We start from the raw sequence: 57,671 nt of genomic DNA, 5'->3' as shown, positions 1-57,671 counted from the left end.
TCGTGCCTGTGCATCATCTCTGGATGCCATTGGACGCCTACGACGAAACGATCGCCTTTCTTCTCGATGCCTTCAATTATTCCGTCCTGAGCGACTGCGCTCACGCTAAAGTCTGGACCCGTCTCCTTCACAGCTTGATGGTGAAAGCTGTTGACGGGAATCGCATCTTCGCCGTATATGTCCATCAGTCGCGAGCCTTGCGACAAGGATACAGTTTGGACGGCGACATGCTTAGGAGAAACATGGGCATAGCCATGTTTGTCGCTGTCGGGGCGCTCGCTCGGCAAGTCTTGATACAGCTTGCCGCCCCCCGCCACATTCAGCAGCTGGCAGCCTCTGCAGATCGCGAGGATGGGCATATCATAATCCTGCAGCGCCTTCTTGACTACCGCGATTTCATGCGCATCGCGTGCAGCATTAACAGCGCCCAGCTTATCACTCTGCTGCTCGCCATAATAGCTCGGATCAACATCGGATCCGCCGGTGAGCAGCAGGCCGTCAAGCCGTTCAATCAGCGGATACAAGTACTCTGGACGCTCTGTCACAGGCAGAATGACAGGAGTTCCTCCCGCATGCTCAATCGCTTTGACATAATCATCATCTAGCTCTTGAATGAGTGAATCGTGGAGAGCCAATCCTTCGTCTCTCATTTCATCTGGACGTGCCGAACAATTAGCAGCTATGCCTATCAAAGGTCGCATCATGATTCCTCCATATATTCTTCTTCCTCCGCTATTCACTTAACACGAAGGACGTCATCCTACCAATGACCATCATAACAAGATATTCCATCTTTAACCAGTGCGAACAAGCGTGTATAATGAACAAAAAACCATATTTTGGGCGTGGGTCAAATGAATCAACTGAATCGAGAATAACGTTACTATCCGGAGGCGCCATGAAGAAGAATTGGCTTAATCGCTTGATCGTTTCCTACCTGCCTATTTTCATAATCATCAATTCACTTCTGATCTTTATCTTCTTCCTAGTTCTTAGCGATCAAGCTAAGAATCAAGCGTACAAAGCCAATCATGCTGCGGCTAGTCAGGTCATGCAATCTGTTGAATACAAGTTAGAATCGATTCATGAATTAGTCTTAAAGGAATTGCGCAGCAATGAGTACCTGAGGCCGTTTTTTAATGAGAGCATTCCGTCAAGCCCGCTTGTGAATGCCAAGGTGTCTTCCTTGCTGAATGGCATCATGCTGTCTAATAACCTGATTGACAGTATCTATTTCTATCGTGATTACGACGGAATGGTGCTGACGAACCGAATGATGATAGGCATCGACCAATTCGGCGATAAGGAATTCGCGTTAGCTGCATATCAAGATAAGAAGATGACCGAATGGACTTCTATTCGGGAGTACCACCCCATTAATGGGCAAGACAATGGCCCGCCTGTCGTATCGCTAGTAAGGAGATACCCCGTTCTTGCAGGCGACTCAGGTATTATCGTTGTGAACCTGGAAGCAGCTTCCCTGCAGAAGATGATAGACGGAATGACAGACAACTCATCCAGCTTTATGGATCTCTATGATCAGGATGGACGCCCATTTCTGGATAAGAAGCTTCAGTTCTCGGGAGTTGCTCATGCAGAGGAAGAGACGGGGACGTATAAGGTGATTTCTAACGTTGCATCCAGCACAATCGATTGGGAAATTAGGAGCGGTTATCGCAATGTTGATTTTCTCAGCATGGCGTCCATTGTCTACAATGTATGGGTGTGGCTGGGGGTTGCCACCATCTTGCTCGGCGCGGCTGCGGTCATCTTTCTTTCTAGACGAAATTACAAGCCGGTTGAACTTATTCTGCAGAGTCTAAATATGAGCCAGGTTCGTACACCAGAATCGAAGCGGGGAAAGAGAATCGATGAATTCAACCTCATTGCTTCGGCCATCCATGATCTGATTGAGCAATCGGACTCATATAAGAAGCGTCAGAATGAAGACCTTGCGTATCGACGCAAGCACTTCTTCAAAGAAATTATGGAGGGGACGCGTCCCGTAGGGCAGCAAGAGTGGAATCAGGAGATGTCGCGGCTCGGCTTGCGGACAGCAGGAGGAAGCATGGTTGTGGCTGCGATGGAGATTGACCGCTACTCCTTGTTCGCAAACGGCTATTCGCATCATGATCAGTATCTGTTAAAGTATGCGCTCTCGGCCATTATTCATGAAATAGCCGAGCAGGAAGGTGTACAAGCATGGTCGGAATGGATATCGAACAGGAGATTGGGCGTGCTGCTGCAATATGAGGCTAATACAATCAATCAGAGCTCGCTTGCCCATGACATAAGCGATCAAGTGCGGGATTGGGTGAAGGCGAACATGAACTTTACCGTCACCCTGGGCATCGGAAGCGCCGTCGATCGCATTGACGATCTCTCACTTTCATACGAGGAGGCGCAGCAAGCCCTAAAGTACAAGCCGGTGCTTGGCAGCGACACAACGATCTCTACTGCCGATGCCGAGCTTCAACCGCAAGGAGAACTATATCGACTGCTCCAGACGGTCCGCTCGCTGTCGCAGTCATTTCGGTTGAATGAGGAGCAGTGGAAGGAACAATATGAACAATTCTTCAACGGTTTGCGTGAAGGAGTATTCACACGCGACGATATAATCAATCTGTTGAACTACTTAACGTTCCATTTGCAGAAAGAGATGATGGAGCTGCCAGCTGAGTTTCAGCAGGTGTGGCGTACGGATGCAGAGAGTGGGCTTGCAGCGGCAACCGCCAGATTCGAGCTGCTGGAGGAGGTTCGGGACGAATACTTCGACATCCTGCTGGACGTGTCCGATCGATTGGCGGGTCTTAGGAAGCAGCGGCAGAACCATAGCCTTATTCAAGAGATCAAAGTGTATCTTGAGCATAACTACGGCAACCCAGACCTTTCATTGGATCATATCAGCCATCATTTTAGCCTGAATCCGAAATATTTCAGCCGCCTGTTCAAAGAAGAGTTCGGCGAGAAATTTACCGACTTCATCGCAAAGGTTCGCGTTCAGGAAGCGAAGAAAATGCTTATAGAGAGTGATGCTCCCGTGCATGTCATCGCATCTAAGGTCGGATATGTCCACACGCTCTCATTTATCCGAATGTTCAAGAAGATAACCAGTGTAACGCCGGGATACTTCCGAAGTGAGCATCAAGCCTCCCAAGTGGAACATTGAATATACCTAGAAAGTTGTATATGAAGGGATAGCCTAACACCGCGTCTAGAGCGTGATTGAGCCGATTCAATCCGCCTGCTGCGGTGTTTTTGCTGTGGATGGAATTTCGTATACGAAAAGAAGAAATGTGGATATTGTTCGATGTATCAAGAAGAAGGTAGATTGAGATGTACCATGTTGCATGAGGAGAGGGGGTGATAACAGCATGAATCAACGAACGGCGGAAGCGGCAAAGGGGCAGGTGTCCAACATGTATCCTAACGGGGCATTATTATCTCCAAGAAGAAAGCGGTTTCAACAGAATATCCCTTTGCTCATATTGTTCCTGCCCATTGTGCTCTACTTTGTAATCTTCAAATATGTTCCGATGCTTGGCTTAGTCATTGCATTTAAAGACTACGGCTTCAGGGACGGTATTCTCGGCAGTCCTTGGGTTGGGCTGGACAATTTCAAGCTGCTGTTCGACAACCCTATGATGCTTAATGTGATTCGGAACACGTTGATGCTTAGCTTACTGAATATATTTGTAGGCTTTCCGTTCCCGATCATACTTGCGATTCTGATTAATGAAGTCAGGAAATCCTGGTTTAAGAAATCAGTCCAGACCTTGGTGTATCTGCCCCACTTTCTGAACTGGGTCATTATTGGGGGCATCGTCGTCACCTTGTTTGCTCAACAAGCTGGGACGATTAATATGCTGCTCGAGAAGCTGACAGGATCCAAATTCCCATTTCTCTATAACGAATTGAGCTGGCTGTCCATTTACGTTGGCTCAGGAATATGGAAATCCGCAGGCTGGGGGGCCATTATCTACTTGGCGGCGTTATCCGGAATCAGTCCTGATCTATACGAGGCGGCGAGTATTGACGGCGCTTCAAAGTGGAGGCAGATGTGGCACATTACGCTGCCCGGTATACGTTCCACCATCGTGCTGGTCTTCATTTTGAGCATGGGAAATCTAATGGAGGTAGGCTTCGACCACGTCTACGTCCTGCAGAATTCAGCCGTTTCCAATGTCTCCGAGGTCATTAGTACCTGGAACTATAAGTCAGGCTTGCGTGGCAATCAATTCAGCATTGGCGCGGCGCTCGGTTTGTTTGAATCGCTAATTGGCCTCATATTTGTTATTGCTGCGAATCGGATCGCACGCAGATTCGGGCAAAATATATGGTAGGAGGAGAAGGATGAAGGCCACTAGAGGGGAAAAATGGTTTTACGCGTGTAACTATGCAATACTGTCCTTGCTTGCCATATCATGTCTGCTACCGATTATTCATCTCTTATCCGTTTCGCTAAGCTCAAATGATTCGGTAATTTCGGGGCTCGTGTCGTTCTGGCCTGTTGAATTCACATTCGATTCGTATAGTTTGCTGTTTGATGGTACGCCTATTATGCGTGCTTTCACGAACAGCGTGGTGATTACGATCGTAGGTACGATGATCAACATGACATTTACGATTATGGCTGCTTATCCGCTGTCACGAAAATATTTCTATGGTCGAAACTTTTTCAGTATGGCGATCGTCTTTACGATGCTGTTCAGTGCGGGGCTCATTCCAAACTTCCTGCTCATTCGATCGTTGGGACTGCTCGATAGCTATGGCGCGCTGTGGCTTCCTGGAATGGTAAGCGCTTGGAACCTGCTGGTACTGCGCTCTTTCTTTGAGAATATTCCTGAGGAGCTGGTAGAAGCCGCTCGTATAGACGGATGCTCGGAGTGGGGATTGCTATTCCGTATATTTCTACCGCTGTCTATGCCGGTTATTGCTGCGCTTTCCCTATTTTATGGAGTCGGACACTGGAACTCGTTCTTCAACGTGCTGATGTACATTAACGATTCTACCAGGCACAATCTATCGGTATTGGTTCAGAACATGATACAGAATCAGCAATTGTTGAATGAGATCAACAATCAGATGAACATGGGCAACACGAGTGAAGACTTAAGCAAGATTACTCCCCAATCCATTCGTGCTGCTGGAATTATGGTTATGGTTGTTCCTATGCTGGTTGTGTATCCGTTTCTACAGAAATTTTTTGTGAAAGGTATGCTGATAGGTTCTATTAAGGGATAGGATTTATATCCATATTATTCTATTATTGTTCTAGGGGGAGATAGGTGTGAAGTTGGGAAAATGGAGATCAATCGGGGTATCTACATTAGCAGCACTTCTGGTTATGAGCGTGCTCTTGTCGGCCTGCTCGGGAAATACGTCAACCAGCAGCAATAATAATACGAACAGCAATAATGCGGGGGAAAGTGATAAGAAACCAGCGGCACCTGAGAAAAACGAGAAAAAGCCTAAGATCACCGTATCGATTTATGATCGCGGACTTGTTCCTCCGGGTGAAGGGGACTATACCAAGAACCGTTGGACGGAATGGATTAATGAAAACTCACCAGTTGAAGTTGAATTTATCCCGGTACCGCGAACTGGGGAAGTCGAGAAGTTCAATACGCTGTTTGCTTCCAACTCTGCGCCGGACCTTATTATGACATATGCGCAGGGTTATCGTAACGATCTATACAGCTCCAAGCAGGTTATGGCGATGGATGAAATCATTGATAAGCACAGCACCAACTACAAGCAGATGATGGAGAAGTATCCGCTGCTTAAGAAGCTGGGCTACAAGAATGATGGAAAAATATACGAGCTTGGCCGTGTAACAGGCCTACAGCAGAATACAACAGTTGTAATCCGCGAGGATTGGTTGAAGAAGCTGAATCTGGAGATGCCGAAGACAACGGATGACCTGCTTAACGTCATGAAGGCGTTCACTGAGCAGGATCCGGATGGCAACAATAAGAACGACACTTTTGGTTATAATCTAAGCGGCAGCGGCGGCGGTGTTATTAATGCGATCTTCGGCAACAATACGTGGCATTTTGATCAGAATGGCGCGTTGTACCACGATTTCGAGCGTGCTGAGGCAGCAACGGCCTTCAAGAAGCAGATGTATGAAGCTGGAGTCGTGGACAAGGATTTCTTGACGGACAAGGGCGGCGAGAAGGCGAAGCAAGACTGGGTAAATGGCAAGCTGGGCATCTACGCCGCAACAAAGACTACGTCTGATCTGCCGCTATATCAAACGCTTAAGAAGAATAATCCGGATGCGAAGATGGCACCAATGCCGCTGCCGAAAGGACCTTTTGGACAGTTTAGCCCTGAGGTTGATACACCGGCAGGATCGGTTGCGATGGTAAACGCGAGCGCAGAGAACCCGGAGGCGGTCATCAAGTTTGTAGATTGGCTGATCTCTGAGCCAGTGCTGCGCACGTTGAAGTATGGATTTGAAGGCGAACACTGGAAGATGGGGCCGAGCGGATGTCCGATTCCGATAGACCCTGAGAAGAACAAGAAGGAGCTCGACTGGAATTATGAATACTGGACACTGTTCGGCAACACGATACTGTTGGGTAAGTGTGGAAGCCTAATTGGCAGCTTCGATTTAAGCGACCCGCTGCAGAAGGAGCTTACAGATATCTACGCGGAGGGGGACAAGGCATTCCTCGATCCAAGCAGACCAGTATATAAGGATGTAGCCTTCATGCCGGCATTGCCTAAGGATCTTCAGCTTATCAGCACGAACGGCTTCAGTTATAGAGATCTATACGAGAAAGCCATCGTCAGCGGACCTGAGTATACGGCGGAGCAGGCGAGCAAGGAAGCCAAGGACATATGGGAGAAAGCCGGCGGCTTGAAGGTTAATGAATATTACACGAAGTATTACGCAGATAACAAAGACAAAGTGTACATGGCCAAGATTGACGCTTATAAATAAAAGGTAATGAACGTGAAGAAGCACAAGGGCATCAGCTGCCCTTGTGTTTTTTGTGTTGAATGATCATGCAGAGCACCACGTATTAATCCAACATGACCTCTTTGTCAGGGTCTCTAAGATACTCGAACATCATCTTGATCTGCGCTTCGGTGTTGCGCTCATAGGAAAGCTCGGGAAGAGCATCCTCCCCGAAGAATTCGACAGCGCTCGTTTCGACACCGCTATGCGCTTCACCGCCGACGATTCTGCATAGGATGAACATTTTATAGATGTGATAGAGGTCTGGAGGGTGGTTATGACGCTTCTTATCCAGCACAGCCAGCAAACGAATGGGCTCGACCACATAACCGGATTCCTCTTGTGCTTCCTTGACCGCAACTTCGGAAGGCGTATACCCGATATCTGCCCAACCCCCGGGCAGCGACCATGCACCGTCCAGCTTCTCGCGAACCAGCAGAATCTTATTATCCTGAAATACAACAGCTCGAACATCCACTTTCGGTGTCGCGTATCCGGTATCGCTGGCAAAGGCAAGCTCAATCTTCTCGCTGCTAATAGAGCCTAAGGTGTATGCGGATAGGATCTCGACGCTCATCTGTCTAAGCTCTTCATAACGCTCGGCATCATATACATCCTTCGTATAGGTTAGACCAGTCTGAGCGATGGCCTGGATCTGCTTAGCCCACGTTAACCATTTTGGATCCATAGACATAGATTATCTCTCCTCCTCTTGCAGCAGACGTATGAATTGTTCCGTGCTCGTAAATATCCGATTGGGTGCGGTCTCGAAGTTGGCGCTCTGAACGGTAGGCAGCCAGTGAACGCCATATGTGCGCACTCCCGCAGCTAGCCCGGCTCTAATATCAGCGTTGCTGTCACCGAGAAACATGGCTTCCTCCTTACTAACGCCAAATGTATGTAACGCCGTTAATATGCCCTCTGGATGCGGCTTGGGCTGCTCGACGTCATCCCCTGTAATGGACAGGTCGAAGTAGTCGGACTGTTCGAGCGCTTCAGACGAGATGATAAAGGACTTGCGGCTCTTTCCGGTGATGACTCCAATCTTGATTCCTTTATCCTTCAGATAGGTTAATAGATTGCTAATGTCCTGAACCTTCATTGCATCATCCTGGTGACCTTGGCGGTACAGCTCATAATAGACCTCAATCGCTTGAGGTACGGTTGATACGTCACTGAAATTGTTCGCTATTATCTCATCATCGGTCGGTCCGAACATGTCTATTAGCTCACTCACGGTCACCTTTCGTCCGTCATACTTGTCAAATACCGCTTGAAACGCTTGAAATGCAATTGGCAATGTGTCCGCTAGTGTGCCGTCATAGTCAAACAATACAACCTTGGGAAGCATGTGGTCACTCTCCTGTTTCGTGCGTAATATGTCTCCATTATACTGCAGCATAGGTCTGTACATGTGTTATCAGGTGCTCAATTCAACTGTGAGTTGAGACGGAAGTGCTGCTGTTCTATGAATGGGTGATATCTTTTTGTGTTGTAATTATATACCATTATAGCAGCGGGTAAATGGAAAGGGTGAGGGTGAATATGAATTACAGCAGGAAGCTGGATTCAGCTCCTATTCCTATTGCCTATAGCATCTATGGTAAACTAGAAGGGAAAATGGATACCGATTGGCAAGGAGATATAGGATGATGAAGCTGATATCTTGGAACGTTAATGGGCTGCGTGCCTGTGTGACGAAGGGATTTTATGATTATTTTAAGGAACAGGACGCAGACATCTTCTGCGTTCAGGAGACCAAGCTGCAGGAAGGACAGATTGCTCTTGAAATAGGTGACGAATACTCACAGTATTGGAACTACGCCGTTAAGAAAGGCTATTCTGGAACCGCGGTATTCACTAGAATCAAGCCATTATCGGTGCGTTATGGCATAGAAGAGAACGAGGAGCCGGAAGGTCGTATTCTGACACTAGAATTCGACGGCTTCTATCTCGTGAACGTGTACACGCCGAATGCGAAGCGGGACTTGTCCCGACTGGATTATCGCTTGGAGTGGGAGGATCGATTCCGGAATTACCTTCAGCAGCTGGACAGCCAGAAGCCGGTTATCGTCTGCGGAGATCTAAATGTGGCTCATCAGGAGATTGACCTGAAGAATCCGAAGTCGAATGAAGGCAATTCAGGCTTTACCTTCGAAGAGCGCGGCAAGATGACGGAGCTTCTGGGAGCAGGCTTCATCGACTCGTTTAGACATCTATACCCCGATCGAACTGACACCTACAGCTGGTGGTCGTACATGGCTAAGGTAAGAGAGCGCAACATCGGATGGAGAATTGACTATTTTCTTATCTCTTCACGGCTCGCGTCGCTGGTATCGGATGCGGAGATTCATACTGAGATAATGGGAAGCGATCACTGTCCGGTTGTGTTGAAGATTGACGATATCCAATAGCCAAACTCATATCATACACCAAAGAACCTTCAATCCACTCAAACGTGAGGGTGAAGGTTCTTTGAAGTGCCTTGATCTATCTCTACTTCAGTTTTGCGTAATAAGGAAGCAGGTTGAATTTGTCGAAGTTCTTATCTTCCGCAAGCGTGATCTTAATATTCCCATTCTCGATCTTGAATTGAGCCTGAACTTCTTCTTGGCTGGAACGATTGATGATGACAATGTCTGCCGAACCATCCTCACGCATCTCAAATACTTTGGATTCCCAGTTGATAATAAATGCATGCATATCCTTCTGTTGTTGGCTGTCATCGTAATAGGTATTCGTTTTCGTGTACATTCCTTTGACGATCTTGAACATCTTATCCTTGAGCGCTTCTATACGGAAGTTCGATGAGATGTATTCATCCACATCTTTGCGATCTCGATTAACATCGAACTCCGATTTCCACTCGCCTACTACGTCCATATTGGAATAGCTTCTAGTCGGTTCCTTCTCTGTTGGTGGAGCAGTTGGTGTCGTTGTGATAGGGGGAGCCTTAGGAGTGATGATCTCGATCGTCTGTGTCTCCGGTACCCAATTTACTTCACTGCCTAGATTCTCCGCGATGTATCGAAGCGGGACGTAAGTAGTGCCTTGATATATAAAGGAGGGCTTGTCCGGCATAGCAGAGGCTTCGTTGATCTTCACATCCTTGACACCGAATAGGACTTCAATCATTTGAGTGGATGAGGCAGCTGCCGCTCCAATTGAGCCGAACAGGATCCCTCCAACAAGGAATCCCACAGTGAATCTTAATTTCTTCATTCCAACATCTCCTTATTATAAATGATGCCACAAGGGAGTTAATCCATGATGTCAGCAGATTTATAGAAGCTAATGTAAAACCTAACGATTCATATACTCTGTCAGGTGACGTGTGTTAACGAAACCTAGGCGTCGATATGATCACTTTAAACAGGCATTCGATAATAATCTGTCGCTGAGACAACCTGGAATCCTGCCGATATATACAATTGATAAGCCCGTTCATTAGCGCTGTTCACGTCAAGGACAATATCTGCAATGTTCTTATTCGTTAATTCTTGAATTACTTCATAAAGCGCGGCTCTGCCTAATCCCTTGCCCTGAAGGGTTGGGTCAATCCCGAAGCCATTGATGGACGCGGATTGTTCCACATAGGTGATCGATACGATGCCCGCATATTGATCGCCATGCATGATTGCATATTGCGTACGGTTGGCAGCATTCATCGTATTAGTTATAAATGATGCGGCAGACTCAATGCTCTCTTCAAAGATGGTACTGGATAAATGAACGAGACTGTTTAGAGCCTCCTCAGAAGCCACCTTCAAACGAACTGCATAAGGAGAGAGAGGATTAGAATATATCGGCTCCCCCTTGTACTTCAGTGAATACTCTGTAAATTGATAGGCGGCTGGCAGTCTATTCATGAGCTGCTTAGCAGGAGCGGCTTGAGAGTCGCATACGAGCAGCAAGCTCGGTATACGGTAGAGTGTGAGCTGCTCTCTAGCCTTTGTCAGCAGTGAGCTGAAGTATCCTTGCTGCCTATAGTCAGGCAGTGTGCAGCCGGTAACTTCTGCTTCTTCCTTCGTAGGGATAAACAGCTTAATAAAGCTTACAAGTTGCTGCTGTTCATAATAAAGATAGTAAGAAGGAATATGCTTATCGATATTGAGAGAATTATCGAGAGAGAGACGGACAGATGGATCAATTGCTTGGCAGCAGCGCTCCAGCTGTTGGATGTCTTGTATGATGTCAGGATCAAGTTCATTCAGCATGAGAATCAAGGAATTTTCACACCTTTCACTAACAAGTTATAGGATTATCCCGGAATATTGGAAAGCGGATGTTAAGTAAAATGACAATTGGATCGCATTGGTTGAAACAATCGCTGCTCCTTATACGTATGATGAGAATGGTGCGATATAACAGATTAGATGAATATGAATGCTGTACCTGTAGCATAGCTTAAACATGAACAAAATTTAAGCCTATTTTCAGCATGATTTTACATAAATTGATCATACTAATCTTATCTCTTTATGAAATGAGGTGTCACAAGGATGAAATGGACTACGACATCGGCTGTTGCTTGGTCAACAGCTATAATGCTGCTGCTTGCGTCTCCGACATCGACATCGGCACTTGAAGTGACAGAGAAGACAATTGCGACGCTGCCAGAGGCGAAGGTCGTGATGGCTGGAGTAAATGATCGCAAGAACGGTGAGCCGTCTCAATTGCTATCGATGCTGCCAACAGGCGACATGATGAAACCGAGCACATCTGAAGATAAATCCCGAGCTGATGCAAAGGCGAAGTGGGAGGAACTGCAGAAGGATCCAGAGCTGCAGAAGATGCAAACCGAGATGAAGGAGCTTCGCAGCCAGATGCGAGAGCTGCGTGAGAAGCGTTTGCTGCTTGTCGCCAAAAAATTGGGTATATCGACGGAAGGGAAGACGCTTGAGCAGATTCGTGACGAAGTTCATCTGAAGATGGGTGGAAAAAAACACCTGTTCCACGGGAAACATGTCAATAAAGAGGACCGTGCGCAGCGTATGAAAGATTGGTCTACCCAGAACGGTGCGCAGATGGATGGGATCACTGCTGAGGAATTAAAAGCTAAGATGCAGGAATGGAGAGCTCAACAGGGTGAGCAGAGCTCTCGACAATAGCACGAATACTAGCTGAAGTGAGGCATGTCCACAGGTCTAAGGGACATGCCTTTATCATTTGAATTGTTTCACGGACAAGGCTAATCATAACATTCGATATTACTCTCGAAGTTTGAAGGGTTGACGATTGCCATGCCGTCTTATAGTCAATTAAGCATAGCGAAGGCGCTCATTGCAGCATTACACATTAAAAAACCCGACAGGCTGCATTAGGCATCCTACCGGGTTAATCTACTAAATCTGTTGAACTACTATTCAGTTGCCATATACTTGTATTGCTCGTCGCTCAAGATGCGCTTAGCACCCACATAGCGGTTCTCATAGTAATCCATGCTCAAGCTGTCGATGCGAGTTCCCTTGCTTGTGGAAGCATGAGCAAATTTGTTGTCACCAACGTAAATACCTACGTGAGAAATACCTTTTCCGCTAGTATTAAAGAATACTAGATCTCCAGGACGAAGGTCGCTCTTCTTTACTTTAGTACCTTCATCATACATCGAAGAGGATGTGCGAGGAAGATCAACTTCGTATTTGTCGAATACGTATCCTACGAATCCAGAGCAGTCAAAGCCTTTTGTTGTTGTGCCGCCGTACTTGTAATCAATACCTAACAAACCATCAATCGTAGTGTCCATCTTAGTTGCCGCGAATGCGCTTCCAGTTCCGATAGAGAATAGCAAGCTCATTGCAACAGCTGCAGTGACAAGCTTCTTTTTCAATTTAATATACCCCTTCCGTGCCTGCGAGGTTAGCTGGAGGGTTCGGTTGAAGGTCTCCCTATGATCTCTGCATAAGCAAGATCAATTCACCCAAAATACTTGGTTCCCCCGTTTCCCGGATGTGTACGGGAATTCGGCATAATAAGATCACATCTGAGTCCGATGCTTTTAATTACAATCTTGAAAGAACTGAGAATGGTTTCATGACAAAGTTGTAATAAATCCTGAACTTATTTTAACAGAATGTAATTCATTTGACAAACTGTTTTTGTCCCTAAAATAAAAAAACTTGTCCCTATCCGCGAAAAAAGCGGGTAAGACAAGTTTTTTTTGCTATATACGTGATCTATTTCTGATACAGTATCAGCTATATGATTTAGAGGTGTTCCTGATGCTGCCAAGCTGCGTAACGGCTAGAAAGGCTCCATAGCTTCAGCAGAGTTTGCAGTGCTGGAAAGGCCTGTTGGAGGATAAGGGCAGTCATCCCTGTCCAGAACATAGCGGCTGTTGTAATCATTGCGCCAGAGAGAGCTGTGATCAGGATGAATGTGAGCGATATTCCGATAACGGGCAGAATACGGCGTATGCCCCATTTCATGGCCTGAAGAAGCGGCATCTCCGTCGCCGCGCCGAATTGCAGGAACAAGAACAGGTGATGCAGAAGCCACCCTCCAATGATCCAGCCGAAGGCGATCGGTAGAACATTCATCAGCATGGACTGCCAGTTTAGGGAAGTCGCCAGCGTCTCTGCCAGATAAGGAACGATCCAATAAGAGGGAGCCAATAGCACGACCGTTTCGATTAGATACAATAAGGATACCGGCTTCCATACCGCGGCAATACCTCGAAAGAAGGTTAGACTGGATTCTGATCGATGATTGGCCATGGTATACAGCAGCCCAGCGTGAATTAATGGAGTCAACAGCATCCGAAGTGCGATAAATCCGATAATAGCCCACAGATAAGGGGTATAGGTTGATGTTTTGGTTAATTGGAATTGGCTCTCCAGCATAAAGATTTGATTGCTCATCTCAGACGGCGCTGGATCGGGATATCGTTTCAATATCGGAACAACGATAGAATCAATAAACCGATAGAGGAAGAATCCCCACAATAGATGGTATAGGAACAGAAGTACCCAGATATAAACATGATTCACGATCCAATCCCATCCCGTACGAAAATGTGGTTTCATGCGACGATCACCACCCCAATACATTCGTAATCAGTTCGATCCACTTGACTGCTGACCAATTTACACGCGTTCGGACAGGTTCATCTACTTGAGCGCGCATATAATTGTTAACATGTTTATTTTCGACGACAATGGTATAGAGTGGGTCAACCATAACCCAGCTCAGTGGTGAAAGATGTGTCAGCTTGTACTGAATGCGATCACCCTCGACTTGCCATACTTTCCGAGTCGTCGAGCCGTCCTTGAATCCAAATACGACCGGAACAGTAGGATAATCCGCTCCAAGCTTCTGAATGCTGACGGTCGATTCATACTTCACAGAATCTTTAGCTTGCACAGTGTGAGTTTCAATGCTCTCAACCGCAAAGTCAGCCATCTCTTGACCATATACATACTGATTGAAGAAGTCGGTCCATTTCTGTTTCGTCACCGATTCGACTACGCGTTGGAAGTCCGTAGTGGAAGGATGCTTAAAGCGGTATTTGTTGAAATAAGTCTTCAAGATGCGCTGCATCTTCTTTTCCCCTACCTGCTTCTCCATTGCGAGCAGTACTAGCTTAGCGCGATAGTATACATTCTCAGCATAATGATTCTGATCCTTGTATCGCCATGCATCCTGCTTCAATGGGGCAGGGTTCGTCATAAAACTTGACACGACAGCCAGGTTCGGTGAGACACCGAACTCTTCCTCCATCAGCTTGTCTTCCGCATATGAAGTAAAGCCTTCGTCAAGCCATGCCTCCTCGAATTCATTAGAGGCTACCATGCCGTAGAAATATTGATGTCCTATCTCATGAATAACCGTGCGCTCCAGATCATATCCAGGACTGTTGTCTCCAGCGCCGAAGGCTGTTACCAGCGTAGGGTATTCCATTCCACCTGCACCGTTAGCCTCCATCGGCGGCACGACAATCGATAGTGTGGAATAAGGATATTCACCATACCATTGGCTGAACTTGTTGAGAGCGGTCTTAGCTGCAAAGAAGTAACGTTCCTTTAGATCAGCATGCTTCGGATCGAGATACAGCTTGATCTTCACCCCTGGAACTTGTTCGGAGGAAAATGGCTGTTCAGCATATACGAAGTTAGGCGACGCTGCCCAAGCAAAGTCGTGCACATCGTCTGCGTAGAACTGGTATACCTTTACGCCGTTCGCGCTATTCGGTGTCTTAACCGGGAATCCGGTCGCAGCGACAATATAATTGTCAGGCACTTGCACACGAACATTGAAGATCCCGAAGTCCGAGTAGAATTCTGAATTGCCGTGATACTGATGCATATTCCAGCCTTCTTGCGATCTTCCTCGTACGCCGGCCTTCTCATAGGCTGCAATCTTCGGGAACCATTGACCCGCCATGACGAAGTTGTCGGTCATCCCCATTCGGGCAAATACCTTTGGGAGCTTCACTTCAAACTTCATCACTAACGTTATCTCGCCGCCAGCTTTGACCGGTTGAGTTAGCCTGAGCTTGGTGAGAGTCTTATCCTTCGTATTGCCATCGTCCGGGTGCACATATTCCAGTCTGTTTAGCAGCGACATTCCATCTACGGTCTCAATGGAAGTAATATTCATCCCGCCGTATCCATGTTCCGGCATCTTGTCCGTCCGGAGCTTGCCGCCGGACTCCTTCATAAATGTTGAATCTGAGGAGGCAAATGCATTCGGATACAGATGCAGATACATCTCGTTCACTGTTTTCTTCCCCGGATTCGTCCAAGTGACCGTCTGTGACCCGTAAAGAGTCTTAGTGGTCTCGTCCAATCGAACATTAATGTGGTACTCCGATATGCGTTCACTTCGCGCCTCATACTGAGGGGGCTCTACCTTCTGCGGCACTGCAGGCTCGTCTGCTTTAGGAGCGCCTTGCTTCACTTCCGGCCCGATTGAAGGCAAGGGTTCGCTCGGCCATAGCCGCGGAACAATTATGAGTCCTGCTGCGAGGATTACGATGGCGTAGAGGATTGTGCGATAGGCATTGCTTCGTCTCATCCGATTCTTACCTCCCGTTGACAAGCATCTACAGCATGTATATGTTGGCTTTTTGCGGAATATTAGCTAAAATGAAAATGAATTTGATTCCGGTTCTATATTGGTCGGATGACGTATATGGTACGGATCCGACTGAAGCGGGGACAAGGAAGGAGCCTGTGGTAATGGAAGAAGAAAAGAAGATGAAGAAGCCGCTGGCGTTGAATGTCATAGCTGGCGCAAAGCATAAAGGGTTCGGTGCAGGAAGCATCGACTTAAATAACGTTTCACCCGTCATTATTGATCAAGGGGAGGCGTATATCGATATTGGAGCGATGCACGCGAAGAGTAAGGTGGAGAAATTAATTCGCTTCTCGCCTGATAAGGACACGGTACCGAATGGACGCAAGTGCTGGATCGTCTGGGTAGCTGTGGACCGTGACGAGAATGGCGCGTTCTACGGCGGTATGACCGCATGTGAGATGCTGATTGATACCGAAGCAAGACGTGGCTGGAAGATTCTCGCTGACCATGTCAACAAGATGGACGCTGCTATGAAGCGTCGCGTCATCTTGGAAGGTTTAAGTGCTGAAGAAAAGGCGCTGCTGCGTGACCTCCTGCAGTCTCACAACAGCGAATGGTGGGATCGTACACCAGAAGAATTCAAGGCGGAGCTAGCATAAGCTAGTTTATTTAGGTGAGATCATGAAATGCAGATAAAGACCTGCAACCTCTTGTGGAGGATGCAGGTCTTTTTTTTTTATCGAAATAGGCACCTTCGTCATATGTATGTAATATAATCTAACATATAAATTACAGAATAACTAATAATATTGGTTGGGTGAACCTGATTTTGCGATTTTATTTAATGATTAGGGCTAAAAACATCTTTTATATAACATTTCAGCCCTTTTCATGTTATATATATTTACATGAAATAAAATATTGTCTACAATACATCGTATCAAGAAATATACACCACCGTTAAATAACGGATGTTATAAAGGAGATGGGTCACATGGAGTTAGGTACAAGCGCAATATGGACGATGTTGGGTGCAATACTGGTAATCTTCATGCAATGCGGTTTTATTATGCTGGAAGCCGGTTCGGCCCAGATGAAAAATGCAGGTCATATTGCAGGTAAGACCTTATTAACCGTAGGTATTGCATCGTTAGTATTTTGGGCAGTTGGTTATGCATTCATTTTCGGTTCACAAGGCAATTCATTTATCGGTTGGGGAGATTACTTTGGATTCGATCTCAAGACTGTGCCAGAGGGTGCAACAGTGGCCCCGACTGTTATGTTCTTGTTCCAATTGGCATTTGCGGCAATTTCGATGTCGATTGCATTCGGCGGGTTTGCGGAGCGTGCTAAGCTGTCGGCTTACCTGATCTTTGCAGTATTGTTCTCCGCGCTCATCTATCCTGTTGTAGCGCATTGGGTATGGGGCGGCGGATGGCTGGCGGAGCATGGCAAGCAGGACTTTGCAGGCTCCACAGTTGTTCACTTAACTGGTGCGATGGCAGCTTTAGCTGCAACGATATTACTGAAGCCTCGTCTGGGCAAGTTCAACAGGGCGGGGAAGCCAAACGAGATTCCAGGTCACAATCAAGTGTTTACGACACTTGGCGTTATGCTGCTGTGGATTGGCTGGTTCGGCTTTAACGCAGGTAGTACGATTACGGTTGGGGACGGAAGCTTCTTCGGCTTTATTGCAGTCAACACGCAAATGGCTGCTGCGGCAGCGGCAGTGGCTGCCTTTATTATTTCGTGGCTGTTCATGGGTAAGGCAGATATTCCAACTATGTTAAATGGCGCGCTAGCAGGTCTCGTTGCGATAACGGCATCCTGTGCATTCGTAGAAACTTGGGCAGCGATTGTAATTGGTTTGATTGCGGGAATCATCGTATTCTTCAGTATGAAAATGTTTGATAAGCTCGGCATCGATGACCCGATCTATTGCTTGTCCGTACACGGAGTAGCGGGGGTATGGGGGACGCTGTCCACAGGCTTCTTCGCAACACCAGAACTAGTTGAGAAAGTAGGCATAGGTAAACCGGGTCTATTGTACGGTGGCGGGTTTGAGCAATTAGGTGTGCAGGCTATGGGTGTTGTAGTATGTGGTCTGTTTGCATTTGCGGCTTCCTACATTATATTGGCGATTATTAAAGCAGCCATCGGAATCCGTGTGACTGAAGAAGAGGAACTGGTTGGCCTCGACATGAGTGAGCATGGATCATACGGATATCCTGAACAAATGAGAAAGCTGACGCCAAATGTACAATTGAGAAGTTAGTAGTTAGAAATGGGTTTGCCCATCAGTCGCTCGTGTGCGGCGGAGGTGCAAACTCATTTTTGTGTGCGATGTTGTTCTGTTCTGTATATGTCTCCGAGAGCGTCTGACTATTATCCCATGCACTCAGGTGGAATGCAGCGCACTGGCTTGGCAAGGAGTGCATCGAAAAATAGCTTCATCTATGGAAACACGTATGTAAACACACATGGAAACACATGTGGAAATACATGTGGAAATACTTATGGAACACTCATGGAAACACGTATGGAAACATGGTACACGCTTCTCAGGACGTCTGACTATTATCCCCATGGCTCAGGAGCAGTACATATTGTATTCTCAACTGATTTACTAAAATTACTGGGTACTTGCAATGCTAATTCTGAAAGTCAGGATCATAATCTGCAGGATGGATCATCGTTCCAGTGAATGGTGACCGTCGAGTTTATCATGATCTACATCATGAAGATATTACGCACATTGAAATGAACATATGGGTATTTTGCATCTATACAGTGAACGAGAATGATTAAGCTGCGAATCTGATAGTAGCATTAGAGTTGTGCCTGGAGAGGGTAGCATAATGAGTGGACATGGATATGCCAATTAATCGTTCCCATGAAGAATAATGCCCAGATACTGCGTTGGAACGGAAGCAGAATTCATCTAAATAACGCTGCAAATATTTCGGCCCAATGCCATGGAAGGTGTCGATCATCCATCTGCGGGCTTGTTGAAACACTTTTTTCAAATAATGAAATCGATTCGTTCTAAAAGGCTGTTGGATAATCGTTATTCTGGAGATGTCTGTGTAGGTATGCAGATCAATGAAATTGTCGCAGGCGATATTACGCAAAGACTTCCCATATATATGCTGTCGATCAACGGTCTTAATCTTGAGGCAGGTGATCTGCTCATGTGTAGTTATAGCTGCTGCAATGATAAGTGGATGTTCATGTGAATGAAGTTCCAATGATGTAGGATAAAGGGGCTTGCCGTGAAAGGACACGATACCTTGAACGGTTCCTTCGAGTGGCTGATCTGCATCTGCTGAGCTGATAACTGCTCGAATCTTATGAAGCAAGGACCAAGCAGTCTTATATGTAACTTGAATGATGGAGCTAAGCTGAACAGCATTTATGTTATGCTGGGCTACCAGCCATATTGCCGTGATCCACTTCTTCAATGAAGTACGGCTGCGTTCCATGATTGTATCTGCTGTCAGTGAAGTTTGATGTTGGCAGGCGCAGCACTCGTAGAGGGGAAGTTTCCGTGTGCTAATGACATAGGCGTGTGAGTGTTGGCATCGTGGGCACTGGAATCCATGGGGCCATTTAATACTATATAAATAGGAAACACAAGCTTGTTCATCAGAAAAATGTTGAGATAACTCCTCTAACGTATTCCACGACTCTCGGTTCTCTACAGACATAAATCGCACCTCTTTATCGAATGTATGTTCCTGTACGAGTTCATTATAGCAAACAAATGTTCGCAATTCAACTATTTTATTGTAAAATATTGTAGACAATTCTCTGTAAATACATTGATGGAACTTATATAAGATGCGATAGGGTAGGGCATGTAAGGAAACCTGAGTGAATGGGAGAATAGCGAGAGGGTGCAGCAAGGGACATATAGTAAAGAAAGGGTGTAGCAGGACAATTCTACGAAAGAGTTATGCAGGACAGCACCATGGAAGAGTGTTGCAGGACAGCACCATGGAAGAGTGGACCCCTGTCGATAGATAGGATGCATCCTGAGCGAGTGGGAGAATAGTGAGATGGCCTGCAGAGGGGATACAGCCCCGAAACTCATATCGCGATACGATGTGGTGGATAGGTGCGGTCGTATTCAGAGCAGTACTTCGGTCTAATGGTTGAATGTCAAAGAGCGGTCAGTCTCAGGGGGCTGATCGCTCTTTGCACTATCTTCACTGCTTAGTCGATGATTCTTATCCAACAAACTGAAGCAACTACGAAGACTTTCTTCGATATTCAGTTGGGGACAAGCCAACATACTTTTTGAATGTTGTTGTAAACGTTGAAGAATTCGCATATCCCACACGTTCACCAATATCAGATACCGCGGATCCAGTATTTTTCAGCAGAACTTTAGCATGATGGATTCTGACTTTATTCAAGTGCTCCACGAAGTTAACGCCGAAAGTCTTCGTAAAGTAGTTCGAAAAATACTTAGGTGTTGTATTGAACTCCTCAGCCATGTGATCAAGATATAGATTATCTGCATAATGAATCTCGATATACTGGATGATCTCCTCAGCGTTTAGCTTGCTGGTTTGAGGCTGTTTTCTCTTTGCCGTCACATGACGCACTAGCTCTAAGAGATAGTCACGCAGCTCAAAATATGTAATCGAGTGTTCCGTCATCAGATTATGAATACGATTCTGAGCTGCATTCCACTGGGGATTTCGTTCGGAATCTTCTAGATGCTTCGTAATATGATAGGCAAAGATCTTGGCGATTAGCAGCAGCTGTTCATAGTGAATATTCTCCTCTATGTTGCGCTCAAGCACCTCGTTAACGATCTGCGCAGCTTCGGCCTCATTTCCACTCAGTATGCGGTTAGACAGCCTCTCGAGTGCATCCGGCGGCAAGTGCATCTTATTCGTCCATGTTATGGCTGCTATATCAATGACGGATGAATGGATCTGAATATTGCGATAAGCCATGCCGTTCTTAAGATCCAGACTTGCCTGATGCAGATGCTGAATCTTAGAGGAATAACCTTGGCTAACGGTTACGAGCAGGGAGCCGTTCAGCACAAGCTCTCGATTCAAGCGTTCGACATGCTTCCTTAGCCCAGCAAGCATCTCCTTGCGTTCAGCCAGCTTACTCAAGCCGATAATAGCGATAAATCGCATGTTGTCCCTATAGAATATCTGAATATCCGGGAATGCGTTTCTCATCTCGGTCAGCAATTGATCATAAGCAGCTTCGATGCGCTGGTCGTCATGTTGCTGGTTAGTCTTAGGATGAGGAAAATGAATAGACACGAGTACAAAGTAATTTTTCACAAATAAGTCAGGATAGAAGTTGCGCAGTGCCTTATCCAATTCTGGGTTATGGACATATTCATCCAAGGACTGAATAAATAAGTCTCTCCGAACCATATCCCGCACGATATTGGATTGATCAATAAGCGCCTGATTGTTCTGCTGCAGCTGTACGATATTCTGATAAATGTGCGGGAAGCTGTTGCGGTTGTTCTTATGATCTCCGAATAGATTCGTGATGCGATTAATCGGACGATACAAGAAGAAGCTCAAGATCGCAGACAGCAGCACTCCGCATATGATGGTGATCAGCATAATATAAGTATTTGCGTTGGTCACGCTCTTCATATCGTTGAACCGGTACGGCATCTTATGAACATAAATAAAACCGTTAAGCGGAGATTTAGAGATGTTGTATTCATAATCTTTGTTCTGCAGGGTCTTCTCTCTTCCTTGGTCTAAATAAAGATCATCCAGTATATCGACCAGCATTAAATTCTTCTCTGTGCTCAGGATAACATTCTTATGTTGATCCAGGACGATTAAGTGTGAGCCCTGCATCATGGCCTTTTGATTTACATGTTCAAGCAGCTTGTTAACATCGACGAAGACTAGGATATTTTTGTTCGACATGCGGATCTTCTGATTGACGGCGAATGCGATCAGCCTCTTGCTGCTCTGCTGGTAGGGGTTAGTCTTATCTAGATAGATTTGCTCGGGTACGACAGTGACATTTTGAAGCGATGCAATATAAGACTTCCAGTAGTCTCCCGTGTACAATAGGTGATTGTACTTCTTAGACATCAACGTCTGAAAGTCTATCGTGCCTAAAGTAGTAACTGCAAGATTAGAATCCTGATAGTACACAATGACCTCTTCGATATAATTGTTAGTCGATGTTAGGGCGTTTAGATTCTTCTGCAGAGCGTACATGTTATACATCTTGTCTCCCTCGGAGCTGCCCTCCGCAGAGTTGATGTAATTCTCCTGCAGCATCAATATCGAAAAGATAAGATTGTTCATATCCCGAAAGCTATTGTTGAAGGATTGAATAATGTTGTCGACTACCAATCGGTTGTTTGCGCTTACATGTGTGTACACTTCAGAGATCGAGTTCTTAAAGACCAAATAGTTAGAGGTAAACATGATGACAACGATCAACATAAGGGCAAAAAATATGTTCAGAAGGCTCTTGTTCATGATCATTTTCAGAAACACGCAGGACACACCCTTGTGCGATGTTGAATTCGCAGTATTTACCAATATAGTATATGAAAAACATCACACAATCCAGTCTTATCCTTTCTCCGAACCGAGCATTATTCCTTTGGCAAAGTATTTCTGAGCAAATGGATAGATGATGAGTACAGGAATCATTGTTAGGAAAATGGTAGCATTCTTCACGGCTTGAGGCGTCAGCTTGGTTGCAGTGACTAATCCGGTCTCGACAACACTATCGACAAGCAGCATATCCCTTAAGACTACCTGCAATGGATACATACTCTGGTCGTTCAGATAGATCATCGGGATGAAGTAACTGTTCCAATGTCCCATGAAATAAAATAAGCCTATCGATGCTAGCGCCGGCTTAGACAACGGGATGACGATGCTAAACAGTATTCGCCACTCCGAAGCCCCGTCTATGAGTGCAGATTCTCGCAAGGAGCTCGACATGTTTTCATAGAAGCTCTTGAGAATGAGCAATTCGATGGTCCATATCGCATTCGGCAATACTAACGCCCATACCGTATCGATGAGACCTAGCTTCTGCACAATGATAAAGGTCGGAATTATGCCTCCGTTCAAGAACATCGTCAGCACGATCCCAATCATCCAGAATTTTCGTCCGAAGAAGTCTTTCTTGGCTAATGGATAGGCTGCAACAGCGGTCATTAATAAGTTGATAAAGGTACCTAACGCCGTATAGAATATCGAATTCAAATAAGCTCTCGGTACTCGATCACTGCTCAATATTTCCTTATATGCATCAATGTTGAAGCCCTTTGGCCATAAGAATATTTTGCCTTGAGCAATGGATGCGGAATCGCTGAACGATATGGCAACGATATAGATGATCGGATACAACGTTACAATGCCAACAACCGTCATAAGGAGCATATTTAGGAGATCGAAGAGATTGAACTTCTGTTTTACCATAAGCCGTTACCTCCTGCTTTCCGACTTAGTACGTTCGCAAGCAAGAGCATAGCTAGAGCGATAATAGCTTCAAACAATCCTACAGCAGATGCGTAGCTGTAGTTCGTCTCGAGAAGTCCCTTCCGATATACAAATGTTGAGAATACGTCAGCCACTTCGTATGTCATTGGATTGTAGAGCAGCAGCACCTTCTCGTAGCCGATTCGAAAGACAGAACCAGACTTAATGATGAACAAGACCAAGATCGTTGGCATAATGCTTGGGATCGTGATGTATCTCATCATATGGTAACGGTTGCACCCGTCCACTTTAGCTGCTTCGTATAGAGTTGGGTCAATAGCTGCGATTGCCGCCAGGTAAATGATAGATTCATAACCCATGTGAGCCCATATTTCCGAGATGATATAAACGGGTCTAAACCAGTTCGGATCGGCCATAAAGTAGATGCTCTCGAATCCTAACGCCATAATGATCTGATTGATAATACCGCGTGACGGGGATAGGAAATCGACAACCATGCTGCTGATAATGACGACAGATAAGAAAGCGGGTAAATAGCTGAAGGTTTGAATGGATTTCTTAAATTTCACAAATCTCACTTCATTAAGCAGAACGGCGAATAGGATTGGGATAGGGAATGTAAAGATCAGAGTCATGAATCCTAATAGAAAGGTGTTCTTGAATAACAACCAGAAGTCCGGGCTCGAAAAGAATCGCTCAAAGTGCTTAAAGCCAACCCAAGGGCTATCCATAATTCCTTTGAAGACGCTGTAGTCCTTGAAGGAAATAATTAAGCCATATAATGGGCCGTATCGGAAGATGATATAGAACAGGATGCAGGGAATAAACATAATAAGAAGCTGCTTATCCCGTTTCATGTGGCGCCATGCAGCAAACATACGTGAACCAATAGAGGAGCGTGCTCGTTTCTGTGCCATCTCTGTGTTTAGAGTCTGCATGATTTCTCCCTCCTAAAGGAGGTCAGCAGCACCCGAGCTTAGCCGGGTGCTGCCGTCCTCTCCTATCAACAGTAGATTACTTATCAGCATCGTATCGTTGCTGCGCAGCATTGAAGATCTCAACTAATTTATCAATTCCGAGCTTAGGAGCGTTTGTCTTCCAAGCCTCCCACTCTTTGTCGCCGGAGTTGGCGCCAAGAACATATTGCGAGCTGAATTCATTCACAGCTTTTGTCAGTGAGGTTTGAATTTCAGCAATCTGTGCGGTTTCTTCATCGGTGAATTTCAGAAGCGGATCTGGCAGCTCATACTTATTGTCTTTCAGAATCTTATCTTGAGCCTCTTGTTCCTTCTCTGTGAAGTTATAATACACACTGCGCTTATCAGCGCCCATGTACATACCTTCGATCCAGAGGCCGTAGTTTTCTTCAAGAACCTTAATATCAACCAGAGGCACATCCTTCAGACCTGGGTATTCAGGTTTGCCCTGTGCATTAAAGTTAAAGGTTTCACCCTCAACGCCCATGGTGACCAATTCCAGACCGGATGGGCTGGAGAGGTAATCGAGCAGTTTCAGCGCAATCTCTTGCTTATCATTGTTAGCAACGACATGTCCCCAGTTTTCGATTGGAGCCTTCGTTCTGATGTTGCCTGTAGGACCTACCGGATTTCCGTAGCGAAGATCGTATGTTGGATTCTCTGCTTTGACTTGGTTATGGAACAGGTCGAGACGGCCGATCCAATCAAAAGTAACGAACGCCTTATCGTTAGACGTCATCTTAGCGGTCCAGTTGTCTTGCGTATCGGTCAAGAATTCTGGATCGAGGAGCTTCTCGGCAGCCAGCTTCTTCATGAAATCGAGCATTTCTTTATATTTGTCGGAGGTAACGGCTGCATACCATTTGTTCGAAGCCGCATCATGTCTTATTGGGAAGTTGAGACTGCCTATCCCCCAGCCATACGCCCAATCTCTAAATATAAAGTCTTTCGTCTTCGAAGCATAAGGATAGGAGTTAGGATGAATTTCTTTCAATTGCTTCAATGCAGCGTAGAATTCATCGGTATTGGTCCACTCCTTGATGCCATGCTTGTCGAAGATGTCCTTGCGGTACAGGAATCCGTGGTTAACATCACGAGCAAAGGACTGTATAGGCCATGTGTACATGTTGCCATCATCGGAAGAGTAGGATTTCATCACCCATGGAAGCTCTTCCGTATACATCCGCTTGAAGTTAGGCAGGACATCCAGATGCTCATTGATCTTGGCAAATGCGCCGTCATTCCCCATCTTGTTCGCTTCCGAAACTCGCAAGCCATGGAAGATATCCGGCAGCTTGCCGGATGCCAGCACCGATCGCAGCTTATCTTGGTAGGTTGCGCTGGAATAGGCCTCGAGTTTAATCTTGATACCGGTTCTCTTCTCAATCTCTTTAATGATCATCTTGTCTTGTAGGTTCTCTGTAGCGCTGACCACCATCCACGTCAATTCAACCGGCTTATCCACGATCGGCAGCTTGATCCCGCCAGTATCACCGTAATCTACGGCTGGGGGTTCAGTCTTTGGATCAGGTGCAGGCGTTGTTGATGGTGCAGGTGCTGGAGTAGTGCCGCCTTGACCTTCATTAGAAGGTTTGTTGCTGGAGCATGCAGCGAACAGGCTGGACAAGAGCACTAACACCATGACCATAAGAAGCATCTTTCTTGGCTTTTTTGGCATTGCGGTTCCTCCCTCATATTTCATTACATAGAACCTAACCGATGACTTCTGAAGACCCCTGGCATGTATATGGCTGATTCCTGCTTACAGAAGTTATTATATAGAGCGGAAGTTTTGTCTGCATAGAAAGCGTTTTCATTAATTTGTGTTTTTAATAAACGAGGTTGGTCACTTTAGATGAAAACCTTGTTACAGCAGTCTTTTTGGCGTGTAGAAAAAACTAAAGAGGTAGTAAAATAACAATTATGAATACGAAAAGGACCACTGCGGCATGCGATGCTTGCAGTGGTCCTTTTCATATTCTAGCTTTTCCACCAGCGTTTAAAGTGCATCCACCAAGACTTCTCTTCGGCTTTTTCGGTTGCCTTGGAGTCTCGGGTTGTTGGCGGATTAGACCCGCCGCTCGCATTATGCTCGCTGCACCAAGCAGTGGGCTCGGTGCCCAGCACGAACGTTTCCAACCGCTTGGCTGGGCAGTCCTCGCCAGCGAGGGTGCCGGTAGCAGGGTCGATATAGACACTTACAACATTGTCCGGTATCGGAAACAGCTTTGGCGGCACGCTCACCAGCGCCTGCTCGGTATACTGCGCGAAGATCGGCGCTGACAGATGACCGTCTGTCAGCGTGATGTTGCGCCCACGGTCGTAGCCGACCCAGACGGCGGTCGACAGCTCCGCGGTATAGCCGACGATCCAGGAGTCGGCATCGGTTGTGCCTGTCTTCCCAGCGACAGGCCGCTTCAACTGCGAAGACACTCGGCTGCCCGTGCCGCCGGCTTCAAATACGCTCTCCATCAGATTGGTGAGCACGTAAGCCTGTGCGGGCTCAACGATCTCTTTGGCTGCCGCTGGCGGCGCCTTATACAGCAGCTTGCCGCTGCGGTCTGTAATCGACAGAATTGCGCGCGGCTCCACGCGTTTGCCAGCGTTGCTGAGCACGCCGTAGGCTGAAGCCATCTCAAACGGGCTGATCGGAAATGTGCCCAGCGCGAGCGACGGCAGCGGCTTCATGGCTGTATGAATGCCAAGCCGCTTCGCCATCTCGACCACCTTCTCAGGCCCGACCTGCATGATCGTATTGACGGCGTAAATATTGTCTGAGGCCGCTATTGCCTGCCTGAGGTCGATGTCGCCGTAATACTTGCCGCCGTAATTGCTCGGCTTGTACTCCTGTCGGCCTTCGTCATAGTGGAAGGTCGTCGGCTGACTCGTGTATCGAGTGACAGCCGTCAGCGCCTTCTTCTCCAGCGCCGTTAGATAGACAAACGGCTTAAAGGTCGAGCCCGGCTGGCGAGTATCCGCGAACACGCGATTGAATTGGTTCTCGCGGTAGTTCTTGCCGCCTACCATCGCTTTAATATCGCCGCTCCGCGGATCAATGGACACGAGCGCGGCCTGAAGGTCCCCTTCCGCGGGGATATTCGCTTCGACAGCGGCTTCAGCCGCCTGCTGCGCGCCTATATCCAGCGTCGTGTAGATGAGCAGGCCGCCCGTATCCAGCTCCTCTTCCGTCAGACCGAGCGCGATCAGCTCCTTCCGCACATAATCGCGGAAGTACGGAGCGACGATCGTCTCGTCGCGCTGCTCGGACGTTCGGAAGTGGAGCGTCATCGCATAGGCCCGATCCGCCTGCTCCTTCGTGATTGCGGCCGTATCGACCATATTCTGCAGCACAATCCGCTGCCGATCTTTGGCATTCTTCATATTGATCCAAGGGGAATAGTAGCTTGGTCCTCGCGGAATGCCCGCCAGCATAGCGCTCTCGGCAAGGTTCAGCTCTCGCGCTGACTTGCCAAAGTAAAGGTTCGCCGCAGATTCAATGCCATACGCTCCATGCCCGTAATAGATGCTGTTCAGGTACATGGCGAGGATGTCATCCTTGCTGTACTTCATCTCCAGCTGCAGGGCATAGAGCGCCTCCTTGACCTTGCGCGTCCATGTTCGCTCGTGTGACAAATACAGATTGCGCGCCAATTGCTGCGTCAGCGTGCTTGCTCCTTGCTGCTTCGACATATGCTCCAGATTCACGAGCATAGCTCGAGCGACTCCTTTTACATCGATGCCCCAATGGTCATAGAACTTGCGGTCTTCTGTCGCCAGCGTCGCGGACACGACATCCGGGGAAACCTCCTTTAACGTGACATGACGCGACAGCGTGCGCCCCGAAGCTAACAAAGCAAGCGGCTTGCCGTTTCGATCCAGAAGCTCAGATGACTGCTGCATCTGAGAGACGGGTAAGTCCGCTACGTATAGATAACCGAGGGTAGACGCGCTCGTTAGTATTCCTAGAAGCAGCAGACCTAAGCTGCAATAGAGCGCAATCAGCCAGCGTTTTCGAACGGTTAATGAACGCGATAATCGACGGGAAAGATGGGGCTTTTTCGGTGTGTCGGCCACGGGCGCCGCCTCCATTTTGCATGTGTAATGTGTAAACGGAATGTAATTAAATCAATTCCTTTCATTTCTCAGTATGGGGCAGCTTATTGTCGGATATTCTAGATCATGGAACTTAATTGAATTTGTTGTTGCTTTTTGGGGGGGATTTTATATAATAGCTCTTGTTTGGTTGTATAAAGGACGAAGTGTTACGAATGAAACAGATGGGAACCATTACGAGCATTTCTAGCTGGACCAGCGATAACATTACCGGTCACCGGAGAAAGAGGCTGATTTTAATGGAATTGTGGTACACGGAAAAACAAACGCCGAGCTTCGGCATTACGGCAAAGATTAAGGAAACATATGTAACAGAGCAGACGCCGTATCAGCATCTTGTGATGCAAGAAACCGAAGAATTCGGAACAATGCTCGTATTGGACGGCATGGTGATGACAACGGTTAAAGATGAGTTTGTCTATCATGAAATGGTAGCGCACCCTGCCTTGTATACGCACCCGAATCCGAAGAAGGTCCTCGTTGTAGGCGGCGGAGACGGCGGTGTTATACGCGAGATTATGAAGCACCCGTCTGTAGAGAAGGCGGTTCTGGTTGAGATCGACGGCAAAGTTATCGAATACTCGAAGAAATACTTGCCTACGATCGCAGGCGAACTGGATAACCCGCGTGTAGAAGTGATTGTAAATGATGGATATATGCACATTTTAAATAGCAAAAATGAGTATGATGTCATCATGGTTGATTCTACGGAGCCAGTAGGTCCTGCTGCGCCGCTGTTCGAGCGCGGTTTCTACCAAGGCATCTATGAAGCGTTGAAGGAAGACGGTCTGTTCGTTGCGCAAACGGACAATCCTTGGTTCAAGGCAGATCTGATTCAGCAAGTAAATAGCGACGTGAAGGAGATCTTCCCGATCGTACGCGTATACGGCGCGAACATTCCGACGTACCCAAGCGGTCTGTGGACATTTACGATGGGAAGCAAGATCCATGATCCGTTGAAAATGGATGCTAACAGCATTCCGGAGATCGACACGAAGTACTATTCTCCGCGCTTGCACCATGCGGCATTTGTACTGCCGAAGTTCGTTGAAGATCTTATCAAGTAAATAAATCGTATATAGCTATTGGTATACGCAGATCCGCAAGCGGGTTTCAGGGAGGTAGATTGCGAATGAAATTAGACCAAAGATATTCCGGCAACGTGTTTATTCTGAGCTCGGATGATTATGAGAATTCCAAGGCGGTCATTTACGGCATGCCAATGGATTATACGGTGTCGTTCCGCCCCGGCTCGCGCTTCGGACCTGGCCGTATTCGGGAAGCATCGGTTGGCTTGGAAGAATACAGCCCTTATCTGGATAAGAGCCTGGAGGACATCACGTATTTCGATGCGGGCGATCTGCTGCTGCCGTTTGGCAATGCAGCACGCAGCTTGGATGTCATTCAAGAGTACATTGCAGGCTTGATGAAAGACGATAAATTCCCTATCGGTCTTGGAGGCGAGCACCTCGTTTCTTGGCCGGTATTTCAAGAGGTATATAAGAAGTATCCGGACCTCGCCATCATTCACATCGATGCTCACGCTGACTTGCGTGAAGATTATGAGGGCGAGCCGCTGTCTCACTCTACGCCGTTGCGTAAAGCGGCAGAGCTGATCGGACCGCAGAACATCTATCAGTTCGGCATCCGATCCGGCTCTCGTGAGGAGTGGGCGTATGCGCGCGAGCATATCAACTTCTATCCGTTCGAAGTTGCGGAGCCGCTGCGCAAGGTGCTGCCGGACTTGTCCGGCCGTCCTGTCTACGTGACGATCGACATCGACGTGCTCGATCCAAGCTGCGCACCAGGCACAGGCACCGCCGAGATCGGCGGGATCACGACGAAGGAATTGCTCGAGGCGGTGCATCTGATCGCAGGCTCGCATGCCAATGTAGTCGGCTGCGACCTGGTAGAAGTCGCACCGATCTATGATCCGACGGAACAGACGCCGATCGCGGCAAGCAAGCTGATTCGCGAGATGCTGCTCGGCTTCGTAAAGTAAATAATCTTGAATGCACGCCCCTTCTTCCTATGGAGAAGGGGCGTGTTTTGTGTTGCTGGCATAGTGAGGCACCGTGATTTGAGCGGACCGTAGGGACGCTATTGTTGACAAAACAGGGCCAACCTGAGGTTGTGCGGACACAAAAGCCGTTATTTGTTCAATAGAGAGGTAATAGGGTCTAATTTGTCACAAATAAAGGAACCACAGTCCGCAATAACGGTGAAACAGGTGGTTTTGGAGTAAATAAGAGCTCCTGTGTCCGCTAACATGGGTCAACCGAGTATCTTTTGTGATCCATATCGCTGCCGACGCGCCATGCATCTTCATCATGAGCGGCCAATCGTACATGAAAGCCTATGAATGAACGTTGACGATCTGTTACGTCATGCGGTTGCCGCGGTTACGATTTATTGTTGCTAGGTGGGAGGGTATTGTTAATGCTCGGATTAAAATGTTGTACGAACTGCAACATTTTCCGATAATATCTTCGGAATAGGGCAAAAAGTTGTACGAAATACAACAATGTGCGCCTTTGATCGCTTCAAGTACGATGATTGCTGAAATAATGTTGTATGCTGTACAACAATTCGATGAATTCAGACGATAAGCAGCATATATTGTTGTACTTTATACAACAACTCTAAGCAGCCTGAGTATCGTTTGCTCATCCATAGAAACGATAAGTAACCTAATCACTAGATCAGACAGCCGTCTACAGGGAGTATTCCCATGGACGGCTGTTTCTGGTGTATAAATAGCCCGAGGACAAATTTACAAACAATCAACATGAGGCTAACATTCTCGGAACGAATGATCCTTACTCTTGATGATATGGATAATAATCAAGATTAGATTTCCAATCAGGAGATGGGGGAGAATGGATTACATGACTAGCAGTTCCAAGAGAGTGCGACACCGCAGAATACTCATCAGCGCGACAGTGGCAGCGATGCTCTGGCAATCGCTCATGATGCCTGTAATGGCGCTGGATGAAGAACACACGACATCAACTATAGAGACGTCTATCCCAACCGAAATTGCTCAGCCTGAGCCAGTTGCGCCAAGTGTGGGCTTGTCCGATCAAGTACCAGCGCTGCTTATTACCGAATTAATGATCGACACGGATAATCTAGGTACTTCAGACGGCTATGAATACATAGAGGTGTACAACAATTCCGGGAATGACATTCAGACGAAGGATTACAGCCTAGTATATCGATATCCGACTTATCCGAGTAAGCCGGATGTTATCGTGCCTATGGGTGACCGCTTGATCCACGCGGGGGAGTCCTTTGTCATATGGACGAAAAATGCTGGCAACGAGACAAAAACTGCTGCTGATTTTAAGCAAATCTACGGCTTGAACGCGGATGATCGTCTCATTATGGACTCTGAGTGGATAGGTATGGCAAATACAGACGCACGTACGCTCTTCATCACAGAAGCAGCGGATATAGCGGTCACCAATCCGATAGTATCCGTCTCCTATATGAAAGATGATGTCTCCAAAAATAACAGCGTGCACTACGCGGTTCCTAAAACGGGAAATGTGATGATGAAGCTGGGCGTGATGCCTGCGTCTCCGTTGACGGTGATGCAGAATCAGCACACCTATATGGAGCCTATTGTGGTCCAGCACAGCGCCCCTGCGCTAGCGAATAGCGGTGAAGATGTAACGCTCATCGCAAACATCACTGGCGGCGAGGCGAGCCGGATTCAGTCCGTTGAATACAAGACGGATAAGATGGTAGATCCACAGCGTGTACCGATGAGCACGGTAACCGAGACCGTTTATAGCGCGACATTGACAGCCGATCTGCTTCTGGACGCAACAACACTTCAATATTCGATTGAAGCGATAGACAGCCAGCAGCGGGTTAATACTCAGACTTATACAGTACCGATTCTGGCAGCTAGCGATATGCCGTCCTATGTGCCAGAGCTGCTCGTTACAGAGCTGGTGGTGAACTCTACCAATGTCGGCGGTATGGACGGATACGAGTATATCGAACTCTATAATCCTACCAATAAGCCTGTCGATATGAAGGACTACACGATTCGTTACCGCTATCCTGATGAGGGTCCAGCGGCAGATCTGTGGTGGAGTCCGGAGGTTCCGGTCATCGTGCCGCCAGGAGAAACGGTCGTGTTCTGGATTATCAATTCAGACAACGTCAACTCAACGGCAGCGGACTTTAACACTAATTACGGATCGAATCTCCAAGAGAATGTGAATCTGTTCCGCTTGTACAACAATGGTATGTCCAATTCCGGGAAGCGTGCAATCTCGATCTCTACCAATACAGGATTGGATCGCTCGGTTGCAGCGTATAACGACGAATCAACGTCTACTGATGGGAAAACGGCGGATGCTTCGATCATCTATAAGTACGATGAGAGCACGCGCCCGAACATGATTAAGGTGAGCGGCGGCAAGGAGAAAGGGACGCCAGGCACGCTCCAGCCTTATCAGAAGCTGCCGAAGCTGTACGAGGTGCCAGCGGATACGACTCCGCCGCAGGTGTCGCTGCGTGAAGTGCCATCTGCTGCTCCGGATACTCAAGACCTGAAGCTGATGTTTGATGCTTCGGACGACCAAGGTGTGAAGACCTTGACGCTGTTCTATCGTACAGATGCTTCTAAACCGTATGAGCAGCGCAATATTGACCTGGTCAATGCGGATAAGGCGCTGTCCTATACGATTCCAGCCTCTGATCTAATCGGTCATGAAGCAGTTGAGCTGTACGCGATAGCTTCAGACGGAACTCATGTTACGCGGATGCCGGATGTGCGCATTCCGATTCAGAGCTCCACCAAACAAGGACTTCGAATGAACGTGGCTGATGGGCAGTTCATGTCAGGAGAGCAGCGCATCAAGGCAGCCTCCGGCTTTGAACGTACGAACACCCTCCAACTGTCTATTGATGGAGTGCCTGTTCCTGCGGATCAGTTGCAGCCGGCTATGGAGCAGCAGGTACTATTTTCATTTGATGTGAATAAGACGAATCTGTTCTTCAAGAACGGTGTTGTCTTAAATGGAGAGATCATTCACGTATTCGACGATACGATTAACGGATGGCAGACGTTAACCGTGCCGATTGATCCTGATAAGCTGACCTATGGCAGCACGGTGCCGGTCACGATTCGCGCAGGCTCAAAGGCGGGCACATTTGACGAGTCCGATAACCTGGATGACTTTATGATTCGCAATATTCGACTGGTGCTCGCTGACGGAACGACGATTCGCGATACCAACTATATGGATTCGACGAAGGAATGGGATATTGGCGACAGTGCGGGCATGAAGAAGCAACATGATTTCCAGTTCACGGTTCCCGATCCGAAATTCAACGGACATGCGTATATGTGGGATACCACAGCTATTAAAGAAGGCGCGCATAAGCTCAAGGTAACGGAACAGGGCGGACAGGAGCAAGAAGTTCAAGTTGTTGTTGATAATACAGCTCCTGAGCTTGAGCTGAATGTCAAGGCGGAGGAAACCGTAAAGGGTTCACTCGTGGTTCAAGCCAATGCCAAGGACAGCCTGTCCGGTATCGATACATTGACAGCGACGTTGAACGATACCCCTGTATCTCTGCCGCTGGAATTGCATTCGGCTCTGATGCCTCCTGGGCAGCATAAGCTGGCGGTGAAAGCTGCTGACCGTGCTGGCAATGTAACTGAACGAACAGCGATGCTGAATGTGCAAGCGGAGCTGCCAGACGTCCCGAAGCTGGTGTCAGGTCTACTGAACAAGTCTAAAACAAGCGGTAGTCTCACCGTACAAGTAAAGGATCCAACGAATGATCCGCTAAAGGTATCGTTCTATGAAGGCTTTACGTATCTTCCGACAGATACCGTGACGATGAGCGTCTATCAAGCGGCAAGCGATGTGGAGCCGCCGCAGCTAGCCAAGCTGCCGAACGAGCAGCAGCTTCAAGGGGAGCAGCTCGCTGCTATACAGCAGGAAGATGGTCAAGCCGTCCGTTATGACTCGTGGAATCAGTTCCCGTATCAGCGCTTCGAGCTTGTCGTTGACGAGCGGGTCTCTGCGGGAGATGAGATCAGCGTAGAGTGGAAGGGCAAGTCGCTTCCTGGACGCAAGGTGACGATGTATGCTTGGAATGTAGAAACAAGCAAGTGGGATGTACTCGCTTCGCAGGTGGCGGGTGAGAGTTCATTTTCACTAAATGGTCATGCGGTTGTAGGCCCTTATATGAATAAAGAACGCAAAATATCCGTTATCGTCCAAGATGAAGTTGCGCCTGCAGCAGTTGCGGACGAAGCGAAGGTGGAAGATTTCACGATGGTGTGGATGTCGGATACGCAGTACTATTCCGAATCTTATCCGCACATCTATGAGTCAGAAGTAAAATGGATCGCGGAAAATAAGGATAAAGAGAACATTCGCTACGTGTTCCATACAGGGGACGTCGTAGATGAGATGGATAAAGAGATTCAGTGGGAACGTTCAGATCAATATATGAAGGTTCTAGAAGAGGCTGATATTCCTTATGGCGTGCTCGCGGGTAATCATGACGTCAATCATAAGGATGAGGACTATTCGAAATTCAGTCAGTATTACGGTGAGGATCGATTTAAAGACCAGCCTTATTATGGCGGCTCCTACAAGGATAATCGCGGTCACTATGATCTGATATCGGTGGATGGCATGGATTTCATCATGGTGTATATGGGCTGGGGCATCTATGAAGAAGAAATTCAGTGGATGAATGAAGTGCTGGCGCAGCATCCGGATCGGTTTGCGATCTTGAATTTCCATGAATATCTGCTCGTGTCGGGTGAGCGCGGACCTGTCGGCAACCAGATCTATGAGGATGTCGTTAAGACGAATCCGAACGTGATCGGGGTATTAAGCGGACATTATCATGATGCGGAAACGAAGATCGATGCAATTGACGACAACGGTGACGGTACACCGGATCGCAACGTGTATCAGATGCTGGCTGACTATCAGGGTGGACCAGAAGGCGGTGAAGGCTACATGCGCCTCTTGGAATTCAAGGCTTCACCTGACGGCAAGCGGATCGAGCGTATTGATATGAAGACGTACTCGCCTTATAAGGATGACTATAACTACTATGATGCGCCAGAGTATCCCGGCAAGGATGAGTTTGTGGTTGACTGGGATATTGAGCCGAAGCTGAAGCGGGTAGAGACGGATATGTTCCGTGCGGACATCTATACGAAGCATGTTATCGGCACGGTTGATCCAGTAGCGAGCGGCGCGCAGGCGACTGTGAACTGGGATGGATTGAATCCGGAACAGGATTACGCTTGGTATGCGGTGGCTGAGGATGTATTCGGCGGCAGTTCCCGATCTCCGGTGTGGCGATTGACAGAGGTTGGCGATGACGGCTCTGGCTCTGGTGAAAATGGAGGCGGCAGCAGTAACGGCGGCGGGATAACTGATGGAGGCGGCTCTACAGGCAGCACCGTGTTAGCAGAAGCGGTATTGACTGACGGAGTATGGGCGTTTAGTCAGGAAACGGAGAAGTCACTCCTTGATGCTATTAAGAAGCATCCGCAGCAAACGGTAACCGTGAAGGCGGAATTAAGCGGTGGAGCATCGGGATCGACAGATTGGAAGCTCGGATTGAACGCTGCGATCATGCAAGCGGCGGCGGCACAAGGCACATCCTTGCATATAGAAGTGGGGGATGTTGTGGTTGAACTTCCGGCTTCTATGCTGAAGCATTTCCCATCGGATGGTGAGCGAATGGTATTAGGCATGACGAGTTCGCTTACAAGACAAGAGCTCGCAGCCAACGCGAAGCTATGGGCTGATTCAGGACTGTCGTGGACAGGCGAAGCGTTCCGTTTCACTGCGAATGTGGAATCGCAAGGCAAGTTAGGTCAGCTTCCTTCAGCCATGAAGGGCATGAGCTTGACGTGGAAGGCGAAGTCAGATGACGGAGCTTGGTATGTGCAGCCGGCAGCGGCTGACAGCAAGCCTGTAAAGGCGAAGTCAGAAGGCGCTGCTGTACGGGCGGAGTTGACTGGTGCGGAGCTAGTGGGTGCGACATTTACAGCTTTATCAAGCTTTGCGGATGTAGGCGGACATTGGGCGAAGGAGTTTATCACTTCCGCAGCGGCGCTTGGTTTGGTAAACGGCGTATCGGACACTCAATATAAGCCGAATGCGTCCGTTACACGCGCGGAGTTTGCGGCAATGCTAGTGCGGACGTTGGAAGGCATATATGGAGTAGACAGCGATACCGCTGGATCTGGGGAAGCTAAGTTTAAGGATGTAGCTGCCAATGCATGGTATGCGGATGAAGTGGCGGCAGCGGCTCGTCTCCAGCTGGTCCAAGGCGATGGAGGCAAGTTCCGCCCGAATGACCGCGTGACGCGTCAGGAAGCGATTGTGATGCTGATGCGCGCAATCGAGCTTGCCGGGCATGAGGCTGACAGCACAGCGTTAACGTATGCAGATAAGGAACAGATCGCGAAGTGGGCGCTGCCTTCGCTGCAAGCCGCACAGTCGTTGAAGCTCATTCAGGGACGTGACGGCAACCAATTCGTGCCGCAGGGCGAGATGACGCGTGCAGAAGTGGCGAAGCTGCTCATCCAGTGGATAAACCTGTAGTGAACTGACTCCCGTATATAAGATAGGGGTAACACACCTTCAAGTTGAGAATGCGAGTATTGTAAGGTATTCGTTATTTGTACAACTTGGAGGTGTTTTTTATTTGTCTAACGTTATAGGGTAAGTCCTCTTATGCCTTGTCGGCAGGATTGAGGGGCTTTTTTGCCATTTTGACGCAGATGGAAGAATAAATGAAGGAAGTACGGGAACAAAGGGAGTATGCTACCCCTAAAAAGGTTGCAAAAGCGGTCTGTTTCCTAGATAATTGTACAATCAGACTAAGTCAAGAAGGGGTACAGGCGATGAGTGAAACACGTTCCAACCCGCTATCGGATAAATGTCGAGTCCGTATCACGGTCATAAGCCGCCAGCAGGATGAACGCGTGGAGCAAGCAGCTGAAGGCGACCTTTATGTTAAGGGCAACAGCTTCTACCTTCGTTATACGGAGCAGGTACAGGATCCGAACCATGTGAAGCGACGAAGTGGTTCACAGATGGAGAATAGCGTCTCCGTTCAGGAAACTGCGGTGATGCTTAAGATAAGCGCTGATGAGTGGAAGCTGACTAGAAATGGTTCCGTGAGATCTGAGATGTCATTCGCACAAGGTGCCGCGCGCAGCGGTCGGTATGATTCTAAGGTGCTGTCGTTTCCGTTAGAAACACGCACACGGATGATGCGGCGCGAAGATGAGACATTCCGAATGGATAACGGTGAAACCTGCAGCATCCCGGCTAAGCTCAGATGGAGCTATGATTTATATGTAGACGGTCGAAGCACGGGGCGATTTGATATACAGATACGTTTGCAGCCTATAACAGGTGAATCGTTATAGCGGTGTACGAAGATATAGTCGGCTCAGCCGAAGCAAGGTCATCAAAGGGAGGATATAACAAGATGAATACCGGTGTTATTGAACGGATGAATGAAACAGTTAAAGCTGCAATAGAAGAATCGATTGTGAAGGCAGGGATCGTCGAGCGCGAACAGCTTCCCGCTTTTGTGATCGAAGTGCCGAAGGACAAGTCGCACGGCGACTTAGCAACGAATGTCGCGATGCAATTGACACGTATTGCGAAGCGCAATCCGCGCCAGATCGCGGAAGCGATTATTGAGAACCTGGACCAAGCCGCTGCTTCGATCGAAAGCGCGGAGATTGCAGGTCCAGGCTTCATTAACTTCCGCATGAACAAGAGCTACCTCTACGATGTTGTACGCGAGGTATCCAAGCAAGGCAGTGAATACGGCCGCGTGAATATCGGAAATGGCCAGAGCGTGCAGGTTGAGTTCGTCAGTGCGAACCCTACAGGCAGCCTTCACTTGGGACATGCGCGCGGCGCGGCAGTGGGCGATGCGCTCTGCAACGTGTTCGACTTCGCAGGATATGAAGTGAATCGGGAGTATTACATTAATGATGCGGGCAATCAAGTGATGAACTTGGCGTACTCCATTGAAGCTCGTTACAAGCAAGCGCAGGGACAGGATGCGGAGATGCCTGCAGACGGCTACTATGGCGAAGACATTAAAGGCTTTGCGCAAGAGCTGGTAGCGAAGGAAGGCGATCGTCTATTATCGCTGTCCGATGAGGAGCGCATCGAGTATTACCGCAGCTACGGCTTGGAAAAAGAGCTGGATAAGATTAAGCGTGACTTGGCGCGTTTCAACGTGCATTTTGATACATGGTTCAGCGAGACTTCCTTATACAAGAACGGTGAAGTTATTAAGGCACTCGAAGCTCTTAAAGCAGGGGGCAAAGTATATGAGGAAGAAGGCGCTACTTGGCTGCGTACGACTGACTTCGGCGATGACAAGAACCGCGTCTTGATCAAGAATGACGGATCTTATACGTATCTGACGCCAGACGTAGCTTACCATCGCGACAAATATGCGCGCGGCTTCGACCGCATGATCAACATCTGGGGAGCTGACCATCACGGTTATATTCCGCGGATGAAAGCGGCTATGGAAGCGCTCGGCAACGATCCAGACAAGCTCGTGGTGTTGATCGCGCAGATGGTTAGTTTGTATCAGGACGGCGAGAAGGTGAAGATGTCCAAGCGTACTGGTAAAGCGGTAACGATGGAAGATCTGATGGATGAAGTAGGCGTGGACGCGATCCGCTACTTCTTCACGATGCGTTCGATGGATTCGCATCTCGACTTTGATATGGATCTGGCGATCTCCACATCGAATGAGAACCCTGTGTTCTACGTGCAGTATGCGCACGCGCGCATCTGCAGCATCTTCCGCCAAGCGGAAGAGCAAGGCGTGGCGATTAAGCCGCTTGCTGATGTTGACTTTAGCTCTCTGAAGGCTGAGCATGAATATGATCTGCTCCGCAAGATGGGCGAGCTGCCGGAAGAGATCGAGGTCGCGGCACGCGAATACGCGCCGCATCGCCTGATTCGCTACGTGTATGAGCTAGCTGCTCTGCTTCACAGCTACTACAAGGCTGAGCGCGTCATCACAGAGGACGCGGAGCAAACGCAAGCGCGCCTCGCATTGCTCGGCGCTGTGCGCACGGTAATTGCTAATGTATTGCGCCTTGTCGGAGTTTCCGCGCCAGAGCGCATGTAATAGAACTGCATGGAGGCTGCCCCGCATGTCATGAGAGTGACTGCGGGACAGCCTCTTTGGGTTGTGCGGCAGACGGGCGGTTTCCAGCGCTGCAACGGACACAGAAGCCGTTATTTTGCAATAATGAGGCAAATTATCGAGTTTCGCGGACACAGGAGCCGTTATGGGTATCCGAATGAGCGATTCTCCTCCATATTGGAGCGAATAGCGGAACCACGGTCCGCTTGGCTGCCGAAACAGCTGATAATTCCGTAAATAACGGCCTGTGTGTCCGGTAGTGACCGCAAGTGTCTGCAATGTGTCCGATAGTATCCACAAGTGTCCGCAGGCTCACCCGATGCAGCACTCGCCCTTGTTGGTTGATCACAAGATATTGCATATAGATGTAAAAAAGAAACCTCTCCTTGGCCATGAAGTGTATACGGACTGCTGCAGCAGTCTCGTCACGCCGAGGATTGGTTTCTTGGTGCCGACATAAGACTATTAAATGTGACATTGTCGCTTTATTGATTGTTGATGTCGCGCAGCAGTCGCGCAACATCGACTTCACCCGCTGGTCGTGTCGCGCTGCGTCGAGCTGTGCGGCTCATGGTGGGCGTTGCCGTTCGTTTTAGAAGCGTCTTAATATCATTCGGCTTCAAGCCCGGTTTCAGGGCAAGCAGCAGGGCAATCGTGCCGCTGACATGGGAAGTCGCCATGGAGGTGCCGCTCATTTCATGGTATTTATTTTTCAACCATGAGGAAATGATCTTCTCACCCGGCGCGTATATATCAACGAAGCTGCCCCGATTGCTGAATGGCGCGATCAGCCGATTGACGTCTGTTGCGCCAACTGAGATGGTTTGACTGTAGCGTGCGGGATAATCAATCGACTTGCGCTTGGCATCGTTGCCAGACGAGGCGACGATGGTGATGCCGGCATTATACGCGCTGTTTACCGCCTTCAGCAGTGACTTGCTGCGCGACTTCATGCCGAAGCTCATGTTAATAATGTGTACTTTATTGCGCACGCACCAATCAATGCCCGCAATAATATCAGATACAAATGCTGAACCGTTGCTGTCGAATGCCTTCACGGGATGAATCATGGCGCGCGGCGCGACACCAATTATGCCGAACATCTGATTAGAAGCGGCTATTGTTCCTGCGATATGGGTGCCGTGGCCATTGTCATCATGTGGGGCTGTACCGCGCTGCACCAGATTGACGCCGGACAATAGAGAATTTCTTAGATCGGGGTGACGGTAATCCGCCCCAGTGTCGATAACACCGATATGGATGCGGTGGCCAGTGGTTAGACTCCAAGCCTGAGGAGCTTTAATCTGGCGAACACCCCAAGGAATTCCGCGCTCCCAAGACACCGTCTTGTGGGATGCCGTATGCATCGTGAGGCGGACATCTTCTTCTATCCACAAGTCGCCTTTATCAGCCGCTAAGCGCTCGTATGCCGCTCTGGACAGCATGCAACGAACAGCAGAGATAAGCGGCTCTTCCCGTACCTCCTCAAGCAGAGGATTATCGGGAACAGCCTGCTGCAGCGCCTCGGCGCAATGCTGATATAGTCTGGCATCTTCAAAGCGGATGAGATATGGGCGTTTGTCTTGTCCGCCTAAGGAGAGATCTTGAAGCAATAGCTGGAGAAAGACCAATACATCCAATGTGGAGTCCCCTCCCGACAGGTCCTAGTGCGTTATCGTATGCGTTATGAAGGGAGGTGGACTGGTATAGCTGCCTTTTTTCCCAAAGTTAGGCCTTCTTCCGTGTCAAAGTAAGCTGGGAGACATAAGATGAAGTAGAGCCGGCGAAGGGCTCAGCACGCCATGGTCGGAGGCGCATCACGCCTTCGAGTGCGGATACAGTCGAACGCGGAGGGACCCCCTTCGCGTTTCCCTATTGTAGGACGAGAATGGCATACATATGAACTGTCTGTGAAGAAAACTTGCATTTTAAGAACAAATCGGTTTTACTTAGGTGTGAACATGGATATCTTGATAGAAGATATGCTGAAACGAACTTGAAGTTTGAACATTTGTGAGAGGATGGATGTGTAGATATGAGCACCCCATTGGACTTGAAACTAGATCCCGACAAAGTGCAGGAAATCCCGATGGTAGACCTGGCGTTTCTTATTCTTAAGACTGCGAACACGCCTTATTATTACCGCGATCTGATGGCTGAAGTAGCTAAGCTGCGCGGCTTGTCACAAGAACAAATTATGGATGTCATTGCTCAACTATATACGGAAATTAATATTGATGGACGTTTTGCGTGTGTAGGCGGCAACACATGGGGCTTGAAGCGCTGGTACCCAGTTGATCGTTCCGAAGAAGCAGCTATCGCTGGTAATTCCAAGCGTCCGCGCATCATCAACGATGAAGATGACGATATCGAAGATGACGATTATGCAGAGGATGATGATTCTTACTCTGGTGACGAGGATTTCGACTTCGTTGAAGAAGAAAGTGAAGACGAGATCTACTCTGAAGAAGAGACCGAGGAAGTTGAAGAAGAGGAAGAAGTTATTCTCGACGATGAAGAGTTGGACGAGGATGCTGAAGAAGAGGAAGAAGCCGAGGAAGAATATGACGATGAGGAAGACAAACTTGACCGCTAATCGTTTCATATGAATGCCTCTGTAGCTGCCGTCCGCGCTGTCGATTATTCATTAGTTGAGCGCAGGCGGCATTATGTTTTTTATGATGTTTATCACCCTTGACACGGGACGAGCGAACAGGTAAACTATCATATGGGCTTTGGATTTGGCAATTAATTTTATAGTGATGAATAGAAAGTGCCCCGTGACCACGGGAGTCACTTTTTTGTTTTTTTATGGCATGTTTGGCAGCTATTTTTCATGTTGAAATGGGATACGATAACATCATGAGATACATGAAACAAGCAATCGTTAGATGCTGCAAACAAAGCCTCCCGAGAACTTGTCATGATTGCACTTGATCATAGGAGGGTTTCACCAGTGACAAAATATATTTTCGTAACGGGCGGCGTCGTATCGTCTTTGGGTAAAGGTATAACGGCTGCATCTCTTGGCAGACTGCTGAAGAATCGCGGACTGAAGGTCACGATTCAAAAATTCGACCCGTACATTAACGTGGACCCAGGAACAATGAGCCCTTATCAGCACGGCGAAGTATTCGTGACGGATGATGGCGCGGAAACGGATCTCGACTTGGGACACTACGAGCGCTTCATTGACATTAATTTGTCCAAGAACAGTAATGTCACGACGGGTAAAGTTTACTCCTCTGTCATCTCTAAAGAGCGTCGGGGCGAGTACTTGGGCGGCACCGTTCAAGTTATTCCTCATATTACGAACGAGATCAAAGAACGCGTTATGCGCGCGGGCAGAGAATCTGGCTCGGACGTTGTAATTACGGAAATCGGCGGCACCGTAGGCGATATCGAGAGCTTGCCATTCCTAGAAGCGATTCGTCAGCTGAAGAGCGATGTGGGTCGTGATAACGTGATGTACATTCACGTTACGCTCATTCCTTACATCAAAGCAGCGGGTGAAGTGAAGACGAAGCCGACACAGCACAGCGTGAAGGAGCTTCGCAGCATCGGTATTCAACCGAATATGCTTGTCCTTCGTACAGAGCGTCCGATCTCGGAAGACTTGAAGCGCAAGATCTCGCAGTTCTGCGACATCGATGTGGATGCAGTAGTGGAATGCCGCGATGCTTCGACACTGTATGAAGTGCCGCTCATGCTTCATGAGCAAGGCATGGATGACATTGTCGTCAACCACCTGAAGCTGCAGACTTCCGATCCAGACATGGCAGATTGGATCAAGCTTGTTGACCGCGTGAAATCGCTGGAAGAGCAAGTTGAGATTGCAATCGTTGGTAAATACGTAGAGCTTCACGATGCGTACTTGTCGATCGTAGAAGCATTGTCGCATGCCGGCTTCGAATCGAATTCCGAAGTGAATATCCGTTGGGTGAACGCTGAAGAGATCACAGATGCTAATGTAGCAGAGGAGCTTGCAGGCGTACACGGTATTCTGGTACCTGGCGGCTTCGGCGACCGCGGTATCGAAGGTAAAGTAACAGCGATTCGTTATGCGCGTGAGTCGAAGATTCCGTTCTTCGGTATCTGCCTCGGCATGCAAGTTGCTGTGATTGAATATTCTCGTTCTATCTTAGGAATGGACGGCGCAAACAGCTCTGAGATTAATCCAACCACTCAATACCCAGTAATCGATCTGCTTCCTGAGCAGAAGGATATTGAAGATCTGGGCGGAACGATGCGTCTTGGACTGTACCCATGCAAGTTGAAAGATGGTTCCCTTGCAATGGAATGCTACAATGATGAGCTGGTGTACGAGCGTCACCGCCATCGTTATGAGTTTAACAACGAATATCGCGAAGCTATTGAAAATGCAGGTTTGATCATTTCCGGTACTTCACCGGATGGCCGTTTGGTTGAAATCGTGGAATGTCCTGAGCATCCTTGGTTCTTGGCAGTGCAATTCCATCCGGAGTTCATTTCCCGTCCAAACCGTCCACAGCCGTTGTTCCGTGAATTCGTCAAGGCCGCAGTGAAACACCGCGGATAATGATTAGAAGAATAAGAGTCGTCCTAAACTTAGGTTTGGGACGGCTCTTTGTGCATTTGGGCGTGTATCCAATGCTGATGTTCACTTATTTTTTTTCATTTAACTCACAAATGTTTAGTTGAAATGTAGAATGTAAGGAGGAATTTAACAATTGAACTCGAATAAGTACCCCAAGTGATATACAGCGGGAGGGGTGCCAAGTGAATAATAAGAAAGTATTAATTGTGGATGACCAGAACGGTATAAGGGTTCTTCTCATGGAGGTATTCGGCAGCGAGGGGTATATCACCTATCAGGCCCCTAATGGCAAGGTTGCATTAGACATCGTGCGTAATGAAACGCCTGATATCGTATTGTTGGATATGAAGATTCCAGGAATGGATGGCTTGGAAATACTGAAGCAGATTAAGCTGATGGAGCCGACCATGAATGTGGTCATGATGACGGCGTATGGCGAGCTGGACATGATTAAGGAAGCAACGGAGCTGGGGGCGCTTATGCATTTTACGAAGCCATTTGATATTGATGAGATGCGTATCGCTGTAAATGGGATCCTTCATGCACCTTCACATTAATCGGATATGCTGACTTCATATGTCTCTCTATGGGTTCTATTGTACTATTTGGCATGCTGCTAATTGTGACAGATTATTATACTGTACACATTCCAGTTGTCAAGAGGCTGTTTACTTTACCGGGGGCAATTGTGGTATAATAACTCGAGTACGAGATATTGGCTGCGAACAAGATTCGTTTGTTTAGCAGCAATGACCAAGCATATTAAGCGATTTTGTACACACATGTGTTAAAGCATATGGGAATAACATCGTTTATCGGTGTTCTTCCCATTTTTAGTGTTATAGCATGAATGTTGATTAAGCCAGTATTTGAAACCTGAAGCATAAGATGCTAAGATGCTCACAAGGATAATAAACATGGTATGAAATTAGGCTCTAGAATAGAGCTGTTTGCAGCAACAGCAAGCAAGCTTTCGTATGGTCATCCCGCAGTAGCAGATCCATCTTGCAACATGAACGGGCTTGATGCGGTATTGATTTCATACATGTTGTAGGGGGAACGGGACACACAATGGAAAAGTTAATGATTAGCGGAGGGCGGCCGCTGTGCGGTACCGTACAGATTAGCGGAGCGAAGAACAGCGCAGTTGCGTTATTGCCTGCTGCCATCTTAGCGGAAACGGAGGTTGTCCTAGACAACTTGCCGGAGATTAGTGATGTTGTAACCTATACCGAGATTATTACAGAGCTTGGCGGTATCGTAGAGTGCAGTGATTCCACTATGCGCATCGACCCGTCACAGATGATATCCATCCCGATGCATAACGGGCTCGTCAAGAAGCTTCGCGCATCGTACTATTTGATGGGAGCGCTGCTAGGGCGCTTTGGTGAAGCCATCATTGGCTTGCCGGGGGGCTGCAGCTTTGAGCCTCGTCCAATAGACCAACATATTAAAGGATTTGAAGCGCTGGGAGCAACCGTCACCAACGACCATGGGTCCGTGCACATTTATGCGCGTGAGTTGAAGGGAGCTAAGATATATTTAGATATTGCTAGCGTAGGCGCAACGATTAATATTATGCTGGCGGCTTCAAGAGCTAAAGGCTTGACAACAATAGAGAACGCAGCCAAAGAACCTGAGATCATAGATGTCGCTACATTGCTGAACTCGATGGGCGCACGTATTAAAGGTGCGGGAACCGAGACGATTCGTATCGAGGGTGTAGACAGGCTGCATGGCTGTCGACATTCCATCATTCCAGACCGCATTCAAGCGGGAACATACATGATTGCAGCCGCAGCGACACGCGGCGATATCATTATCGACAACATCATTCCGAAGCATATGGAGGCCTTGACAGCTAAGCTTCAAGAAATGGGTGTTGAATGTATCGAGGGTGATGAATCCATACGCGTAATTGGCAAGCCGGAATATACCCCTGTGGATGTTAAGGCGCTGGTGTACCCTGGATTCCCTACCGATCTTCAATCACCAATGGCTAGCTTGCTGACCCAAGCCAAGGGAACCAGCATGCTGTCGGACTTTATATATAGCGGCAGATTTAAGTATGTGCCAGAGTTGCATCGTATGGGTGCTAAGATTCGAGTGGAAGGGCGCTCGGCTATTATTGAGGGCAGTCAACTGAATGCCGCCAAAGTATGTGCCAGCGATCTTCGAGCTGGTGCGGCGCTTGTAATAGCAGGATTAATAGTTCCAAACGGCATTACCGAAATAACAGGTGTAGAGTATATTGACCGCGGCTATCATCGATTAGTAGAGAATCTTCAACATCTCGGTGCGGAAGTATGGCGCCACACTGAATAAGTCGTACCAACTTGGGTAAGTCTATAGTAATGACCTTCGAGTATTTATCATCTGTTACCAGTCCATTACTTGTCACCTTCATTGACAAATTCGAATCCTGATGCCTATCCCTTGTCTATCGGTTACACACCCAAACGATAATGTTTTAGTTAAGTTTAATAGATCATAAGAGAGTGCATGCATCATGTGCTCTCTTTACAGAAGTTTTTAGTGGATGAATCAATGGGCTTAATAAACACCTATACTCCGTATAGATTGCATAATATTTCACACCTAACAGCTGATTTACATCCTCATCGCAAGTACTTATATTGAAAATTTATCTCCCGCATACAGATCATGACCCTGATATGTCTGTTAGTATATGAGAATGAGAATAGGAGTTGTATTATATGGATCTGCAAATGTCCGATTTGGAAGGAAAGAAATTGGCTGAGTTATACAAGCTCGCGAAGCAGTTTCAGATTGCTGGCTATGGTCAGATGAAGAAGAGAGAATTGATTATTGCCATTTTGCGCGCGCAGGCGGAGCAAGGCGGATTCTTGTTCTTGGAAGGTATTCTTGATATTCTGCCAGAGGGCTTCGGTTTCTTGAGGCCGATAGGCTATTTGCCAAGCGCGGAAGATATCTATATCTCTCAATCACAGATTCGCAGGTTTGATCTGCGTACAGGAGATTTGGTATCCGGCAAGTGCCGTCCCCCTAAGGAAAATGAACGTTACTTCGGTTTGCTGCAAATTAACGCCGTCAACGGCGAAAATCCGGAAGAAGCGGCTCAGCGCCTTCATTTCCCAGCATTGACACCTCTCTATCCGCAGAAGAAGCTTGTTTTAGAGACATCCTCTGATAAGATTTCCACGCGAATTATGGATATGCTCGCGCCTGTTGGTCTAGGCCAGCGCGGTCTGATCGTTGCTCCTCCTAAAGCAGGTAAGACCATGCTTATTAAAGAGATCGCCAACAGCATCTCCACTAACCATCCAGATATTGAACTGTTCGTGCTGCTTATAGATGAGCGTCCGGAAGAAGTAACAGATATGCAGCGTTCGGTGAAGGGCGAGGTAGTCGCATCCACATTTGATGAGGTGCCGGAGAATCATATTAAAGTAACGGAATTGGTATTGGAACGCGCACTTCGTTTGGTTGAGCATAAGAAGGACGTAGTTATTCTCCTCGATAGTATTACTCGTTTGGCGCGTGCTTATAACCTGGTTGTACCTCCATCAGGGCGTACGCTCAGCGGTGGTATCGACCCGACAGCTTTCCATCGTCCGAAGCGTTTCTTCGGTTCTGCGCGTAACATTGAAGAAGGCGGTAGCTTGACCATCTTGGCAACAGCGCTTGTTGAAACGGGTTCCCGTATGGACGATATTATATACGAAGAATTCAAGAGTACAGGCAACATGGAACTCCATCTGGATCGCAAATTGTCTGAACGCCGCATCTTCCCTGCTATCGACATTCGTCGCTCTGGCACACGTCGTGAAGAGATGCTTCTGTCGAAGGAAGAGTTGGATAAATTGTGGGCAATTCGTAAAAATATGACGGAGAGCAATGAGATCGTAGATCAATTCATTAAGAAAATGCGTGACACGAAGACGAATGAAGAATTTTTCGCTGCGCTTGATTTGAGTGGAAATATTAGTGGGCCGCCAACTCGCCGCTCACGCAGTTCGTCCGTCAGCTAACGCATAAGCTACTGGGGAGGACATAAGTAATAATGAATGTAGTGTACGCGGATGCAGAAGGAAATATATTTGACCATGAATCAATGATAGGGCTGGCTCGAAGCGGTGACATGATTGTAGAGATTATGGACGATGAGCTCATTCCGATGCCTGAAGGCGCGACTCTAGTTGGATTGCCGTGTACGCGGCCAATAGGACTTGATCCGGATACGGGCGAGATGGCCGCCATTAAAGGTAATGTGCAGGCTGTTGGCGCACTGCTGCCGCAAGGATATACTCGATTGCATATCCCGGCTTATGTGAAGACAGATAAAGAGCAGAAGCTTCCGCTCTTTGGCTATTCAGCTGTAGTCTGGAAGGACGGTCAATTCTTTGTCGCGGCGCATCCGTCCGATGACCCGTATAAGTGGGATCCGCTCAACTGCGACCGTGACGAGCTGCGCAAACAGGTTGTTACTCTGAATGAGAAATATCCAGAGAACCGTCTGTACCAGCATTTATCTAACTGTGCATTGGAGTATGAGTGCCTGACGGCGTCGAATACATTCCTGCAGCGTTGGGAAGGCGCGGTGCCGGTATCTTATTCGTGTAACGCGGGCTGCTTCGGATGTATATCGGAACAGCCAGATGACAGCGGCTTTCCTGCTCCACAGACACGGATGAAGTTTAAGCCGACAGTTGATGAGCTTGTCCAGATTATGATGGAGCATCTGAAGACGCCGGAATCGATCATTAGCTTTGGGCAAGGCTGCGAAGGCGAGCCTTCCACACAAGCCAAGATCATTATCGAGGCGATTAAGGAAGTTCGCCGCCAGACGGATATGGGATACATCAACATCAACACGAATGCGGGACTTACCGATTTCATTCGTGGAATCGTTGATGCCGGTCTAGATCTGATGCGTGTTAGCACGATCAGTGCGCTAGACGATCACTATAACGCGTATTACCGCCCGCGCGGCTACACGCTTGCCAATGTGGAGAAGTCGCTGCGTTATGCTTCCGAGCAAGGGGTATACACCTCCATCAACTACTTGGTGTTCCCAGGTGTGTCGGACCGCGAGGAAGAGATTGAGGCGATGGTGGAGTTTGCGCGTCGAACGAAGCTGCGCTTGATTCAATTGCGGAATCTGAACATCGATCCGGAGAGCTATCTGGAGCTTATCCCTAAAGCTCAGGGTGAGATGCTGGGGATGAAGCAAATGATCGATATCTTCCGTGAGGAGCTGCCTGATGTGGTGATCGGCTCTTATACACATGTGCCGCCTGCTTTATTGGCGCGGGAGAAAGCTCGGTACTAGTCTAAGCGCTAAGGACTGCCGGATGACCACGTATTGTTTACTTGCGTGGACGAGCGCTGTGTGTTATAATGCACTTTGTGTCAACATAACTCTGGGCACGCAAAGGGCTCAGGGCGGAAAGAGGTGAATTCGATGAACGAAGCAATTCAACCGAAATATCATGCTACGACTGTTACTTGCGCTTGCGGCAACTCTTTCGAAACAGGTTCCGTTAAGGAAAACCTGAAAGTCGAGGTTTGCTCCGCTTGCCACCCATTCTTCACAGGTAAGCAAAAGTTCCTGGATGCTGGTGGTCGTGTCGATCGTTTCAAAAAGAAATACGGCATCTAATTTTATACGTTATGTTATACAGCGAGCTCCTCTGCCTTTATGGCGGGGGAGTTTATTTTTTTACATATATATTCATGACGGCGAGTGCAGACGCTTGTACTTTGTGACTGCGATAACGTGGAAATACCCTGTTACAGGTGCAATTCCCATGTAGATTGGCGTGATAACGGGGTTAAACCCTGTTAAATAAGCATGGTATCGAATGATTAGAGTCCAGTGGGTAAGATAACAGGGTTCTACCCCGTTACAGCATCTGAAAACCATGCTGATTACTGAGATAATAGGTTAATTCCGTCTTACATACATACGAAATCAAGCGGACTCCGACCCTTTAAAAAGGAAAATTAGATGCAGCTCGTCGAACATATGATTCTCCAGTAAACAGAGCACAAAATGTAAAAACAGACTCTGCCATATACGGTACGATCTACATGTGGAGTACGAGGGGGGGTGGAAATAATGTGGATTGAGCATAAGCAGTGGGTTAAGGCTGCTATTCGCTACATAGAACGGCATCTGAAAGAAGATATCGATTATGACGATATTGCTCGCCATACAGCTGTGTCACGCTTTCATCTGCATCGTATCTTCATGTCGCACGTTGGCATGAGCGCAGCGGCCTATTTAAGGGAGAGAAGGTTGACGGAAGCGGCGGTAGAACTGCTTCATACGGACAAGCGAATCTTGGATATAGCGCTGGAATACTGCTTTTCTGGCCAAGATTCGTTCACCAGAGCCTTTAGTCGCTTCTATTCTTTGACTCCACAGCAATATCGTAGAGGATTTAGACCATTTACACATAAGGAGGAAGATATGGATATGGAGTCGCCGCATATGGATGAAGAGCAAGCGTACGTGAATCATCGCAATGTTCCTAAAGGATGGATGCTGACAGGGGTATACCCGCATCAGTATGAGGTGGGTGTTGATCGTAAAGTTGTGAACCGAGGGACAGCTTCGGGGACGATCAAGGGTAATCCAGACGCGAATACCCAAGGCTTCGGCACATTGATGCAAATGGTCAAAGCGGATCATTATCGTGGAAAACGGGTGCGTTTGACAGGGTTCATCAAGACAGAGAAGGTGAATTCGGCGGGATTATGGATGCGGATCGACGGCAAGGATGAAGAAGCGTTGGCCTTCGATAATATGCAGAACAGAACGATCAAGGGAACAACAGATTGGATGTCGTATGATGTTGTGTTAGATGTTGCGGATAATGCTGGTGCTGTAGCGTTCGGGGTGCTGCTCATTGGTCCGGGTCAGGTGTGGATTGACGGAATACGCCTAGAAGAGGTCGATCGATCTGTACCGACTACAGATACGCTTGGTGAAGGTATACATGAACTCCCGGATCATCCGGTGAATCTGGAGTTTGAGGAACTGAACGAAGAGTAATAGCAGTCGTATGTGGTAATGGGGGGGACACATATATGATGGAGAGGATAATTGAGTATGGCTTCGGCTTCTTTATTGACATTGTTCGGGGGAACTATTCATTCCAGACTGTATTGGGAGTGATCATACTTGCCGTTGCGGCAGGATTGGCAGAAGTGTGGGTTTGCAAGCTTCGTCGTGTCTCATTAGGCTCATATAAATGGTTGAAAGTTGGATTGGAATCAGCGGCGGGTTCGTTTTTGAGCGTCGGATTGAGTGTGTTTGTGTTCAAGTCTTTAGGACGGGCAATTCCCAACGCAGGTTTTCCTGCTCCTGATCAGTCGGCATTGCTTGCGGGCTTGGGTATAGCGACCGTGGCTGTTGTTCTAGCTGGATGTATCCTTGTAGAGCTGGCAGTGGTAAAGCGTAAGTCGATCGAATTGAATGTATTCTGGTTGCTGCTTGGATTCAGCGGTACGGTAGCTAGCGCCTTCATATTACGATGGATCCTTGTGCTCCCTCAAGCTACTGATATCGTCTATATTAGTGCAGGAATATTAGCGACGTTAATTACAATTGGTCTCAGCTTGATCAGGCAGGGGGCTGTTAAGGAAAGCGATGGAGTTGCGGATTCTGCAGAAGCATCTATTTGAACATAGGTGCCCCAGATCATGCTTGCGCCGCACGATGAGAGTTGTAAATGTTTGACTTAGGTTGCACTTTGTCCAGAAATGTTCTATACTAATCCTTGCCGTGCTAGATGGGGAGGCAGCGGTGCCCTGTAACTCGCAATCCGCTATAGCGAGGTTGAATTCCTGTTAGAGGTTTTGTCGATGTGAGGTCTGGAGTCTGCACGTGGTGTTGACGGTCGGGTCCTTCGCAATGGGTACCTATGAATCTGGTCAGGTCCGGAAGGAAGCAGCCATAAGTAGGTTCACCCATGTGCCGAGGGGAAGCCTGGCCCGAGCCATTGTACAGAAGTGCCGCTCGGATCGCAATTATCAATAACAGGTGCACGGTTTCCATATGAACAAGCATGAACACCGATGAGAGTCGGTGTTTTTTTGTTTTTATCGAAAATTTACATATTTATACGGTTTTAAGAAAAAATGAGCAGGATTCTGGCCTCGTCACGGCGAAAGAAATAGCTCACCATCACGTTTCGCCTGTCATATTGACAATCTGAAGTTGAGGTGGATGTATGCTTATGGATAGACCAATCACTCATTCAGACGTTCGTGAAGACAGAAGCTGTCGGCAGTTGTCGTTGTTGCAGCAGTTCGCAGACGCCTTTTTACGGGATGTAAATCTGGGAGTTTTGGTATTGGATACTCAGTTTCATTTGGTTGAGATCAGCGACACAGCTTGTGAACTTCTTGGATGGCAGCGGAACGCAGTTATTGGCCGCCGAATGAATGAATTGTTTGGCGATATGCCTACTGAGCACCATCTTGTCCAACGTTCAGTGCTTGAAGGCGCAGTCGTAAGAAATCATGCGGTCTCATGGACGAATGATCAATATCGTTATGACTTGTTGGTGGACTCCAATGTGCTTCGCAACTCATCCGACGACATTGAAGGCGCTTATGTCATATTCAAAAATGTATCGAACCTTCGCTCATTAGAAGAGCAGGTGCGGCGCAGCGATCGATTGACTATGGTCGGACAGATTGCTGCAGGTACAGCACATGAGATTCGCAATCCGTTAACCTCGATAAAAGGATTTATTCAGATGTTCAAGAAGTCGTTTACTAATAAGGGCATGACGAAAGAGGTTGAGCATACCGAGATTATGCTGACTGAGATTGACCGTATCAACGAGCTGGTGGCTGAGTTTCTGCTTCTCAGCAAGCCGAAGCAAGTATGCATGGAGAGGCTGTATATCCAGCAGGTGTGGGAAGGAGTACTTCCGATCATTCAGGATGAGGCGTCTCTGAATCATGTTCAGGTTCAATATGACAGTGGAGATCTCAGTCATACAGTTGTAGCGGATCGCGAGCTGCTCAAGCAGGCATTTATCAATGTATCCAAAAATGCGATTGAAGCTATGGTAGAGGGCGGCACCTTATCAATAGAGGTAAGGGCAGATGAGTCAAGCAAGCGAATGCAGGTTGTGATTCGAGATACAGGTCCGGGAATACCAGGATTTCTGATGGACAAGATATTTGACCCGTTCTTTACGACTAAAGCGGATGGGACGGGGCTTGGATTGGCTGTATGCCAGCGTATTATCCATGATATTGGCGGTGTGATCAGAGTATCGTCCAAAGGCTATGGCACCATCTTTACGATATCAATCCCTTACTAGTTATTGTAAATTATAGTCATTCCCTGCATAATTGATATGGGGATTGGCTGTTTTTTTAATGAATGTGATATAGTATAATATAAAAGATTGCTTATCACTCTCGTTTATATGCAGTATGGATAGAGCGAGAAGATTGTTATCGAGGTTACAACATGGGTCATATTGCATTGTATCGCGCATGGCGCTCACAATCGTTTCAAGAGATGGTGGGTCAGAAGCACATTATTCAAACGTTGCAGAATTCGTTGCGGGAGCAGCGGTTTTCGCATGCATATTTGTTTAGCGGACCGCGGGGTACTGGTAAGACGAGTGCAGCTAAGATATTGGCGAAAGCGGTCAATTGTGAGCATGGACCAGGTCCTGAGCCTTGTAACGAATGTGAAGCTTGCCGCCGTATAACGGCAGGCGCTGTTATGGACGTGGTGGAGATTGACGCCGCTTCCAACCGAGGCGTTGAGGAAATTCGCGATCTTCGGGAAAAAGTAAAATATGCGCCAACCGAGGTGCGTTACAAGGTGTACATCATTGACGAGGTACACATGTTGACGACTGAGGCTTTCAATGCGCTGCTTAAGACGTTAGAGGAACCCCCGGCACACGTCATGTTTATATTGGCGACGACGGAACCTCATCGGCTTCCGGCGACTATCATTTCGCGCTGCCAACGCTTTGACTTCCGGCCTGTATCATTGGATGAACAGGTGGAGCGTCTTGAGCTGGTTTGCCGTGAAGAAGGCATTGAGGCTGAACGGGAAGGATTGACATACATCGCCAAGCTGTCTGATGGCGGTATGCGCGACGCGCTGAGCTTATTGGATCAGGCATCCTCCTTTACAGATGGACGCATCACGTATCAACAAGTATTGAACATTACGGGCGGAATGCCCGAAGAGCAGTTTGCCAAGCTGGCTGTGGCTGTTCGCGATCAGGACGCCGCAACAGTATTGACGGGTATAGAGCAATTGATGCAGGAAGGAAAGAGCGCGGATAAATGCATGGAAAGTTTGGTGTACTTTTTCCGCGACATTCTGATGCTGAAGCTCGTACCTAATGGTGAGAGCATGACTGGCCGGATGACTCGAATAGAGTTAGCCCGAGAATTGGCGGATTCATTCTCGACAGATCGATTGTTTGCGATTATTGATTCGCTCAATCGCTACCAGACCGAGATGAAGTATGCGGTTCAGCCGCAGACGCTATTCGAGGTGGCGCTGCTTCATATTGCGACAACGGAAGGCAATGCTCCGGCAAGCGCAGTTGCGCAAGCTCAATCTTCTCCAGCAGATCATGCATTGGTTCAGAAGCTTCAACAGCAGGTTAGCGCGTTGGAGACGAAGTTGAACCAACTGCTGAAGAATGGGGTGCCTGCCGACCAAGCTCAGCATCCTTCCGGGGCGGAACGTCCTGCTGCGCGGCAATTGCAGCGTGCGTCTTCAGGCGCGAAGAAGCCTCCGCAATTCGAGCAGTATGTGGAGAATCACAATTCTCCTAACTTTGCGAAGATACGCGGTCAGTGGGGTCAAGTGCTGCAGCGAGTGAAGGAAGCGGGCGTTACGATTCATGCTTGGCTTGTCAATGGTGAGCCGGTCTCTGCACTTGAAGGCAAGGTGCTGGTCGCATTTAAGAACACGATTCATCGTGACACGACGGAGAAGCCATCTAATAAGCAGGTTATTGAGCGTGTGCTTAGTGACGTGTTAGGTGCGGACTATCAGCTGGATACGATGATGTTGAAGGACTGGGAAGACTCGGTTGAATCAAAGACCGAAGAGCCGGAGACGGCTTTTCAGCTGGAGCCGGAAGGTCAGGACCAAGCTCGAGAACCTTGGATTGACGAGGCGATTCATATGTTTGGCGAAGACCTCGTTGTCATAAAAGAATAAACCCATAACTTTGGAGAATAAAGGAGATTTATTGTCATGAACAATATGAACCAGATGATGAAGCAAGTTAAGAAAATGCAAGAGCAAATGCTGAAAGCGCAAGAGCAGCTTGCAGACAAGAAGATCGTAGGCACTTCCGGCGGCGGCGCTGTAACTGTTGAAGTTAACGGCCACAAAAAATTACTTAGCATCGCTCTGAAACCAGAAGTAGTTGATCCAGAAGATATCGAAATGCTGCAAGACTTGGTTATTACTGCAGTTAACGATGCGTTGACGAAGGCAGAAGATCTTGCCAATGATGACATGTCCAAATTTACAGGTGGCATGAAGATCCCTGGATTGTTCTAATTCGAGAATTATTTATACGGATTAAGAAGAGATAGTGGTGCTGATCCTTATACTAAGGGTAGGGCACCACTATTTGTATGCCTGCCTATATAATTGGCAGTGACAGATGGTCAGGAAAGGGGGACGGGCCATTGTATTATCCCGAACCGATAGCTAAATTGATCGACGCCTTCACTCGTCTCCCGGGAATCGGGCCGAAGACGGCGGCGCGGCTTGCATTTCATGTCATTCGCATGCAAGAGGATGATGTGATCGACTTTGCCAAGGCGCTCGTCAATGTAAAGCGCAATCTGCATTATTGCTCGGTGTGCTGCAATATTACGGATACGGATCCATGCCGCATCTGCCAGGACAAATCAAGAGATGGATCGGTCATCTGCGTAGTGCAGGAAACGAAGGACCTTGTTGCCATGGAACGGACAAAGGAATTCGAAGGATACTATCATGTGCTGCAGGGGGCGATCTCCCCTATGGAGGGGGTCGGACCGGAAGATATTCGATTGGCGGAGCTGTTGAAGCGGCTAAGCGATGAACGTGTTAAGGAATTGATCCTTGCCACGAATCCGAATATTGAGGGGGAAGCGACTGCGATGTATATCTCGCGGTTGGTTCGTCCGTTTGGCATTAAGGTGACGCGTATAGCACATGGACTGCCGGTTGGCGGCGACTTGGAGTATGCGGATGAAGTGACCTTATCTAAGGCGTTGGAAGGCCGTAGAGAGCTGTGATTCGCGCAAAACGATAATAAAGCTGCAATAAGCAGGAGCCTTTGCTTCTCCGGCATAAGTCGGGGGTGCGGGGCTCTTTTTGTTTATTTGGCTGCCTAATTGAATATTGATGAGTCATAAATCTTAACGTTCTATATTGCTCGGGACAACCATAGTCTAATTTAGACAGGCTGGGGGGAGTGATAGATGATGTGGAGATGGATGAATCGCAAAAAGGAACATGATCTTCATGAGGAATTAGATAGAGAGTTTCTCTTGCACGACATACATGTTGCCTTCAGGAGATGGAGAACTGCACAGCTGCAGTTTGATTATGCCTCGGGTCAGGAGGAGATTGATTATGCAATCTTTATGCTTAAAGCAACGGAGGCTAGATTGTCCGTATTGCTTGGACAAGCGAAGAGAGTGGGATTAGTAGTGCATGATTATTCCTATCTAAACCAGCCAAGGAGAGGAAGTGGAACGTGATGAAGACGATCATGCTCATCGTATTTGTGGTATCGCTGCTCTCACTGTTGTTTCTGCTGTTTCGACGTCCTCGCGCGGCTCGTTTTGTCACAGGCTTTGTCGTACACGGTATAGTGGCGTTTGTGCTGTTATATATGGTGAATACGATGGGTTGGATCGGCGACGTGCATGTGCCGACTAACCCTGCGACTCTGGTTACTGTAGGTGTATTGGGTGTTCCGGGATTAGCGTCAATTATATTCCTTAAAATGGTTTGGTTTTAATGGTTGACGAAAGCTTGCATCGTATGATAAATTAATAAACGTCGCTTCGGACGAAACGATTTTAAAGAGACAAAATGATGTCGAAAGACATCGAAAAAACTTTAAAAAAGTTCTTGACTTCGAAAACGACGATGTGATATATTAATTAGGTCGCCGCTGAACAAGACGGCGAAATAAAGCTAAGATAACTTGAAGGTTATCGAGCTGAAATTGTTCTTTGAAAACTGAACAACGAGCGAATGTTAGAAAATAACGAGTTAAACTCGTCAGCAATACAAATGAGCAAGTCAAACACTTTTATGGAGAGTTTGATCCTGGCTCAGG

General features: G+C 47.7%; 43 protein-coding genes, 1 other RNA gene, 1 pseudogene and 1 riboswitch (1 of these 46 running past the window's edge). Of the genes and pseudogenes, 29 read left to right on the top strand and 16 right to left on the bottom strand.

Going from position 1 to position 57,671, the window contains the following annotated elements; genetic code table 11:
- Positions 1-704, bottom strand: the 5' portion of a protein-coding gene (locus tag AC3WTP_RS21735) for a gamma-glutamyl-gamma-aminobutyrate hydrolase family protein (RefSeq protein WP_492396711.1). 52 nt of this gene lie to the left of the window's left edge; 704 of the gene's 756 nt are visible here — the first part of the coding sequence; its start codon is at positions 702-704; its stop codon lies beyond the left edge, outside the window.
- A 194-nt stretch (positions 705-898) separates the two neighbouring features.
- Here AC3WTP_RS21735 and AC3WTP_RS21730 point away from each other — a divergent pair, with 194 nt between their 5' ends.
- From AC3WTP_RS21730 to AC3WTP_RS21715, 4 genes are all read left to right on the top strand, one after another.
- The gene (locus AC3WTP_RS21730; RefSeq protein WP_492396710.1) at positions 899-3,169 is read left to right on the top strand and encodes a helix-turn-helix domain-containing protein; all 2,271 of its coding nucleotides are present in this window, start codon (positions 899-901) and stop codon (positions 3,167-3,169) included.
- Between the two features lie 250 nt (positions 3,170-3,419).
- The gene (locus tag AC3WTP_RS21725; protein WP_492396719.1) at positions 3,420-4,343 is read left to right on the top strand and encodes an ABC transporter permease; all 924 of its coding nucleotides are present in this window, start codon (positions 3,420-3,422) and stop codon (positions 4,341-4,343) included.
- Between the two features lie 10 nt (positions 4,344-4,353).
- On the top strand, positions 4,354-5,244 hold the full coding sequence (locus AC3WTP_RS21720; protein ID WP_492396709.1) for a carbohydrate ABC transporter permease: 891 nt from the start codon (positions 4,354-4,356) through the stop codon (positions 5,242-5,244).
- Positions 5,245-5,290: 46 nt separating this feature from the next.
- Positions 5,291-6,952 carry an extracellular solute-binding protein gene (locus AC3WTP_RS21715; RefSeq protein WP_492396708.1) on the top strand — a complete coding sequence of 554 codons (1,662 nt, stop codon included), beginning with the start codon at positions 5,291-5,293 and terminating at the stop codon, positions 6,950-6,952.
- An 82-nt stretch (positions 6,953-7,034) separates the two neighbouring features.
- On the opposite strand, the gene AC3WTP_RS21710 is transcribed toward AC3WTP_RS21715, so the two are convergent.
- Both AC3WTP_RS21710 and AC3WTP_RS21705 read right to left on the bottom strand, forming a co-directional pair.
- Positions 7,035-7,658 (bottom strand): NUDIX hydrolase, encoded by a 624-nt coding sequence (locus AC3WTP_RS21710; RefSeq protein WP_492396718.1) that lies wholly within the window; start codon positions 7,656-7,658, stop codon positions 7,035-7,037.
- Positions 7,659-7,667: 9 nt separating this feature from the next.
- The gene (locus tag AC3WTP_RS21705) at positions 7,668-8,321 is read right to left on the bottom strand and encodes an HAD family hydrolase (protein ID WP_492396707.1); all 654 of its coding nucleotides are present in this window, start codon (positions 8,319-8,321) and stop codon (positions 7,668-7,670) included.
- 301 nt (positions 8,322-8,622) lie between these two features.
- Between AC3WTP_RS21705 and AC3WTP_RS21700 the strand changes: the two genes are divergently transcribed.
- The gene (locus tag AC3WTP_RS21700; RefSeq protein ID WP_492396717.1) at positions 8,623-9,384 is read left to right on the top strand and encodes an exodeoxyribonuclease III; all 762 of its coding nucleotides are present in this window, start codon (positions 8,623-8,625) and stop codon (positions 9,382-9,384) included.
- 82 nt (positions 9,385-9,466) lie between these two features.
- Here the strand turns inward: AC3WTP_RS21700 and AC3WTP_RS21695 are convergent, their stop codons facing one another.
- A complete protein-coding gene (locus AC3WTP_RS21695) occupies positions 9,467-10,192 on the bottom strand; it encodes a stalk domain-containing protein (protein ID WP_492396706.1) in 726 nt (241 codons plus the stop codon).
- A 146-nt stretch (positions 10,193-10,338) separates the two neighbouring features.
- Positions 10,339-11,187 (bottom strand): GNAT family N-acetyltransferase, encoded by an 849-nt coding sequence (locus AC3WTP_RS21690; protein WP_492396716.1) that lies wholly within the window; start codon positions 11,185-11,187, stop codon positions 10,339-10,341.
- A 285-nt stretch (positions 11,188-11,472) separates the two neighbouring features.
- On the opposite strand from AC3WTP_RS21690, the gene AC3WTP_RS21685 reads away from it, so the two are divergent.
- Positions 11,473-12,081: a hypothetical protein gene (locus AC3WTP_RS21685; protein ID WP_492396705.1), complete on the top strand. Its 609-nt coding sequence runs from the start codon at positions 11,473-11,475 to the stop codon at positions 12,079-12,081.
- Positions 12,082-12,332: 251 nt separating this feature from the next.
- Here the strand turns inward: AC3WTP_RS21685 and AC3WTP_RS21680 are convergent, their stop codons facing one another.
- The 3 genes from AC3WTP_RS21680 to AC3WTP_RS21670 form a co-directional block, all read right to left on the bottom strand.
- Positions 12,333-12,800, bottom strand: coding sequence for a C40 family peptidase (locus AC3WTP_RS21680; protein WP_492396704.1), 468 nt, complete (start codon positions 12,798-12,800; stop codon positions 12,333-12,335).
- Between the two features lie 4 nt (positions 12,801-12,804).
- Positions 12,805-12,949: riboswitch (cyclic di-AMP (ydaO/yuaA leader) on the bottom strand.
- 227 nt (positions 12,950-13,176) lie between these two features.
- On the bottom strand, positions 13,177-13,995 hold the full coding sequence (locus AC3WTP_RS21675; protein ID WP_492396703.1) for a carbamoyl transferase: 819 nt from the start codon (positions 13,993-13,995) through the stop codon (positions 13,177-13,179).
- A 7-nt stretch (positions 13,996-14,002) separates the two neighbouring features.
- Complete coding sequence (locus tag AC3WTP_RS21670; protein ID WP_492396702.1) at positions 14,003-15,985, bottom strand: M1 family metallopeptidase; 1,983 nt, start codon at positions 15,983-15,985, stop codon at positions 14,003-14,005.
- A gap of 164 nt (positions 15,986-16,149) precedes the next feature.
- Here AC3WTP_RS21670 and AC3WTP_RS21665 point away from each other — a divergent pair, with 164 nt between their 5' ends.
- Positions 16,150-16,647 (top strand): YwhD family protein, encoded by a 498-nt coding sequence (locus AC3WTP_RS21665; protein WP_492396701.1) that lies wholly within the window; start codon positions 16,150-16,152, stop codon positions 16,645-16,647.
- A 335-nt stretch (positions 16,648-16,982) separates the two neighbouring features.
- A complete protein-coding gene (locus tag AC3WTP_RS21660) occupies positions 16,983-18,263 on the top strand; it encodes an ammonium transporter (RefSeq protein ID WP_492396700.1) in 1,281 nt (426 codons plus the stop codon).
- Between the two features lie 529 nt (positions 18,264-18,792).
- Here the strand turns inward: AC3WTP_RS21660 and AC3WTP_RS21655 are convergent.
- From AC3WTP_RS21655 to AC3WTP_RS21625, 7 genes and pseudogenes are all read right to left on the bottom strand, one after another.
- A complete protein-coding gene (locus AC3WTP_RS21655) occupies positions 18,793-19,470 on the bottom strand; it encodes a transposase (RefSeq protein ID WP_492396715.1) in 678 nt (225 codons plus the stop codon).
- 36 nt (positions 19,471-19,506) lie between these two features.
- A pseudogene (locus AC3WTP_RS21650) lies at positions 19,507-19,695 on the bottom strand (transposase family protein); the annotation flags it as partial.
- Between the two features lie 543 nt (positions 19,696-20,238).
- Positions 20,239-22,497 carry an AraC family transcriptional regulator gene (locus tag AC3WTP_RS21645; protein WP_492396699.1) on the bottom strand — a complete coding sequence of 753 codons (2,259 nt, stop codon included), beginning with the start codon at positions 22,495-22,497 and terminating at the stop codon, positions 20,239-20,241.
- A gap of 78 nt (positions 22,498-22,575) precedes the next feature.
- Entirely contained in the window at positions 22,576-23,436 is an 861-nt protein-coding gene (locus AC3WTP_RS21640) for a carbohydrate ABC transporter permease (protein ID WP_492396698.1), read from the bottom strand.
- A complete protein-coding gene (locus tag AC3WTP_RS21635) occupies positions 23,430-24,395 on the bottom strand; it encodes an ABC transporter permease (RefSeq protein WP_492396697.1) in 966 nt (321 codons plus the stop codon). Before AC3WTP_RS21635 ends, AC3WTP_RS21640 begins: the two co-directional genes overlap by 7 nt.
- Before the next feature lie 76 nt (positions 24,396-24,471).
- Entirely contained in the window at positions 24,472-26,112 is a 1,641-nt protein-coding gene (locus tag AC3WTP_RS21630) for an extracellular solute-binding protein (RefSeq protein WP_492396696.1), read from the bottom strand.
- Positions 26,113-26,414: 302 nt separating this feature from the next.
- Complete coding sequence (locus tag AC3WTP_RS21625; RefSeq protein ID WP_492396695.1) at positions 26,415-28,523, bottom strand: transglycosylase domain-containing protein; 2,109 nt, start codon at positions 28,521-28,523, stop codon at positions 26,415-26,417.
- Between the two features lie 263 nt (positions 28,524-28,786).
- Here AC3WTP_RS21625 and speE point away from each other — a divergent pair, with 263 nt between their 5' ends.
- From speE to argS, 5 genes are all read left to right on the top strand, one after another.
- Entirely contained in the window at positions 28,787-29,614 is an 828-nt protein-coding gene (gene speE / locus AC3WTP_RS21620) for a polyamine aminopropyltransferase (protein WP_492396694.1), read from the top strand.
- A gap of 65 nt (positions 29,615-29,679) precedes the next feature.
- Positions 29,680-30,549: an agmatinase gene (speB, locus tag AC3WTP_RS21615; protein ID WP_492396693.1), complete on the top strand. Its 870-nt coding sequence runs from the start codon at positions 29,680-29,682 to the stop codon at positions 30,547-30,549.
- Positions 30,550-31,426: 877 nt separating this feature from the next.
- Positions 31,427-37,159: an S-layer homology domain-containing protein gene (locus tag AC3WTP_RS21610; protein ID WP_492396692.1), complete on the top strand. Its 5,733-nt coding sequence runs from the start codon at positions 31,427-31,429 to the stop codon at positions 37,157-37,159.
- 302 nt (positions 37,160-37,461) lie between these two features.
- Positions 37,462-37,992, top strand: a complete 531-nt coding sequence (locus AC3WTP_RS21605; protein ID WP_492396691.1) for a YwiB family protein — start codon at positions 37,462-37,464, stop codon at positions 37,990-37,992.
- A gap of 86 nt (positions 37,993-38,078) precedes the next feature.
- Complete coding sequence (argS, locus tag AC3WTP_RS21600; protein WP_492396714.1) at positions 38,079-39,734, top strand: arginine--tRNA ligase; 1,656 nt, start codon at positions 38,079-38,081, stop codon at positions 39,732-39,734.
- Between the two features lie 503 nt (positions 39,735-40,237).
- Here argS and AC3WTP_RS21595 read toward each other — a convergent pair.
- The gene (locus tag AC3WTP_RS21595; RefSeq protein WP_492396690.1) at positions 40,238-41,392 is read right to left on the bottom strand and encodes a S8 family peptidase; all 1,155 of its coding nucleotides are present in this window, start codon (positions 41,390-41,392) and stop codon (positions 40,238-40,240) included.
- 395 nt (positions 41,393-41,787) lie between these two features.
- Here AC3WTP_RS21595 and rpoE point away from each other — a divergent pair, with 395 nt between their 5' ends.
- From rpoE to AC3WTP_RS21515, 16 genes are all read left to right on the top strand, one after another.
- Entirely contained in the window at positions 41,788-42,348 is a 561-nt protein-coding gene (gene rpoE / locus AC3WTP_RS21590) for a DNA-directed RNA polymerase subunit delta (protein ID WP_492396689.1), read from the top strand.
- Positions 42,349-42,708: 360 nt separating this feature from the next.
- Positions 42,709-44,310 (top strand): CTP synthase, encoded by a 1,602-nt coding sequence (gene pyrG, locus AC3WTP_RS21585; RefSeq protein WP_492396688.1) that lies wholly within the window; start codon positions 42,709-42,711, stop codon positions 44,308-44,310.
- Between the two features lie 200 nt (positions 44,311-44,510).
- Positions 44,511-44,885, top strand: a complete 375-nt coding sequence (locus tag AC3WTP_RS21580; protein WP_492396687.1) for a response regulator — start codon at positions 44,511-44,513, stop codon at positions 44,883-44,885.
- Positions 44,886-45,399: 514 nt separating this feature from the next.
- Complete coding sequence (gene murA, locus AC3WTP_RS21575) at positions 45,400-46,653, top strand: UDP-N-acetylglucosamine 1-carboxyvinyltransferase (protein ID WP_492396686.1); 1,254 nt, start codon at positions 45,400-45,402, stop codon at positions 46,651-46,653.
- A gap of 392 nt (positions 46,654-47,045) precedes the next feature.
- Complete coding sequence (rho, locus tag AC3WTP_RS21570) at positions 47,046-48,341, top strand: transcription termination factor Rho (protein WP_492396685.1); 1,296 nt, start codon at positions 47,046-47,048, stop codon at positions 48,339-48,341.
- 32 nt (positions 48,342-48,373) lie between these two features.
- Positions 48,374-49,642, top strand: a complete 1,269-nt coding sequence (locus AC3WTP_RS21565; protein WP_492396684.1) for a radical SAM family protein — start codon at positions 48,374-48,376, stop codon at positions 49,640-49,642.
- A 132-nt stretch (positions 49,643-49,774) separates the two neighbouring features.
- Positions 49,775-49,972, top strand: a complete 198-nt coding sequence (gene rpmE, locus AC3WTP_RS21560) for a 50S ribosomal protein L31 (RefSeq protein ID WP_458570397.1) — start codon at positions 49,775-49,777, stop codon at positions 49,970-49,972.
- A 459-nt stretch (positions 49,973-50,431) separates the two neighbouring features.
- Positions 50,432-51,370 carry a helix-turn-helix transcriptional regulator gene (locus AC3WTP_RS21555; RefSeq protein ID WP_492396683.1) on the top strand — a complete coding sequence of 313 codons (939 nt, stop codon included), beginning with the start codon at positions 50,432-50,434 and terminating at the stop codon, positions 51,368-51,370.
- Positions 51,371-51,405: 35 nt separating this feature from the next.
- The gene (locus AC3WTP_RS21550) at positions 51,406-52,002 is read left to right on the top strand and encodes a hypothetical protein (RefSeq protein WP_492396682.1); all 597 of its coding nucleotides are present in this window, start codon (positions 51,406-51,408) and stop codon (positions 52,000-52,002) included.
- A gap of 98 nt (positions 52,003-52,100) precedes the next feature.
- Positions 52,101-52,368: signal recognition particle sRNA large type (gene ffs / locus AC3WTP_RS21545), an RNA gene on the top strand.
- 188 nt (positions 52,369-52,556) lie between these two features.
- A complete protein-coding gene (locus AC3WTP_RS21540; protein ID WP_492396681.1) occupies positions 52,557-53,657 on the top strand; it encodes an ATP-binding protein in 1,101 nt (366 codons plus the stop codon).
- Positions 53,658-53,809: 152 nt separating this feature from the next.
- Positions 53,810-55,540, top strand: coding sequence for a DNA polymerase III subunit gamma/tau (gene dnaX / locus AC3WTP_RS21535; protein ID WP_492396680.1), 1,731 nt, complete (start codon positions 53,810-53,812; stop codon positions 55,538-55,540).
- A 36-nt stretch (positions 55,541-55,576) separates the two neighbouring features.
- Entirely contained in the window at positions 55,577-55,888 is a 312-nt protein-coding gene (locus AC3WTP_RS21530) for a YbaB/EbfC family nucleoid-associated protein (RefSeq protein ID WP_492396679.1), read from the top strand.
- A 131-nt stretch (positions 55,889-56,019) separates the two neighbouring features.
- Entirely contained in the window at positions 56,020-56,616 is a 597-nt protein-coding gene (gene recR / locus AC3WTP_RS21525) for a recombination mediator RecR (RefSeq protein WP_492396678.1), read from the top strand.
- Between the two features lie 186 nt (positions 56,617-56,802).
- Positions 56,803-57,084: a DUF2508 domain-containing protein gene (locus AC3WTP_RS21520; RefSeq protein WP_492396677.1), complete on the top strand. Its 282-nt coding sequence runs from the start codon at positions 56,803-56,805 to the stop codon at positions 57,082-57,084.
- Positions 57,084-57,347, top strand: a complete 264-nt coding sequence (locus AC3WTP_RS21515) for a pro-sigmaK processing inhibitor BofA family protein (protein WP_492396713.1) — start codon at positions 57,084-57,086, stop codon at positions 57,345-57,347. The genes AC3WTP_RS21520 and AC3WTP_RS21515 overlap by 1 nt, the downstream gene beginning before the upstream one ends.
- Positions 57,348-57,671 lie beyond the last annotated feature (324 nt).

It is taken from the genome of Paenibacillus sp. EB106-04-04-XG159, assembly GCF_058791835.1.
Note: the sequence above shows the minus strand (reverse complement) of the source record. Positions and strands in the feature narration are given on the sequence as shown.

Coding starts and splice junctions, on each gene's coding strand:
- AC3WTP_RS21730 (WP_492396710.1), top strand. CDS start 899: ATGAAGAAGAATTGGCTTAATCGCTTGATCGTTTCCTACCTGCCTATT.
- AC3WTP_RS21725 (WP_492396719.1), top strand. CDS start 3,420: ATGTATCCTAACGGGGCATTATTATCTCCAAGAAGAAAGCGGTTTCAA.
- AC3WTP_RS21720 (WP_492396709.1), top strand. CDS start 4,354: ATGAAGGCCACTAGAGGGGAAAAATGGTTTTACGCGTGTAACTATGCA.
- AC3WTP_RS21710 (WP_492396718.1), bottom strand. CDS start 7,658: ATGGATCCAAAATGGTTAACGTGGGCTAAGCAGATCCAGGCCATCGCT.
- AC3WTP_RS21705 (WP_492396707.1), bottom strand. CDS start 8,321: ATGCTTCCCAAGGTTGTATTGTTTGACTATGACGGCACACTAGCGGAC.
- AC3WTP_RS21700 (WP_492396717.1), top strand. CDS start 8,623: ATGAAGCTGATATCTTGGAACGTTAATGGGCTGCGTGCCTGTGTGACG.
- AC3WTP_RS21695 (WP_492396706.1), bottom strand. CDS start 10,192: ATGAAGAAATTAAGATTCACTGTGGGATTCCTTGTTGGAGGGATCCTG.
- AC3WTP_RS21690 (WP_492396716.1), bottom strand. CDS start 11,187: ATGCTGAATGAACTTGATCCTGACATCATACAAGACATCCAACAGCTG.
- AC3WTP_RS21685 (WP_492396705.1), top strand. CDS start 11,473: ATGAAATGGACTACGACATCGGCTGTTGCTTGGTCAACAGCTATAATG.
- AC3WTP_RS21675 (WP_492396703.1), bottom strand. CDS start 13,995: ATGAAACCACATTTTCGTACGGGATGGGATTGGATCGTGAATCATGTT.
- AC3WTP_RS21670 (WP_492396702.1), bottom strand. CDS start 15,985: ATGAGACGAAGCAATGCCTATCGCACAATCCTCTACGCCATCGTAATC.
- AC3WTP_RS21665 (WP_492396701.1), top strand. CDS start 16,150: ATGGAAGAAGAAAAGAAGATGAAGAAGCCGCTGGCGTTGAATGTCATA.
- AC3WTP_RS21660 (WP_492396700.1), top strand. CDS start 16,983: ATGGAGTTAGGTACAAGCGCAATATGGACGATGTTGGGTGCAATACTG.
- AC3WTP_RS21655 (WP_492396715.1), bottom strand. CDS start 19,470: ATGGAACGCAGCCGTACTTCATTGAAGAAGTGGATCACGGCAATATGG.
- AC3WTP_RS21640 (WP_492396698.1), bottom strand. CDS start 23,436: ATGGTAAAACAGAAGTTCAATCTCTTCGATCTCCTAAATATGCTCCTT.
- AC3WTP_RS21635 (WP_492396697.1), bottom strand. CDS start 24,395: ATGCAGACTCTAAACACAGAGATGGCACAGAAACGAGCACGCTCCTCT.
- AC3WTP_RS21630 (WP_492396696.1), bottom strand. CDS start 26,112: ATGCCAAAAAAGCCAAGAAAGATGCTTCTTATGGTCATGGTGTTAGTG.
- AC3WTP_RS21625 (WP_492396695.1), bottom strand. CDS start 28,523: ATGGAGGCGGCGCCCGTGGCCGACACACCGAAAAAGCCCCATCTTTCC.
- speE (WP_492396694.1), top strand. CDS start 28,787: ATGGAATTGTGGTACACGGAAAAACAAACGCCGAGCTTCGGCATTACG.
- speB (WP_492396693.1), top strand. CDS start 29,680: ATGAAATTAGACCAAAGATATTCCGGCAACGTGTTTATTCTGAGCTCG.
- AC3WTP_RS21610 (WP_492396692.1), top strand. CDS start 31,427: ATGGATTACATGACTAGCAGTTCCAAGAGAGTGCGACACCGCAGAATA.
- AC3WTP_RS21605 (WP_492396691.1), top strand. CDS start 37,462: ATGAGTGAAACACGTTCCAACCCGCTATCGGATAAATGTCGAGTCCGT.
- argS (WP_492396714.1), top strand. CDS start 38,079: ATGAATGAAACAGTTAAAGCTGCAATAGAAGAATCGATTGTGAAGGCA.
- rpoE (WP_492396689.1), top strand. CDS start 41,788: ATGAGCACCCCATTGGACTTGAAACTAGATCCCGACAAAGTGCAGGAA.
- murA (WP_492396686.1), top strand. CDS start 45,400: ATGGAAAAGTTAATGATTAGCGGAGGGCGGCCGCTGTGCGGTACCGTA.
- rho (WP_492396685.1), top strand. CDS start 47,046: ATGGATCTGCAAATGTCCGATTTGGAAGGAAAGAAATTGGCTGAGTTA.
- AC3WTP_RS21565 (WP_492396684.1), top strand. CDS start 48,374: ATGAATGTAGTGTACGCGGATGCAGAAGGAAATATATTTGACCATGAA.
- rpmE (WP_458570397.1), top strand. CDS start 49,775: ATGAACGAAGCAATTCAACCGAAATATCATGCTACGACTGTTACTTGC.
- AC3WTP_RS21555 (WP_492396683.1), top strand. CDS start 50,432: ATGTGGATTGAGCATAAGCAGTGGGTTAAGGCTGCTATTCGCTACATA.
- AC3WTP_RS21550 (WP_492396682.1), top strand. CDS start 51,406: ATGATGGAGAGGATAATTGAGTATGGCTTCGGCTTCTTTATTGACATT.
- AC3WTP_RS21540 (WP_492396681.1), top strand. CDS start 52,557: ATGGATAGACCAATCACTCATTCAGACGTTCGTGAAGACAGAAGCTGT.
- dnaX (WP_492396680.1), top strand. CDS start 53,810: ATGGGTCATATTGCATTGTATCGCGCATGGCGCTCACAATCGTTTCAA.
- AC3WTP_RS21530 (WP_492396679.1), top strand. CDS start 55,577: ATGAACAATATGAACCAGATGATGAAGCAAGTTAAGAAAATGCAAGAG.
- AC3WTP_RS21520 (WP_492396677.1), top strand. CDS start 56,803: ATGATGTGGAGATGGATGAATCGCAAAAAGGAACATGATCTTCATGAG.
- AC3WTP_RS21515 (WP_492396713.1), top strand. CDS start 57,084: ATGAAGACGATCATGCTCATCGTATTTGTGGTATCGCTGCTCTCACTG.